Annotated in this window: 48 protein-coding genes, 1 pseudogene and 1 riboswitch; of the genes and pseudogenes, 29 read left to right on the forward strand and 20 right to left on the reverse strand. The window is 69.4% G+C overall.

Going from position 1 to position 57,671, the window contains the following annotated elements; translation table 11 throughout:
- The 4 genes and pseudogenes from ACSMFO_RS21725 to ACSMFO_RS21740 all read right to left on the reverse strand — a co-directional run.
- A pseudogene (locus tag ACSMFO_RS21725) lies at positions 1–159 on the reverse strand (IS256 family transposase); the annotation flags it as partial.
- 580 nt (positions 160–739) lie between these two features.
- Entirely contained in the window at positions 740–2,086 is a 1,347-nt protein-coding gene (locus tag ACSMFO_RS21730) for an MFS transporter (RefSeq protein WP_436460275.1), read from the reverse strand.
- Between the two features lie 64 nt (positions 2,087–2,150).
- Positions 2,151–2,933: an alpha/beta fold hydrolase gene (locus tag ACSMFO_RS21735; protein WP_436460276.1), complete on the reverse strand. Its 783-nt coding sequence runs from the start codon at positions 2,931–2,933 to the stop codon at positions 2,151–2,153.
- The gene (locus tag ACSMFO_RS21740; RefSeq protein WP_436460277.1) at positions 2,930–3,877 is read right to left on the reverse strand and encodes a LysR family transcriptional regulator; all 948 of its coding nucleotides are present in this window, start codon (positions 3,875–3,877) and stop codon (positions 2,930–2,932) included. Before ACSMFO_RS21740 ends, ACSMFO_RS21735 begins: the two co-directional genes overlap by 4 nt.
- A gap of 86 nt (positions 3,878–3,963) precedes the next feature.
- On the opposite strand from ACSMFO_RS21740, the gene ACSMFO_RS21745 reads away from it, so the two are divergent.
- From ACSMFO_RS21745 to ACSMFO_RS21765, 5 genes are all read left to right on the forward strand, one after another.
- The gene (locus ACSMFO_RS21745; protein WP_436460278.1) at positions 3,964–5,112 is read left to right on the forward strand and encodes an acyl-CoA dehydrogenase family protein; all 1,149 of its coding nucleotides are present in this window, start codon (positions 3,964–3,966) and stop codon (positions 5,110–5,112) included.
- 17 nt (positions 5,113–5,129) lie between these two features.
- Positions 5,130–6,284, forward strand: coding sequence for a CaiB/BaiF CoA transferase family protein (locus ACSMFO_RS21750; RefSeq protein ID WP_436460279.1), 1,155 nt, complete (start codon positions 5,130–5,132; stop codon positions 6,282–6,284).
- On the forward strand, positions 6,281–7,069 hold the full coding sequence (locus ACSMFO_RS21755; RefSeq protein ID WP_436460280.1) for a mesaconyl-C4 CoA hydratase: 789 nt from the start codon (positions 6,281–6,283) through the stop codon (positions 7,067–7,069). The genes ACSMFO_RS21750 and ACSMFO_RS21755 overlap by 4 nt, the downstream gene beginning before the upstream one ends.
- Positions 7,066–7,881 carry an HpcH/HpaI aldolase/citrate lyase family protein gene (locus ACSMFO_RS21760; RefSeq protein WP_436460281.1) on the forward strand — a complete coding sequence of 272 codons (816 nt, stop codon included), beginning with the start codon at positions 7,066–7,068 and terminating at the stop codon, positions 7,879–7,881. The genes ACSMFO_RS21755 and ACSMFO_RS21760 overlap by 4 nt, the downstream gene beginning before the upstream one ends.
- A gap of 93 nt (positions 7,882–7,974) precedes the next feature.
- Complete coding sequence (locus tag ACSMFO_RS21765) at positions 7,975–8,919, forward strand: helix-turn-helix domain-containing protein (protein ID WP_436460282.1); 945 nt, start codon at positions 7,975–7,977, stop codon at positions 8,917–8,919.
- A 99-nt stretch (positions 8,920–9,018) separates the two neighbouring features.
- On the opposite strand, the gene ACSMFO_RS21770 is transcribed toward ACSMFO_RS21765, so the two are convergent.
- A complete protein-coding gene (locus ACSMFO_RS21770) occupies positions 9,019–9,651 on the reverse strand; it encodes a TetR/AcrR family transcriptional regulator (RefSeq protein WP_436460283.1) in 633 nt (210 codons plus the stop codon).
- Positions 9,652–9,699: 48 nt separating this feature from the next.
- Here ACSMFO_RS21770 and ACSMFO_RS21775 point away from each other — a divergent pair, with 48 nt between their 5' ends.
- Genes ACSMFO_RS21775 through ACSMFO_RS21785 form a run of 3 tightly spaced genes read left to right on the forward strand, consistent with a single transcriptional unit; the run spans position 9,700 to position 12,970 of the window.
- Positions 9,700–10,647, forward strand: coding sequence for a patatin-like phospholipase family protein (locus ACSMFO_RS21775; protein ID WP_436460284.1), 948 nt, complete (start codon positions 9,700–9,702; stop codon positions 10,645–10,647).
- Entirely contained in the window at positions 10,644–11,492 is an 849-nt protein-coding gene (locus ACSMFO_RS21780; RefSeq protein ID WP_436460285.1) for an SDR family oxidoreductase, read from the forward strand. The genes ACSMFO_RS21775 and ACSMFO_RS21780 overlap by 4 nt, the downstream gene beginning before the upstream one ends.
- Complete coding sequence (locus ACSMFO_RS21785) at positions 11,489–12,970, forward strand: flavin-containing monooxygenase (RefSeq protein WP_436460286.1); 1,482 nt, start codon at positions 11,489–11,491, stop codon at positions 12,968–12,970. The genes ACSMFO_RS21780 and ACSMFO_RS21785 overlap by 4 nt, the downstream gene beginning before the upstream one ends.
- A gap of 104 nt (positions 12,971–13,074) precedes the next feature.
- Here ACSMFO_RS21785 and ACSMFO_RS21790 read toward each other — a convergent pair whose 3' ends face one another.
- The gene (locus ACSMFO_RS21790) at positions 13,075–13,827 is read right to left on the reverse strand and encodes a hypothetical protein (RefSeq protein WP_436460287.1); all 753 of its coding nucleotides are present in this window, start codon (positions 13,825–13,827) and stop codon (positions 13,075–13,077) included.
- A gap of 4 nt (positions 13,828–13,831) precedes the next feature.
- Entirely contained in the window at positions 13,832–14,422 is a 591-nt protein-coding gene (locus tag ACSMFO_RS21795; RefSeq protein WP_007033267.1) for a papain-like cysteine protease family protein, read from the reverse strand.
- Between the two features lie 385 nt (positions 14,423–14,807).
- Between ACSMFO_RS21795 and ACSMFO_RS21800 the strand changes: the two genes are divergently transcribed.
- From ACSMFO_RS21800 to ACSMFO_RS21810, 3 genes are all read left to right on the forward strand, one after another.
- Positions 14,808–17,621 carry an AAA family ATPase gene (locus tag ACSMFO_RS21800; RefSeq protein ID WP_436460288.1) on the forward strand — a complete coding sequence of 938 codons (2,814 nt, stop codon included), beginning with the start codon at positions 14,808–14,810 and terminating at the stop codon, positions 17,619–17,621.
- A gap of 160 nt (positions 17,622–17,781) precedes the next feature.
- Positions 17,782–19,239: a trypsin-like serine protease gene (locus tag ACSMFO_RS21805; protein ID WP_436460289.1), complete on the forward strand. Its 1,458-nt coding sequence runs from the start codon at positions 17,782–17,784 to the stop codon at positions 19,237–19,239.
- Positions 19,240–19,266: 27 nt separating this feature from the next.
- Complete coding sequence (locus ACSMFO_RS21810; RefSeq protein ID WP_436460290.1) at positions 19,267–20,805, forward strand: S8 family serine peptidase; 1,539 nt, start codon at positions 19,267–19,269, stop codon at positions 20,803–20,805.
- Between the two features lie 2 nt (positions 20,806–20,807).
- On the opposite strand, the gene ACSMFO_RS21815 is transcribed toward ACSMFO_RS21810, so the two are convergent.
- Positions 20,808–21,293: an HPP family protein gene (locus tag ACSMFO_RS21815; RefSeq protein ID WP_436460291.1), complete on the reverse strand. Its 486-nt coding sequence runs from the start codon at positions 21,291–21,293 to the stop codon at positions 20,808–20,810.
- Entirely contained in the window at positions 21,290–21,802 is a 513-nt protein-coding gene (locus ACSMFO_RS21820) for a carboxymuconolactone decarboxylase family protein (protein ID WP_436460292.1), read from the reverse strand. Before ACSMFO_RS21820 ends, ACSMFO_RS21815 begins: the two co-directional genes overlap by 4 nt.
- Positions 21,803–21,900: 98 nt before the next feature.
- Between ACSMFO_RS21820 and ACSMFO_RS21825 the strand changes: the two genes are divergently transcribed.
- The 4 genes from ACSMFO_RS21825 (at position 21,901) to ACSMFO_RS21840 (ending at position 28,050) form a co-directional block, all read left to right on the forward strand.
- Positions 21,901–22,452: a TetR/AcrR family transcriptional regulator gene (locus ACSMFO_RS21825; protein WP_436460293.1), complete on the forward strand. Its 552-nt coding sequence runs from the start codon at positions 21,901–21,903 to the stop codon at positions 22,450–22,452.
- A gap of 680 nt (positions 22,453–23,132) precedes the next feature.
- Positions 23,133–23,831, forward strand: a complete 699-nt coding sequence (locus ACSMFO_RS21830) for a TetR/AcrR family transcriptional regulator (RefSeq protein ID WP_436460294.1) — start codon at positions 23,133–23,135, stop codon at positions 23,829–23,831.
- The gene (locus ACSMFO_RS21835; protein WP_436460295.1) at positions 23,831–26,350 is read left to right on the forward strand and encodes an ABC transporter ATP-binding protein/permease; all 2,520 of its coding nucleotides are present in this window, start codon (positions 23,831–23,833) and stop codon (positions 26,348–26,350) included. The genes ACSMFO_RS21830 and ACSMFO_RS21835 overlap by 1 nt, the downstream gene beginning before the upstream one ends.
- Positions 26,347–28,050 carry an ABC transporter ATP-binding protein gene (locus ACSMFO_RS21840; protein WP_436460296.1) on the forward strand — a complete coding sequence of 568 codons (1,704 nt, stop codon included), beginning with the start codon at positions 26,347–26,349 and terminating at the stop codon, positions 28,048–28,050. The genes ACSMFO_RS21835 and ACSMFO_RS21840 overlap by 4 nt, the downstream gene beginning before the upstream one ends.
- A 112-nt stretch (positions 28,051–28,162) precedes the next feature.
- Here the strand turns inward: ACSMFO_RS21840 and ACSMFO_RS21845 are convergent, their stop codons facing one another.
- Positions 28,163–29,089 carry a hypothetical protein gene (locus tag ACSMFO_RS21845; RefSeq protein ID WP_436460297.1) on the reverse strand — a complete coding sequence of 309 codons (927 nt, stop codon included), beginning with the start codon at positions 29,087–29,089 and terminating at the stop codon, positions 28,163–28,165.
- A gap of 237 nt (positions 29,090–29,326) precedes the next feature.
- Between ACSMFO_RS21845 and ACSMFO_RS21850 the strand changes: the two genes are divergently transcribed.
- Entirely contained in the window at positions 29,327–35,707 is a 6,381-nt protein-coding gene (locus ACSMFO_RS21850) for a DUF7507 domain-containing protein (protein WP_436460298.1), read from the forward strand.
- 66 nt (positions 35,708–35,773) lie between these two features.
- Here the strand turns inward: ACSMFO_RS21850 and ACSMFO_RS21855 are convergent, their stop codons facing one another.
- Entirely contained in the window at positions 35,774–36,193 is a 420-nt protein-coding gene (locus ACSMFO_RS21855; RefSeq protein ID WP_436460299.1) for a RidA family protein, read from the reverse strand.
- Positions 36,194–36,301: 108 nt separating this feature from the next.
- On the opposite strand from ACSMFO_RS21855, the gene ACSMFO_RS21860 reads away from it, so the two are divergent.
- Positions 36,302–36,952 (forward strand): maleylpyruvate isomerase family mycothiol-dependent enzyme, encoded by a 651-nt coding sequence (locus ACSMFO_RS21860; RefSeq protein WP_436460300.1) that lies wholly within the window; start codon positions 36,302–36,304, stop codon positions 36,950–36,952.
- Here the strand turns inward: ACSMFO_RS21860 and ACSMFO_RS21865 are convergent.
- Positions 36,943–37,272, reverse strand: coding sequence for a rhodanese-like domain-containing protein (locus tag ACSMFO_RS21865; protein WP_016335231.1), 330 nt, complete (start codon positions 37,270–37,272; stop codon positions 36,943–36,945). The genes ACSMFO_RS21860 and ACSMFO_RS21865 overlap by 10 nt on opposite strands.
- Before the next feature lie 81 nt (positions 37,273–37,353).
- Here ACSMFO_RS21865 and ACSMFO_RS21870 point away from each other — a divergent pair, with 81 nt between their 5' ends.
- The 4 genes from ACSMFO_RS21870 (at position 37,354) to ACSMFO_RS21885 (ending at position 41,958) form a co-directional block, all read left to right on the forward strand.
- A complete protein-coding gene (locus ACSMFO_RS21870; RefSeq protein ID WP_350585225.1) occupies positions 37,354–37,929 on the forward strand; it encodes a TetR/AcrR family transcriptional regulator in 576 nt (191 codons plus the stop codon).
- Positions 37,930–37,959: 30 nt separating this feature from the next.
- Positions 37,960–38,346 (forward strand): hypothetical protein, encoded by a 387-nt coding sequence (locus ACSMFO_RS21875; RefSeq protein ID WP_360091872.1) that lies wholly within the window; start codon positions 37,960–37,962, stop codon positions 38,344–38,346.
- A 55-nt stretch (positions 38,347–38,401) separates the two neighbouring features.
- Positions 38,402–40,672, forward strand: coding sequence for a protein translocase subunit SecD (gene secD, locus ACSMFO_RS21880; protein ID WP_436460301.1), 2,271 nt, complete (start codon positions 38,402–38,404; stop codon positions 40,670–40,672).
- A 92-nt stretch (positions 40,673–40,764) separates the two neighbouring features.
- A complete protein-coding gene (locus ACSMFO_RS21885; protein ID WP_436460302.1) occupies positions 40,765–41,958 on the forward strand; it encodes a cation:proton antiporter in 1,194 nt (397 codons plus the stop codon).
- A gap of 17 nt (positions 41,959–41,975) precedes the next feature.
- Here the strand turns inward: ACSMFO_RS21885 and ACSMFO_RS21890 are convergent, their stop codons facing one another.
- A complete protein-coding gene (locus ACSMFO_RS21890) occupies positions 41,976–42,107 on the reverse strand; it encodes a hypothetical protein (protein WP_436460303.1) in 132 nt (43 codons plus the stop codon).
- Between the two features lie 9 nt (positions 42,108–42,116).
- Positions 42,117–42,770 carry a hypothetical protein gene (locus ACSMFO_RS21895; RefSeq protein WP_436460304.1) on the reverse strand — a complete coding sequence of 218 codons (654 nt, stop codon included), beginning with the start codon at positions 42,768–42,770 and terminating at the stop codon, positions 42,117–42,119.
- Positions 42,771–42,932: 162 nt separating this feature from the next.
- Between ACSMFO_RS21895 and ACSMFO_RS21900 the strand changes: the two genes are divergently transcribed.
- A complete protein-coding gene (locus tag ACSMFO_RS21900) occupies positions 42,933–43,916 on the forward strand; it encodes a LysR family transcriptional regulator (protein WP_360123070.1) in 984 nt (327 codons plus the stop codon).
- A gap of 133 nt (positions 43,917–44,049) precedes the next feature.
- The gene (locus ACSMFO_RS21905) at positions 44,050–45,375 is read left to right on the forward strand and encodes an alpha-lytic protease prodomain-containing protein (protein ID WP_436460305.1); all 1,326 of its coding nucleotides are present in this window, start codon (positions 44,050–44,052) and stop codon (positions 45,373–45,375) included.
- 216 nt (positions 45,376–45,591) lie between these two features.
- On the opposite strand, the gene ACSMFO_RS21910 is transcribed toward ACSMFO_RS21905, so the two are convergent.
- Positions 45,592–45,906: a DMT family transporter gene (locus ACSMFO_RS21910; RefSeq protein WP_037340344.1), complete on the reverse strand. Its 315-nt coding sequence runs from the start codon at positions 45,904–45,906 to the stop codon at positions 45,592–45,594.
- An 11-nt stretch (positions 45,907–45,917) separates the two neighbouring features.
- Positions 45,918–45,986: riboswitch (guanidine-III (ykkC-III) riboswitch) on the reverse strand.
- A gap of 79 nt (positions 45,987–46,065) precedes the next feature.
- Entirely contained in the window at positions 46,066–47,277 is a 1,212-nt protein-coding gene (locus ACSMFO_RS21915; RefSeq protein WP_436460306.1) for an MFS transporter, read from the reverse strand.
- Positions 47,278–47,359: 82 nt separating this feature from the next.
- Here ACSMFO_RS21915 and ACSMFO_RS21920 point away from each other — a divergent pair, with 82 nt between their 5' ends.
- On the forward strand, positions 47,360–48,262 hold the full coding sequence (locus ACSMFO_RS21920) for a LysR family transcriptional regulator (RefSeq protein WP_436460307.1): 903 nt from the start codon (positions 47,360–47,362) through the stop codon (positions 48,260–48,262).
- 2 nt (positions 48,263–48,264) lie between these two features.
- On the opposite strand, the gene ACSMFO_RS21925 is transcribed toward ACSMFO_RS21920, so the two are convergent.
- Positions 48,265–48,846 (reverse strand): TetR/AcrR family transcriptional regulator, encoded by a 582-nt coding sequence (locus ACSMFO_RS21925; protein ID WP_436460308.1) that lies wholly within the window; start codon positions 48,844–48,846, stop codon positions 48,265–48,267.
- Positions 48,847–48,905: 59 nt separating this feature from the next.
- Between ACSMFO_RS21925 and ACSMFO_RS21930 the strand changes: the two genes are divergently transcribed.
- Positions 48,906–49,451, forward strand: a complete 546-nt coding sequence (locus tag ACSMFO_RS21930) for an SRPBCC family protein (protein WP_436460309.1) — start codon at positions 48,906–48,908, stop codon at positions 49,449–49,451.
- Here the strand turns inward: ACSMFO_RS21930 and mptB are convergent.
- Positions 49,355–50,794, reverse strand: a complete 1,440-nt coding sequence (gene mptB / locus ACSMFO_RS21935) for a polyprenol phosphomannose-dependent alpha 1,6 mannosyltransferase MptB (protein WP_436460310.1) — start codon at positions 50,792–50,794, stop codon at positions 49,355–49,357. The two genes, ACSMFO_RS21930 and mptB, sit on opposite strands and share 97 nt — an antisense overlap.
- 111 nt (positions 50,795–50,905) lie before the next feature.
- Here mptB and ACSMFO_RS21940 point away from each other — a divergent pair, with 111 nt between their 5' ends.
- The 3 genes from ACSMFO_RS21940 (at position 50,906) to ACSMFO_RS21950 (ending at position 52,600) form a co-directional block, all read left to right on the forward strand.
- On the forward strand, positions 50,906–51,541 hold the full coding sequence (locus tag ACSMFO_RS21940; RefSeq protein ID WP_436460311.1) for a DUF4230 domain-containing protein: 636 nt from the start codon (positions 50,906–50,908) through the stop codon (positions 51,539–51,541).
- Positions 51,542–51,858: 317 nt separating this feature from the next.
- Entirely contained in the window at positions 51,859–52,005 is a 147-nt protein-coding gene (locus ACSMFO_RS21945) for a hypothetical protein (RefSeq protein ID WP_436460312.1), read from the forward strand.
- Between the two features lie 85 nt (positions 52,006–52,090).
- Positions 52,091–52,600 carry an SRPBCC family protein gene (locus ACSMFO_RS21950; protein ID WP_436460313.1) on the forward strand — a complete coding sequence of 170 codons (510 nt, stop codon included), beginning with the start codon at positions 52,091–52,093 and terminating at the stop codon, positions 52,598–52,600.
- A gap of 481 nt (positions 52,601–53,081) precedes the next feature.
- Here the strand turns inward: ACSMFO_RS21950 and ACSMFO_RS21955 are convergent, their stop codons facing one another.
- Together ACSMFO_RS21955 and ACSMFO_RS21960 are read right to left on the reverse strand one after the other, a co-directional pair.
- Positions 53,082–54,368: a cation:proton antiporter gene (locus tag ACSMFO_RS21955; RefSeq protein WP_436460314.1), complete on the reverse strand. Its 1,287-nt coding sequence runs from the start codon at positions 54,366–54,368 to the stop codon at positions 53,082–53,084.
- 11 nt (positions 54,369–54,379) lie between these two features.
- A complete protein-coding gene (locus ACSMFO_RS21960) occupies positions 54,380–55,582 on the reverse strand; it encodes a transcriptional regulator (protein ID WP_360091834.1) in 1,203 nt (400 codons plus the stop codon).
- Between the two features lie 157 nt (positions 55,583–55,739).
- On the opposite strand from ACSMFO_RS21960, the gene ACSMFO_RS21965 reads away from it, so the two are divergent.
- Complete coding sequence (locus tag ACSMFO_RS21965; RefSeq protein ID WP_436460315.1) at positions 55,740–57,557, forward strand: NAD(P)-binding domain-containing protein; 1,818 nt, start codon at positions 55,740–55,742, stop codon at positions 57,555–57,557.
- Positions 57,558–57,671: the final 114 nt, after the last annotated feature.

Here is a 57,671-nt window from a genome sequence, read left to right on the forward strand (position 1 = left end):
GCTGCCGTTTCCGGCGGGATCTCCTTTCTCATATCCGAGATGATGGGTCATTTCGGTATCCAGCGCGCGTTCGAGCACTGCTTTTGTCATCTGATTCAGCAATTCCTGCACGCCCAAAGAACCGCCGCTCGCGTGCGCTTCTTTGACCAGCGCGTCCAATACCTCCGGCGGAAGCGCTCCGGCAAGCACTTCAGCCGACGACGAGCCAGCCGGGCGTGATGTGTTCTCCGTCACAGAAAAGGCCTTCCTGGATCGCCAACGACGATCCGATCTTGGTCCATCCGCGGCTTACACGGTTGTCATGACACGGCCGCACGTGCCGGATTCCCCGGTTGCGCAGCTAGCCCTCCCTCGCCGGTCAACGCCACGCCATCATCCACTTGGACATAAGGTGATCAAGAAGGCTGGCGTCAACCATGTACTCCCGCAATCGACACAACGTCGATCTCATACACAGAACATCAGACACGCCCTCCGGGGCGGCCGACCTCATGATGCGTCGTTGCTGCGCTGGACCGTCGCCGGAAAACGACCACGGCTCAGCTTCGAAGAGTTCTCACGCAGTCTCCTTCGGCTGGGACAGCTGTCGCCGGAATTCGGCAACAGTCTGACGCGGCGGACAGGACTCAAAACGTGGCCGCCCGCCTGCCCGTTACCGAAATCCGGCAACGCCCCCCAAGGCCCCGCATAGCAGCGCATCGCCGGTATGTCCTTGTCAGAATTCGGCTACCGCAACGCCCTACCGCACAACAGAATCCCGAGCAGGCACCCCACTCACCTCCAAGGAAGAACCCCGCGAAGGCTCCCGCACCACCAAAGTCGCCACGAACGTCAGCCCGATGCACCCCGTGACCCACCAGAAGAACACGCTCTCGTGCCCAGCCTGCTTCAAGGCCAGCGCGATCGGTTCCGAAAGGCCGCCGAACACCGCGGTCGCCAGGGCGTGTGGCAGGCCGACGCCGAGCGCGCGGACGTTGGTGGGGAACATTTCCGCCTTGATGATGGCCGACAGCGCGGTGTAGCCGCTGAGGAAGACCATGGCGGTGAGCATGAGCAGGAAGGCGATCCACGGATTCCCCGTCCGTCCCACGAGCGTCATGATCGGCACGGTCAGGAGCATGCCGCCGACGGAGAAGCCGAACATGACCGGGCGGCGGCCCCAGCGGTCGGAAAGGGCGCCGGCGACGGGTTGCATGAAGATGAACAGGAACAGGGCGGCGAAACCGATGAGCGAAGCGGTCGGCTTCGGGATTCCGGCGGTGTTCACCATGTACTTCTGCAGGTAGCTGGTGAAGGTGTAGAACGCCACCGTCCCGCCGATGGCGAGGCCGAGGACGGCGAGGACCTGGCGGCGGTGCTCGCGCAGCAAGACCCGCAAGCCGCCAGGAGGTGAACCGGCCGCCGAAGCGCGTTGGAAGTGTTCCGATTCCACCATGCTGCGGCGGAGGTACATCACCACGAGCCCGGCGATCGCGCCGAGGACGAACGGGATCCGCCAGCCCCACGCGTACATCTGCGCTTCGGTGAGCAGCGACTGCATCACGATCATCACCAGCAGCGCCGAGAGTTGCCCGACGGTGATCGAGACGTACTGGAAGCTCGAGTAGAACCCGCGTCGCCGCGGAGTGGCGATCTCGGACAGGTAGGTCGCGCTCGAACCGAACTCGCCGCCCACCGAGAGACCTTGCGCGAGCCTGGCGACCACCAGGATCACGGGCGCGACGATGCCGATCGACGAATAGCCCGGCGTGAGCGCGATGGCCAGCGAGCCGAAGCTCATCAGCGTCACGGAAAGGGTCAGTGCGGCCCGGCGGCCGAACCGGTCCGCGTAGAGACCCAGGAGCCAGCCGCCGAGCGGGCGCATCAGGAACCCCACCGCGAAGACGACAGCCGTCGAAAGCAACTGCGCCGTCAGGTTTCCCTCGGGGAAGAAACTGGCCGCGAAGTAGATGCTGAACGAGGCGTAGACGAACCAGTCGTACCACTCGACCAGGTTTCCGAGGCAGCCCCGGACCACGTTCGCGACGACGCCGGGTGTCTTGTGCGGCAAGGGAAGCTCCTTCGCTCCGGGAATGCCGACCATCATGAGCTGTGATCCCTGCGGTTGAGAAATAGAAATCCGCGATGGGCACATACCCGGCAGGCATGGTCTACCCGAGGAAGTCGCTCACCAGGTCGCTCGATACGGGGCGGCACTCGTCGAAGTAGGCGTGCCGTGCCCCGGCGAAGAGGTGCATCCGCGCGTCGGGAATCCGCTCCGTCAGCAACGGCGCGTTCGCCACGGGCGCGAGCAGATCGTCGTCGCCGTGCAGGACCAGGGTGGGCGCGCTGATCTCCGGAAGTACGTCCCAGGCGTCGTGGCCGTTGCTCGCGACGAGATGCCCGCGCACCGCGTGCGGCGGCATGCCGTGCGCGCCCAGCACCCGGTACGGACCGGGATTCGCCGCGCGCCAGGCGGGCGTGTACATCAAGTCCGTCAACGTCTCGCGAGCCTCCACAGAGGATCGTCGCGCCAGGGCCAGCCGTACGTCGTTCGATCGCTCGACGCCGTGCTTGCCGCCCGGCGTGGTGCAGCCGAGCACCAGCCGCCGCACCCGATCGGGATACCGCGCGGCGACCCACTGCGCGACGCGCCCGCCCATCGAAGTGCCGTAGACATCGGCCTCGCCGACCCCGAGCCCGTCGAGCACCGCGATCACGTCGTCCGCGAAACCCGTTGTGGAGTAAGCGGAATCGGGTGCGTCACTGGCGCCGGTGCCGCGATAGTCCATGGTGATCGTGCTCGGGAAATCCCCGCGCGTGCGGTCCCACCACGTGTGGTCGTTCGCCTGGCCGGCCAGCAGCACGAGCGGCCGGCCCGTGCCGTGCCACTGGTAGGCCAGCCGGGTGCCGTCGGCGGCGACGGCGTGGCCGGTGCGGGGGAGCGTGCTCATTCTTCTCCTGCTCGGTCTTCCCAGAGCCGCGCCGAGGGCCACTCGCCCTCGCGCACGGTCCGGTGGATCTGCCGGACCAGCGCCCGGGCGACGGCGTCGACGGCGGGCGTGACGCGCCCTGTCCTCGGCGTGCCGAGGACGACGGTCCGCCAGACCTCCGGTTCGCAGACCGGAGCCGCGCTCAGGGTGCCGTCGGCGACGTCCGCAGCGATGCCGATACCGGGCAGGATCGTCCAGCCGTGCCCGCCGAGCACGAGGCGTTTCTGCAGGGTCATGGCGTTGGTCTGCACGGTGACCTCCGCCTCGGCGCCCGCCTCACGGGCCGCGCCGTCGATGAGGGTGCGCAGCGCGTGCCCCTCGGACGGCATGACCAGCGGATGCGCGGCGACCTCGGCGAACGGCACGGGCCGCGCGGGATCGAGCCCGGCCGACGGGGGAGCGACCGCCCAGAGCCGTTCGCGGACCAGCGGGCGGACATTGAGCGACGGCGTGCTGGTCAGGTTGTAGAGCAGGCTCAGATCGACGTCACCGTCGTCGATCCACCGCTGGAGATGCCCCGAGTACGCGGTGAGCAGCCGCAGTTCGATGCCCGGATGCTCACGCAGCACGGCCGTCGTCAGCGGCGCGGCGAGCCGTTCGGCGGCGCTCTCCAGCAGGCCGACCGTGACGATGCCGGTGACCACCCCGGGTTTCGGGGCGAGTTCGGCCCGGGCCCGGTCGAGTTCGGTGAGCGCCCGGCGTGCCCGTTCGACGAGCGTCGCGCCCGCCTCGGTGGGGCGCATCCCGTGGCGGGTCCGTTCGAACAACGGCACCCCGAGTTCCTGTTCCAGAGTGCGGATCTGCCGGGTGACCGCGGGCTGGACCAGGTGCAGCAGTTCGGCCGCGCGGGTCACGCTGCCGACCTCGGCGACCGTCACCAACGCCTTGAGCTGCTTGAAGTCCACCGTCGTCCCTTCACATCGCGGACCGGTATGCGGCTATCATGATTCGGTATTTCACATACCGTCTCATCATCGCTCATGATAACAACATGACCGAGGAAGAGACCGAGATCGTCGCGCTCGTGGCCGAGTTCGTGGATCGCGAGGTCCGGCCCGTCGCGCGGGAGCTCGACCACACGAACACCTATCCCGGCGAACTCATCGACCAGATGAAGGCGATGGGAGTCTTCGGGCTGGCCGTGCCCGAGCCGTGGGGCGAGACCCACGTCTCCGCCGAGTGCTACGCGTCGGTGACGGAGGAGCTCGCCCGCGGCTGGATGAGCCTCGCCGGCGCGATGGGCGGCCACACCGTCGTCGCGAAACTCCTTGCCACGTATGGCACTCAGGAGCAGAAGGACACCTACCTGCCGAAGCTGGCGACGGGCGGGATCCGCGCGACGATGGCGCTCACCGAACCCGGCGGCGGCTCGGACCTGCAGGCACTCCGCACCACCGCACGCCGTGAGGGCGACGAGTACGTGATCAACGGCAGCAAGACGTGGATCACCAACGCGCGCCGGTCCCAGCTGGTCGCGCTGCTGTGCAAGACCGACCCCGCCGCCGAACCGGCGCACAAGGGCATCTCCGTCCTGCTGGTGGAAAAAGGGCCGGGTTTCGAGGTCTCGCGGGACCTGCCCAAGCTCGGTTACAAGGGCGTCGAGAGCTGCGAACTCTCCTTCGACGACTTCCACGCGCCGGTCACCGCCGTGCTCGGTGGTGTGGAGGGGCGCGGCTTCGCCCAGATGATGCGAGGCCTGGAGATCGGCCGGATCCAGGTCGCCGCCCGGGCGCTCGGCGTCGGCCGGGCCGCGCTGGAGGATTCCCTGCGCTACGCCCAAGAACGCGAGAGCTTCGGCAAACCGATCTGGCAGCACCAGTCGGTCGGTAACCATCTCGCGGACATGGCGACCAAACTCGAGGCCGCGCGCCAGCTGGTGCTCCATGCGGCCCGCCGCTACGACTCGGGCGAACGCGCGGATCTGGAGGCGGGGATGGCGAAACTGTTCGCCTCCGAGGCCGCGATGGAGATCGCGCTCGACGCGGTGCGCATCCACGGCGGCTACGGCTACTCGACGGAGTACGACGTCGAACGGTACTTCCGCGACGCCCCATTGATGATCGTCGGCGAGGGCACCAACGAGATCCAGCGCGGCGTGATCGCGCGCCAGCTGATCGAACGGCACCGCATCCCGTCCTGACCACCGAGGAAGGCTTCATGCGCCAACCACTCGAGGGAATCACTGTCGTCGCCTTGGAACAGGCCGTCGCCGCGCCCTTCGCCTCGCGCCAGCTCGCCGACCTCGGCGCGCGCGTGATCAAGATCGAACGCCGCGGTGTCGGCGACTTCGCCCGTGACTACGACCGGACCGTGCACGGGCAGTCGAGCTACTTCGTCTGGCTCAACCGGGGCAAGGAAAGCGTCGAACTCGACATCAAGGATCCGGCGGACCGGGCTCTGCTCGGCGCGATGATCGGCCGGGCGGACGTCTTTCTGCAGAATCTCGCCCCCGGAGCGGCGGAACGGCTCGACCTCGACGCCGCGACGTTGCGCGCGGAACGCCCGGAACTCGTCCACTGTTCGATCTCGGGCTACGGTCAGGAAGGTCCATATCGGACGAAGAAGGCCTACGATCTCTTGGTGCAGTGCGAAACCGGGCTCGTGATGTCCACCGGAACGCCGGAGACTCCGGCCAAGGCGGGGATCTCGATCGCCGACATCGCCACCGGGATGTACGCCTACAGCGGCATCCTCACCGCGCTGTACGAGCGCGAGCGCACCGGCGAGGGGGCGAGCCTGCACGTCGCGATGCTCGATTCGCTCGGCGAATGGATGAGCCAGCCCGCCTATTTCTCCCGCTACGGCCAGGAACCGCCGAGGCGCACGGCGGCGGCACATCCGTCGATCTCGCCGTACGGGCCGTTCCGCACCGGCGACGACCAGGTCTTCCTGAGTGTCCAAAGTGAACGGGAGTGGGTCGTTCTCTGCCGGGATGTCTTGGCGCATCCCGAACTCGCCGGAGATCCGCGGTTCCGGACCAACGACGATCGCGTCCGCAACGACGGCGAGCTCACCGCGATCCTGGAAGCGACCTTCACCGGCCTGACCGCCGACGAGGTCGGAGATCTGCTGGAGCGGGCCGGGATCGCCAACGCCCGGTTGCGGACGCCCGAGCAGTTCACCCGGCATCCGCAACTGGTCGCGCGGAACCGCTGGCGCGCGGTGGAAACCCCGGCCGGTCCGCTGGAGGCGCTGCTCCCGCCGGTCGAGGCCGACGGCCGCGAACCGGTCATGGGGCCGGTGCCCGCGCTGGGTGCGCACAACGAGTCGATCCGGGCCGAGTTCGGTGCCCGGCAGGAGGTACGAACGTGAAGGAAATCCTGCAGCCCGGCCCCGCGGAGGCGCTGGCCTCGCTGCTCGACGTCGACCTGCCGGATCTGGACCGCGACGGCCTGCCCCCGCTGTGGCACTGGTTCTACCTGCTGGATCGGCCCGCGCAGTCCGATCTGGGGCCGGACGGCCATCCGGTCCGTGGCACGATCCCCGCGCCGCCGGAGCCGGGACGCCGCCGGATGTGGGCAGGCGGGAGAGTGCGGGCGCTCGGGCCGTTGCGGTGCGGGCTGCCCGCCGAACGGCATACGGAAGTGCTTTCCACGACGGAAAAGCAGGGCCGCACCGGGCGGCTGACCTTCGTCGTGACCGGCCACAGGATCGTCCAGAGTGGCGCGGTCGTGGTCGAGGAGGAGCAGGACATCGTCTACCGCGACGCCGCCTCCGGACAGGTCGAAGCGGCCATCGAGGAGCCGGAAGTGCCGGCGGCCGAGGACGAATGGGCGATCGATGTCTCGCCGACTCTGCTGTTCCGCTTCTCGGCGCTGACCTACAACGCTCACCGCATCCATTACGACCGCGACTACGCCCGCGATGTCGAGGGCTATCCGGGGCTTCTCACTCACGGCCCGTTGCAGGCGCTCGCGATGGCCGAAGCCGCCAGGAAACAGGGGAGCACAGGCCGGCTGGCCTTCGACTACCGTCTCGTCTCGCCGCTGTTCGACCATCAGGGCATGATCGTCCGGGCCGACGAGGGCGGCACCGCCGTGCGCGATCGCCACGGACGGCGGACGGCGACCGGGACGATGCGGAGCCTCGACCGATGAACGAAACCAGTGCGAAGACCTTCCTGTTCGTCCCCGGTCACCGGCCGGACCGCTTCGCCAAGGCCGTGGCCAGCGGCGCCGACGTCGTGATCCTCGATCTGGAGGACGCGGTCGCGCCCGAGCGGAAGGAGTCCGCCCGCGAACATGTCCGGGCGTGGCTGGACGAAGGTCATCAGGCGATCGTCCGCATCAACGGAGCCGGAACCGCTTGGTACCACGAGGATGTCGCGAGTATCGGGCGCGCGCTCGCGGTGATGCTGCCCAAGGCCGAGGACCCCGCCGAGATCGATTCCCTCGCCGGGCGGCTGCCCGGGATCCCGATCGTGCCGCTGGTGGAGACGGCGGCCGGCATCGCGAACGCGGTGGCGGTCTGCGGCGCCGACGCGGTGGTGAGGCCCGCTTTCGGCAGTGTCGATCTGGCCGCGCAGCTCGGCGTCGATCACCGGTCGCACGAGGCGTTGCGGTACGCGCGGTCCGCGCTCGTCGTCGCCGCGGCGGCCACCGGCCGGGCGGCCCCGATCGACGGCGTCACCACGGCGCTCGACGACGAAGCCGCGCTCATCGCCGACCTCGACCACGCCAGAACCCTCGGCTTCACCGGGAAACTCTGCGTGCACCCGCGTCAGGTCGCGGTCGCCGATCGTGGGCTGGCCCCGTCGGCGAGTGAGATCGAGTGGGCGAGGGGAGTGGCGGCGCTCGTGGGCGACGGTTCGGTGGCCGTGGCGGGCGGCCAGATGATCGACAAGCCGGTCGAGGCCCTGGCCAGGGCGATCCTCGAGCGCGCGGGTGAGCCATTCCGACCAGCCGGATGACGCCGACGGCCCTGGTAGCGCCCGCCGAGCGGCGGTAGCGTTCCGGCGGGCGGACTTTTCGTTACGGGCGAACGGAAAGGAGGCGTGGTCGGCGTGCACGAACCGAAAGTGACGGAATTCGCGACCACCGATCCGGAACAGGCGTGTGCCCTGCTCGCCGAGGCGTACCGGGACAATCGCCTGCGGGTCCGCGGCAGCGTCGAAAGCTACCGTTTCGAGCACAACCGCTGTGACCTCGGCGATGTGCACTTCGACTTCCTGCACAACACGCTGACCACGGAGGTCGTCGTCCAGCCGTTGGGCAGGGTGGTGCTTTTGCGGGTCCTGGACGGTGAACAGGAGCTCGACGACGGGGTCAGCGACCGCAGGCTCGGTCCGGGGGACGTGTTCGTCGGTCCGCACCCCGGCCGCGAGTACCGGACGGGGCTGCACGGCACGCGGCTGCAGATCACCGGGATCGACCTCTCGCTGTTCAGCGGAATCGATCCGGAACCTGTGGTGGAGCGGTTGTGCTACGAGCCGGTGAGTCCGGAGAAGGCACGGCGATGGAGCCGGACGGTCGACTACATGACCGCCTTGTTCACCGATCCGGGCGTGGAGAACGGCCCGCTGGTACTCGGCGCGGCGGGCAGGCTGATGGCAGCCATGGCACTGGACACCTTCACCACGGGCAGGGGCGAAGAGCGCCCGAGTGACCGGCGGGACGCCGTTCCGGACACAGTGCGCCGCGCGGTCGCCTTCCTGGAGGCGAATCCGGACCTCGACCTCGGCGTCGCCGACGTCGCCCGCGCCTGCCGTATCTCGGTGCGGGCCCTGCAACTGGCGTTCCGGCGGCATCTGGACACCACGCCCATGGCCTACCTGCGCCGGATCCGGCTCGACCTGGCGAGAGCGGACCTCCTTGCCGCAGCGCCCGGCGACGGCACGACGGTGACGGGTGTCGCGGCGAAGTGGGGTTTCCTGGACGGAAGCCGGTTCAGCGCGCAGTACCGCGCGGCGTTCGGCGAACCGCCCAGCCACACCCTGCGGAATCCGTGAAGGTTCGTTTTCGTCGGTGCCGGTGTGCGTTTCAGGCGCTAGACCCGGCTGTCCGGACCCTGTTCCATAAGCGTGGCACCAGTATCGCCCAGACCCCGCTTACTGGTGTGTCGCTATCCCGTCGTACATCACCCGACGGACCGCCCGGCTCATCGCGGCCTGCCGCTCCGGTGAAGGATCGCGCAGTTCGGACAGCACCGACGCGAGGATCATCCCGTTGATCGCGCGGGCGGTGGAGTCCACGTCCAGGTCCTCGTGCAGATACCCGAGGCGGACACCGTGGTGCAGATAGCCCGCGGTCAGCTCGGCGGCGGTCTCGTGGAAGTCCAGCACCCGTTCCCGCATCTCGGCGTCGATACCCGCCGCCTCGAGCAGGAGGAACCGGGCCATCCGCGGGTCGCTGCCGAAGATCCGGGCGAGCGCGTCGCCGATCCGCGCGCTCTGCTTGCGGTACTCGGCCAGGCTGTTGACCGCGTCCGGCGCGTTGTCCGCGGCCAGCGCGCCGACCACCTTCTCGACCAGGTCCGTGATGACGTGGTCGACGATGTCCCGCTTGTTCTGGAAGTACCGGTAGAAGGTGCCGTGCCCGATGCCCAGCCGGGCGGCGATGTCGGCGATGCCGGTCGCGTGGTAGCCCCGCTCGGCGAAGCAGTCGAACGCGGTCTCCACGATCTCGCGCCGTAGTTCCTGCTTCTTCCGTGCGGCCCTGCTGACCGGGATCTCCGTCGTCATTCCGCCAGCTTATTGCCTGACGTGTTCAAATGACATACCGTTCCGGAAATGACACGTCATTCCGCGAGAGCGCTGGTGCTCGGTTGCGGCGGGACCTTGGGGTTCGCCTGGACGGCCTCGGTCCTCGACGCGCTGCACGCCGAGGCCGGCTGGGATCCGCGAAAGGCGGACGTCCTGGTCGGGACGTCGGCGGGGGCCGAAGCGGTGGCCATGCTCGGGGCGGGCATCCCGGCGAAGGCGATTCTCGACGCGGTGGCGGGCGCGCCAGGTGGTGACGCCGTCGTCGCCGCGCACGTCCGCCGGGCGCCGGGCAGGCTCCCGCCGGTGCCGTCTCCGCGCTGGCCGTCGGCCGGATTGGTCCGGGCCGCGCTGCGACGGGACGTCGACACGCTCGCCGGCCTCGCGGGTCTTCTGCCCCGGGGCAGGGGTGACGCCGGCTGGCTGCGCGAACTCGGGGACGCGCTGGCGCCCGACGGCTGGGTCCCGCACCCCGCGACCTGGCTGATGGCCGCGGACCTGACGGGGAAGCGGATCGCGCTCGGTTCCCCGGACGCGCCGCCCGCCCGGCTCGGTGAGGCGATCGCCGCGTCGTGGGCGATCCCCGGCTGGTTCCCACCGTCCGTTGTGGACGGACGGCCGTTGCTCGACGGCGGCACGGTCTCGCCGACCTCGGCCGATCTCCTGCTCGGTCACGACGTCGGCGAGGTCGTGCTGATCGCGCCGATGAGCAGCGAGGGCGGCGCACCGGCGCGCGGCGCGGCCCGGCTGGAACGGCTGCTGCGGACGGCGATGACCAGGCGGGTCGACGACGAGGCGCGACGGTTGCGCGCGGCCGGTGTCAGGGTGGTGCGGATCGAGCCGGGGCCCGCCGATCTCGCCGCCATGGGCGCGAACTTCATGGACGGACGGCGCCGGGAGTACGTGCTCGCCACGGCGTCGAGGACGGCGCCCGCCCTGGTCGCCGAAGCCTTCGAACGAGAAGGAGTACGCGCATGACCAAGTACCCGCATCTCGACCTCGCTCGCGCGCACGTGGCGATCACCGGCGCGGGGCAGGGCATCGGCCGCGCGACCGCGGAACGCATGGCCGCCCTCGGCGCCCGCGTGTCCATCGGCGACCTCGACCTCGAAGCCGCGAAACGGACCGCCGCCGACATCGGCGGTACCGCGCATCATCTGGACGTCGCCGATCCGGCGTCGTTCGCCGCGTTCCTCGGCGAGGCCGAACAGGCGAACGGGCCGCTCGCGGTGCTCGTCAACAACGCCGGGATCATGCCGAACGGCGGTTTCCTCGATCTCTCCGACGCGCTGAACCGGGCGACCATGGAGGTCAACGTCTTCGGCGTCGTCCACGGCATGCGCCTGGCCCTGCCCGGCATGCTGGAACGCGGGCGCGGACATATCGTCAACGTCGCTTCGCTGGCCGGGAAGTTCCCGGTGAAAGGGCTGGCGATCTACAACGCCAGCAAGTTCGCCGTCGTCGGGCTGACCGCGGCGACCCGGCTGGAGTACGCGCCGCACGGCGTGAGCGTCTCGGCCGTGCTGCCGTCGGCGGTCGACACCGCGCTCGCCTCCGGGCTCGACATGCGGCCGATCCCCAAGGTGAAACCGGAGCGGATCGCCGACGCCGTGGTGGATTCCGTCCGCACCCGCGCCGCGGAGACCGCCGTGCCCGGTTACGTCGGCGCGCTCGCGACCCTCGCGGCCGTGACCCCCGAACCGGCGCTCAACGCGTTCCGGCGGCTGATGCGGGACGACCGGGCGCTGCGCCCCGATTCACCCGAGCGGGTCGGCTACCGCGCCCGCCTCGACCAGGACACCCATCGGGAGGAAAACGCATGACCACGCAGTACGACGCCGTCGTCGTGGGGGCCGGTTTCGGCGGGATGGGCGCGGCGATCCAGCTCAACCGGCTCGGCTACGGCAACCTGGTCATCCTCGAACGCGAATCCGACCTCGGCGGCACCTGGCATGTGAACCGCTATCCCGGGCTGGCCGTCGACATCCCGTCGGCCACCTACTCGTACTCGTTCGAGCCGAATCCGCACTGGTCGCGGCTTTTCGCGCCGGGCGCGGAGCTCAAGCGGTACGCCGAGCACGTCGCGGACAAGTACCGGCTGCGGCGCTACATGCGGTTCGGCTCGGTGGTCACCGGCGCGGTCTGGGACGAGGCGGACGCGCACTGGAAGGTCTCGCTCGCCGACGGCGACCCGGTCACCGCCAAATACCTCCTCACCGCCACGGGATTCCTTTCCCAGCCTAAGAAACCCGACATCGCCGGGATCGACACCTTCGGCGGCAAGGTCATCCACACCACCGCCTGGGACGACGAGTACGACCTCGCGGGCAAACGCGTCGCGGTGATCGGCACCGGCGCGACCGCGGTCCAGCTGATCCCCGAGATCGCGAAGGTCGCGCGGGACCTCACCGTGTACCAGCGGACCCCGATCTGGGTGAGCCCCAAACTGGACTTCCCGGTGCCGAAGGCGGTCCGGCGCGCGTTCGCCGCGCTCCCGTTCACCCAGCGGGCCGCCCGGCTGACCGGGACCGCGCTGCTGGAGCTGATGATGGTCTCCGGTGTCCTGCACTACAAGCAGCTGCCGATGGCGAACCGGCTCGGCAAGCTGTGGTGCCAGGCGCATCTGCGCCGTCAGGTGCGGGACCCGGGGCTGCGCGCCGAACTGACGCCGCGCTATTCGTTCGGCTGCAAGCGACCGACGTTCTCCAACGAGTACTACCCGGCCTTCACGAAGGACCACGTGCACCTGGAGACGACGTCGATCGCGAAGATCGACGAGAGCGGGATCGAGACCGCGGACGGACGGCGGCGGGACATCGACGTCCTGGTGCTGGCGACCGGATTCGACCTCTGGGAGGCGAACTTCCCGGCGATCGAGATCATCGGGCGCGGCGGCCGGGATCTCGGGAAGTGGTGGCGGGAGAACCGTTTCCAGGCCTACGAAGGCGTCGCGATCCCGAAGTTCCCCAACTTCATCTCGCTCAACAGCCCGTATTCCTACTCGGGACTGTCCTATTTCACCACCATCGAGACGCAGATGCGGCATATGGACCGGCTCTTCGGCGCGATGCGGCGGCGCGGCGCGACGGAGTTCGAGGTGACGCAGGAGGCGAACGACGCGTTCCTCGACCGGATGACCGAACGCCTCGGCGACTCGATCTTCACGCTCGGGAACTGCGCCCCGGCGAACAGCTACTACTTCAACCCGCACGGGGAGGCGACCCTGCTGCGGCCGTCGTCCACACTGAACGCGATCAAGGAGGCGCAGAGCTTCCCCATCGAGGACTACACGTTCGCCTAACGGTGGGCTGAAAGCGTCCTTCACCGCATGCCACGCGGTGAAGGACGCTTTCCTTGCATCGCATGCGGTGAAAGCGTCCTTCAGCCCGCCCGCATACTTGGCGCTTACTGCTTGCGGAGCCGCAGCGTGACGGCAGTGCCCGCGGCGGCGAGGAAGACCGCGCCGAGCGCGTACGGCCACCACGGCACCTCGGTGTCGCCCACCGGGGCGGCGCCGTAACCACCGGCGGCACCGCTGCGGTCGTACGTCGAGCCGGGCAGCTTGTCGCCGTAGCGGCTCTGCAGGGCTTCCCGGTAGGCGGCGAGCGACATCTTCTCGCCGGTCTTCGCCACCGACGAGCCGTCGAGGACGGTCACGGTGTCCCCGTCGACGGCGTACCAGGCGCCCGCCTGAGGTTCGCTCAGGAGGTAGCCCTTGCCGACCTGCGCCGCGAGGCGCTTTTCGACGTCACCCGAGGCGACGTTGTAGACCGACCAGCCCGAGCCCTCACGCTGCGACCACACGGTCGCGGCGTCACCGTTGCCCAGGGTCGCCGGAGTGGCGACGTAGGCGAGTTCGGCCGGGACGGTGGAGGTGCCGGCGATGAAGGCCGCGGTCGGCTGGTAGACCGCCACCGGTGTCCGCGGATCGGCCTTGGCGGTCTTGGCCGCGAGGGCCGTGTCCGCCTTGGCGGCACCGGGGAACTGCGCCTTGGCGAGCCGCTGGGTGGTCGCGTCGCTGGTGACCACTGTGGACACCGCGGCGAGGTCGGCCGCGGTGGGCGCGCCGCTGGGGGCGTCGGCCGCGGAGGACTGGCCGCCGAGCGCCAGCGACAGTCCGAGGGCGAGGATCGTGGCGCCGAGGAAGGTTCGCTTCATGGTTTCAGTCCTTGATCCCGTAGACGGTGTGGGTCCAGGTGAACGAGTTGTTGGACCGGTAGGCGCTGTAGCTCATCTGGTTGTAGCGGGGGCTGGAGCCCCACGGGTCGCCGTAGTACACCGTCGTCGCGCCGTTGGTGTTGTCGTAGCCGTAGAGCACGTGCATATGGCCGCCGCCGTTGCGCCAGCCGATCCGGGTGCCGATCGGCTGCCGCGCGTCGACCTGGCTCTTGATGGAGGCGAAGCTCAGCGTCTGCCCCGAGGAGCTGTAGGTGCCGACGTTGCTGAACCCGAGCCAGCGGAACACGCGCTGCTGATCGCTCAGGTAGCCCTGGTTGTTCGCGCAGTCCGAACCGGACTCGTTGTGCGCGACCTGGCAGAATTTCGTCTGGGTGAGGGAGTGGCCCCACCAGGCGGCGATCGTGTTGCCACTGGCGTCCCAGCACCAGTTGCTCTTCTCCTGGGCCTGCATCCTGATCGGGATCGTGGTGGCCGCCGTGATGGCGGGTGCCGCGGTGGCGGGCGCCTGCAGGGCGACCAGCGCGGCGACACCGGCGCAGGCCGTGGCCAGCCCACGCCTGAACGAGGTCTTCACCGTCGGAACACTCCTAACTGGATGGTCGAACGCGAAGCAAGCGCGGTGGGCCGCCCGTAAGGGACAGGTGAGGACTTCGGCTACCCGATTGGGCGGCAGACCGGCGCGTGCAGGGGAGTTGCGCTGTGGCGAGGTAACAGAGGGGCACTGCGAACAGTCTGAGATTCACCCTCTGGTGGTCTCATGGCAAGGTTCGCGGCAATACCTAAGGGTCCGTATTGCCGATGCGGGCGTCGGTGTCACCGCAGGTCGTCGTCGCCCGATCGAGTTAACAGTGCGGTGAAGTCGTGACTCCGGTGGTGTGGACCAGCGGAAAGCGCGCGGCCCGTGGTCACTGTTCGTGTTCCCGCCTTTCGGCGGGTGTCCGCTCGGTATGGTCCCGAGCATGCCGACGATCGGTACGGCACCGGTGTTCGTGGCCCGCGACGCCGAATTGGCCGAACTGGTGCGCGTCGCCTCGCGCCCGCCGTCGGTCGCCGTCGTCGAGGGCGAACCGGGGGTGGGCCGGAGCCGGCTGCTCGAAGAACTGGCCGCCCATCCTGTACTCGCCTCGCGTGTGGTGTGGTCCGCCCGCTGCGGTTCGTTCTCCAGGCCTTGCCGTCTGGCGCCGTTGGTCGAAGCACTGCTCGAGAAGAGTGCCGTGGCCGCCGCCCACGCGGCCGGCTTCTCCCCGGTGACCGGTGTCCTGCGGCGGCTCGTTCCCGAATGGTCGCCGTGGCTGCCACCGTTTCCGGAGAACGCGGACGCGGAGACCGTCCGGCAGCAGGAGTTCCGGGCCGTACGGGAGGTGTTGACGGGCTGCGGTCCGGCGGTGCTGGTACTCGACGACGTCCATTGCGCGGACGACGACACCTGGGAGTTCCTGCGCGGGCTCGCGGCTTCCCCGGCGGCGGCGCTGAGCGTGGTGGTCAGCGCGGCGACGTGCGGGCCGCGGCGATTCCCGCCGCTGCGTGAGACCGCCGCGCATCTCTCGCTCGCGGCGTTCACCGCCGTCCAGGTGCGGACGTTGCTGGACGCCTCCTTCGGCCGCTGCGCACCGGATTTCGCCGAAGCGGCGCACCGGCGGACGTCCGGGATCGCCGTCGACCTGACGGCATTGGTCCAGAGCGTCGGAGACACGGCCGAAGCGCTTTCGGCGGACCGGCTCGCGTCGGCGACCGTGCCGCCGATCGTGCGGAGCCGGGTTTCCGGGTTGATGGCGGCCATCGGGCCCGCCGCCCGGGATGTCGTCCGCGCGGCCGCGGTGCTGGGATCGCCCGCCGGCGAGCCGGAGCTGGGCGCGGTCGCGGCGTGCGCGGAGATCGAGGACGCGGTCACCGAAGCCGTGGAAACAGGACTGCTGCGGGATCTCGGCCGAGGCCGCTATGTCTCGGGGAGTCCGCTGATCGCCGAAGCCGTCTACGCGCTGCTTGCCGGGCCTCAGCGCTGCGCGATGCACGGACGCGCCGCGGCCCGGCTCTCCGCGGACGCCGAACCCTTCGCGTCGCTCATCGCCCGTCACGCGCGGCTGGCGGGCGACATCGCCGCGTGGACACAGTGGACCGGCGTCGCGGTCGACAACGCCATCGAGGACGGCCGGACCGAAGAGGCGAGCCGTCTGCTCGAAGCGGCCCTGCGGGACACGGATCTGCCGCGCACCGCGCGTGAATCGTTCGCCGTCCGGCTCGGCAGGGAACTGCCGCGCAGTATCGCGCACGCCGGCACGGTGCGGCTGCTGCGCGAGATCCTGCGCGAATGGCCGCTGAGCAAGGCCGCGCGGGGTGAGATCCGGGTCCACCTCGGACAGGTGCTGATCAACCAGGTGGGCAAGGTCGAAGCGGGCAGGCTGGAGATCGAACTGGGCGCGGCCGACCTCGGCAGGCGCCAGGCACTGCTCGCCAGGGGCCTGGTCACCTTGGCGCTGCCGCATATCGGGACGGTCCCGGTCGAGGAGAACTTCCGCTGGCTCGACGAGGCCGAGCAGGTGAGCAAGGGGGAGCACGACGCCGGGCTGCTCGCCGCGATCACCGCCAACCGGCTTTCGGCGCGGATGCAGATCGCCGATCCGGAGGCCTGGCACGAGATCGCCGATCTGCCGCGGGCACCGGAGTCGGCGGAGGTCTGCCGTCAGGTCGCCCGCACCTACATCAATCTGGCCGACGCGGTGGCGTGGAACGGGCACTATCCGGTCGCGCGGGCCTACCTCGCGACCGCGCGGCGGCTGATCCGCGACGACCACCAGCCCTATCTCGACGCGCTCGCCGACGGCACGGAGCTGCGGTTGGACCTCGCGATGGGGGAGTGGGCGAGCGTCGCGGAGAAGGCGCGCGCAATGCTGACGCGGGTCGACAAGGACGGTTCGCTGGCGGCCGAGCCGCTGCTGGTGCTCGGTTGGTACGAGTACGGGCAGCACCGGCCGACGGCGGCCCTGCGCAGTTTCGACGCGGCGTTCGCGCTGTCCGCGGGCAGTGTCCCGGTGCAGGCTTCGGCGTACGCGGGGCGGGTGGCCGTCCATCAGGCGGGCAAGGATCTGCGGGCCGCCCGGCGCCTGGCCGAATTCGGCCTGGAAACCGTGCGCCGCAAGAACAACTGGGTCTGGGCGGCCGAACTGATGCCGTTCGCCGTGCGCACCATGCTCGGGCTGGGACAGCACGTCGAGGCGCGAGAACTGCTCGCGGAGTACCGGCAGGGCATCGACGGCAAGGACGCGCCGGTCGCCAACGCGTCGGCGTTGTTGTGCCGGGGCATGCTCACGCAGGCGCGCGGCGAGACACTGGCCGCCGGTGAACTGCTGCTGGGCGCCGCACAGGCCTACAGTGCCTTGCCACTCCCGTATTTCGCCGCCTACGCCGGCGAACTCGCGGCCGGTTGCTTCTCCGAAGCCGGGGTGCGGGAGCGTGCCGTCGCCGCCTTCACCACCGCGGAGACGACGTACGCGAGCCTGGGCGCCGCCGTGGACGCGCTGCGCTGCCGACGTTCGTTGCGCCGCTGCGATCCGGAGATGCCCCGGCGTGGCCGCAAGGGTTACGGCGAAGCGTTGTCCCCGAGGGAGCTCGAAGTCGCCCGGCTCGCCGCCCAGAACCTGACGAACCGGGAGATCGGGGAGCGGCTGTTCCTCTCGCCGAGGACGGTCGAGATCCACGTGGGACGGGCACTGCGCAAATTGGGGTTGCCTTCGCGCACAGTCCTGACCGCTGATCTGCTCAGCGACATTCACTAAGGGCACGTATTCGTCGGTTCACTGGGTACGACGCGAGAAACCGCAGGTCAGAGGCGGTTTCTTTAAATAGTGGAGCGTGGTCCGTATGCCACTATTGTTCCGCTTCCGCCGTCGATCGATGGTTGTCGGGCAGTTCGCGATTTCCCGGAAAGGAAGCACCGTGAGCAGAAAACGGATCTTCGGCGTGGTCGCCCTGACCATGGCCGCGCTGGCACCGGCGGCGGGTCTCGCCGGTGCGGAACCGGCCGACACCCTTCGCGCCATCTCCCCGACCGACGCCGCGCCCTTGCCGTCGGGAGGCGTCCACGGCCAGAGCATCGGAGGCTCGCCCGCGTCGGTCAAGGACTACCCGTATGTCATCGCCGCCCTGCGGGAAGGCGGTTCGAGGCCGAAGGGGCAGAGCTGCTCCGGCTCCGTCATCGCCCCGCGGAAGGTCCTGGTCGCGGCCCACTGCAAGGAGCTGGCCGGCGAGAAGAGTGTCCTTTATGGACTCGACGATCTGAAGAGCGCGGGCGGCACCCAGTTGAAGGCCGTCGACTACAAGACGCATCCCAAGTTCACCCAGCCCTGGTACGGCTACGACGTCGCGGTGATCACCGTCGACGGTGACATCCCGGTGCCGCCCGGCGGCTACGCGAAGGTCGCCACGTCCGCCGACACCGGTCTCGAGACACCCGGCAAGGACGGGTTCAGCCTCGGCTACGGCAAGAAGGACATCAACGACTCCACCCAGGACGTCACGCTGCACAAGCTGACCCTGCCGATCGTGAACGCGAGCCAGTGCACCGGTGTGGAGAACGGCGTCGACCCGAAGACGATGATCTGCGCGGGCTACTCCGACGGCCGCAAGACCGTCCTGCCGGGCGACAGCGGCGGACCGTTCGTCGTCAACGGCAAGGTCGTCGGCGTCACCTCGTGGAGCCGTAGCGATTTCCGCTGGTACAGCGTCTACAGCAGGCTCAACAACGATATGGGGGACTGGGTCGCCGAACAGATCGGCGGCGAGCAGCCGGGTGACGCCTTCACGCTCGCGGCTTCGCCGTCGTCGGTGAAGGCCCTGCCGGGCAAGTACGTGTCGGCCAGTGTCACGAGCAAACCGGGCAAGAACGGCGCCGAGGACATCACGCTTTCCGCGTCCGGGTTGCCCGAGGGCGCCAAGGCCACCTTCCAGCCCGCGACGATCAAGGCGGGCGAGGTCGCCAAGCTGACCATCGAGACCGCCGCCGGAACCCCGGAAAAGGCCTACCGGATCACGATTTCCGGGAAAGGGGGCACTGACACGGCCACCGCGGGGCTCTCGCTCACCGTCGGCGCGGGCGAACCTCCGGTCGGCGACCTGAAGGTGACGGTGAACCCGTCGTCCGGATCCGGCCGAGCGGGTTCGCTCGTGAGCGCCACCGTCACCGTGACCGGCGGCACGGGTTCGATCACGTTGTCCGCCAGTGGTTCCGGGCTGCCGATCAACCCGTTCTTCTCACCGCAGACCGTTTCGAGCGGCGGCAGTTCGACCATGCAGGTCTTCGCGCCGTTCCAGCCGGGGACGTATCCGGTCACGGTGACCGCCAAGGACGGCGGTGGCAAGACCGCGACCACCACGTACACCCTCACCGTCCAGTGACCTTCGCCGAAACAGAGGTGATTTCCCATGCGTGACAAGACGAAAACGCTGCTGGCGCTCGGGCTGCTGAGCCCGCTGCTCGCACTCGGCGCCGGATCGGCCGTCGCCGCCGAAGCCGAAGGCACGGTGATCCCGGCCAAGGAGCACTACGGTGACCAGTACATCGTCGTCCTCCACGACATCGCGGCGGCCGGGCAGAGGGCTGCCGCCGACCTGGCCGGCCGATACGGCGGGGAGGTCCGTTCCGTCTGGACGGCGGCCCTCCGCGGGTTCTCGGCCAAGAGCATGACCCCGGCCGAGGCGCGCAAGCTGGCCGCGGACCCGTCGGTCAAGGCGGTGTACGAAGACGGCACCGCCCGCGGCACCGGCACCCAGCAGAACCCGACCTGGGGACTGGACCGCGTCGACCAGAAGAGCCTTCCGCTCGACAAGGCCTACAACTATCCCAACGACGGCGCGGGGGTCACCGCGTACGACCTCGACAGCGGTATCAACCCGTCGAACCCGGAATACGAAGGCCGCGCCAGCCTCGGCAAGGACTTCATGGGCGGGGACGGCTCCGACTGCCATGGGCACGGCAGCCATACCGCGGGCACGATCGGCAGCAAGACCTACGGTGTCGCGAAGAAGGTCAAGATCGTCGGGCTGAAAGTGCTGGGGTGCAACAACTCCGGGCCTGACTCGGGCATCATCGACGCCGTCGACTGGGTGACGGCCAACGCTAAGAAGCCCGCCGTGGCGAACATGAGCCTGACCATGGACGCCCCCGGTGTCGGGGACGACGCGGTGAAGCGGTCGATCGCGTCGGGCGTCGTGTACGGGGTGGCGGCGGGCAACGCCTCCACCGACGCGTGTAACACGAGCCCGGCCCGGGTGCCCGAGGCGATCACGGTCAACGCCTCGGACTCCGCCGACAACCGGTCTTCGTTCTCCAACTACGGAAGCTGCACGGACATCTTCGCGCCCGGCACGAACATCACGTCGCTGAGCCCGAGCAGCGGCGGTTCCGCGGGGATGAGCGGGACCTCGATGGCGACGCCGCACGTCGTCGGCGCGGCCGCGCTCTACCTGTCGGCCAACCCGGGAGCCACGCCGCAACAGGTGCGGGACGCGCTGGTGAACGGCGCGACCGCGGGTGTTATCAAGAACGCGGGCAGCGGATCGCCGAACAAGCTGCTGAACGTGTCGTTCATCGGCAGCGGCGGCCCCGGCCCGAACTGCGGAGCGAAATCGAACACCACGCCGGTGTCCATTCCGGACGCCGGGGCGGCCGTGACCAGTTCCGTGACCCAGGAAGGCTGTGACGGCAAGGCTTCCGCGTCGTTGTCGGTCAAGGTGGACGTTTCGCACACCTACAGCGCCGACCTCGTGCTCGACCTGATCGGGCCGAGCGGCAAGGCCTACCGCCTCAAGAACCCGGGCGGTGTCGGCTCGGCCGAGGGCGTGCACCAGAGCTTCACCGTCGACGCCTCCGGTGAAACGGCCAACGGCACCTGGAAGCTGAGCGCTCAGGACGTCTACCGGTTCGACACCGGCAGCATCGACGGGTTCACCGTCACGTTCTGAAGTCACCGAGACTCGCCGGCAGGGGCGGGGAGGGAACCATCGGCGGGGTCGCTTTCCGCGGCCCCGCCGATGTCGCGGCTGAACCTGGTGTGCAGGAGCAGCGCGACTGCCAGTGTGGCCGCCGCACCGATCAGGAACACGCCGGTGGGCCACGGCTGCAGGACCATCAGGCAGCCGGAGGCGACGGCGGGCGGATGCACCACCCGGAAGAGCAGCATGGCGCCGAATCCGGCGACCGCCGCGACCGCGACGGCCACCGGACCGGGCGGCAGCGCGAACGCGGCGAGGACCCCGGCCACCACGGCGAGCGCGTGGCCGCCGAAGACCGCGACCGGCCGGGCGGACGGGAGCGCCGGATTGGCCAGCACCAGCGCGAGACTGGCGGCGAGCGGTGCCGACGCCGCCGGCCCGACACCGGAGCCCATCCCCGCGGCGGCCACCCCGCCCGCACCCGCCGCGGTCAGCAGGATCGGCGACGCGTGTCTCATCGGGACACCTCGGGGAAGTCGAGGTCGGGCTCGGCCACGTGGTTGAAGTAGTTGGAAAGCACGTTGAGCGCGATATGCGCGACCACCTCGGCGACCTGCGCGTCGGTGACGCCGTCGGCGCGTGCCTCGGCCAGCCGCTCGTCGGGAACGCGGCCGCGGTGGGCCATGACGGCGTCGGCCAGCCGGAGCACCGCGCGGGTGTGCGGGTCGGGGCTCTCCGCCTCGCGGGCCTTGTCCAGTTCGTCGGCGGGGATGCGCATCTTCTCGCCGCGGAAGGTGTGCGCGGCGAGGCAGTAGCCGCATTCGTTGCGCTGCGCGGTGAACAGCGCGAGCAACTCGCGCTCGCGCGCGGTCAGTTCGCCGCGCGTGAGAGCGTCGCGCAAGGCGAGGTAGCCGCTCAGCGCCGCCGGGCCGTTGGCCATCGCGGCATAGAGGTTGGGCACCCGGCCGAGCTGGGCACGGACGTCGGTCAGCAACGGATGCTCGGTGAGCTGCGGGATGCGAGGCACGATCTCTCCAAACGGTACAGGTCTGTTCCGAATAGGACGGTACAGATCTGTTCCGTCTGTGGTCAACCAATTCGGTACAGCGTGGTACTGTTTTGCCCGTGGGAACCCGAGCGCGCGAGCGGCTGCTGAGCACGGCCGAGGAGCTGTTCTACGCCGAAGGCATCCGCGCGGTCGGCATCGATCGCATCCTGGAGGAGTCCGGCGTCGGCAAGGCGTCGCTCTATCGGCATTTCCCGAGCAAGGACGCGCTGGTCGAAGCGGTGCTGCGGGAACGGGACCGCACCTGGCGGCGGTGGCTCTCCAGTACTGTCGCTGGCTACGGTCTCGCTCCCGAGGACCGGATCCTGGCGGTCTTCGACGCGCTCTTCGAACGCTTCTCCCGCAAGGACTTCCGCGGCTGCGCCTTCATCAACACCATGGTGGAGACGGCGGATCCGGCGAGCCCGGTGCACGCCGTCGCGGCCGAGCACAAGGCGGCACTGACCGAGTACCTGGCCGGTCTGCTCGCCGACGCGGGCCGGACTGATGTGGGGGAACTCGCCGCGCAGCTCGTTTTGATCGTGGATGGTGCGATCGTGACCGCGGTGCGCGAGAACGCGCCGGATGCGGCTGTTCGGGGTAAGGGGATCGCTGCCGCTTTGTTGCGCTGAGCGCTTGGTGGCTTTGCGGCCTCGGCTCGCGGGTTTCCAATGTCGCGTTTGGGTCGCTGAGTGTCTCTGATGCGACTTTGGGGACCCGGGTTGTGGGTAGGTCGCTGGCCGCGGGCCTGTTGTTGCCGGATTTCGGCGAGGTCGCGCTGGATGCGGCAGGTGATCGCCGCTTTGTTGCGCTGAGCGCTTGGTGTGGTTTGGGTTCCTGCTTGAGCTCTTGCCGGTATTCGGCGAGACCTTGCCGTATGCGGGAAGGCGGTCGCCGCCTTGCTGTGCTGAGCGACCTCGGCTTGAGGGTTCCCAATGTCGCATTTGGGTCGCTGAGTGCCTCTGATGCGACATTGGGAACCCTGGCCGTGAGTAGATCGCTGGCCCGCAGGCCTGATCTTGCCGAAATTCGGCGACACCGCACCGGACGCGCATAACGGATCCCCATCGGGCTGGGCATGCCGCGGCTCAGTGCGCCCAATGTGGCATTGGGGCCGTCGAGTGTCCCCAATGCCACATTCGGGGCCTTGATCAACGCAGACCCGGTCTCGCCGAAATTCGGCGACACCGCGTCGCCGAGCCCGGGCATCCGCCGAACCACCCACTGCCCACTGTCCCCCATGTGAAGCCATCCTTGACATCAGGTAAGCCCACCCTTAGTTTCCCCCTATAACTTTCCCGGAGGGGGCGACATGCCGAACATCGGTGGCCGCCCGGCCATGGTCGCGGTGGACGACATCGTGCGGGCCGGTCGCGAGCTCGGGATGCGCGGGCTCAGCGTCAAGGCGGTCGCGGTCCGGCTGGGGGTGACCGCGACCGCCCTCTATCGCCACGTCGAGAGCCGGTGGGGGCTGGAGCGGCTGGTCGGCGAGAGCATCCTGGCCGAGCTGCGGCTCCGGGACGATCCGCGGCACGACCTCGAACGACACCTGTTGTCCTTCGCGCTGCAGATGCGGGCCTTCATGCTGGAGCACCCGGGCCTCGCCGGTTATCTGCAACTGCTGTTCCCGCGCGGAGACGGCGGTCAGCGCTTGCTGAACACCGAGGTCGACGCCCTCGTCCGCCGGGGTTACGAGCCCGGCGCGGCGATCGTGCTCAGCGGCGCGGTCGCGTCGATGACCATCGCGATGACCGCGTCCGAGGAGAACAGCGCGGCCGCCGAGGAGGCCGACGGCGACGGGCTGGACCGCGAGCGGGAGGCGGTCCGCGACCGGTTGTCCCGTGACGACCGGCTCGCCGAACCATCCGCCGCGTTGCCGCAGGTGCCGCGGCCCGAATACGTGCGGCTGCTGTTGACCGCGTCGATCCGCGGGCTGGCCGGGTCCTGCCCGCCGGGCAGACCGGTCGCCGAGATGGTGGCCGATCTGGCCGCCACGGGGGAGGGGTTGTGATGGCGCGCGGATTCCAGGGCGCGGTGATGCGCGGTTTCGGGGCCAGGGACCACGAAGCGACCGTCGTCGAGACGGAAGAGATCACGCCGAAATTCGTGCGGGTGCGGTTCGTTTCGCCGACGCTGTTCGAGGACGTCGTCGTGGAGCCGGCGGCCTGGCTCCGGTTCTGGTTCCCGGATACGGAAGGCGGCACGACGGAGTTCCAGCGCGCGTACACGCTCACCGAGGCCGACCCGGAAGCCGGCACGTTCGCGATCGACGTCGTCCTGCACGAGCCCGCCGGTCCGGCGTCGCGTTGGCTGCGTGACGCGCGCCCGGGCGCGAAGGTTCCGGTGATGTCTCTGGGTTCCTCGTCCTTCTCGGTCCCCGCCGACCCTCCCGCCGGGTACCTGCTGATCGGTGACTCCGCCTCGATCCCGGCGATCAACGCGATCCTCGAGGTGATCCCGGCCGACCTCCCGATCGAGCTGTACCTCGAAGAGCACGACGAGACCGACAGGCTGATCCCGCTGGGCGGACACCCGCGGCTGACCGTGCACTGGGTGCAGCGCCTGGACGCGACTTCGCTGGCCGCGGCGATCGAGACGCGCGACTGGTCGGACTGGCAGGCGTGGATCGCGACGGAAGCCGGTTCGTTCAAACACCTGAAGACGCGTTTGCGTGAGGCGTTCGGCTTCCCCAAGTCCGAGGTGCACGGCCGCGCGTACTGGTACTACGGCCGGGCCATGGGTGCTTTCCGCGGGGAGAAGGAAGAGCCGGCCGCCGAAGTCCCGAAGCCCGTCGCAGCGGCGCCGAAGGGGGCATGGCGGGCACAGGCGGCCGGACGGCTGCTCGCGCCGGTGCGGCGGACGCTGATCTTCGCCGGGATCCTGCAGGCCGTCGTGACGCTGATCGGCCTCGCTCCCTTCGTCCTGCTGGTGGAACTGGTCCGGCGGCTGCTGACGGGCGGCGAATCGTTGTGGGCGCTCGGTGTCTCGGCGCTGGTCCTGCTCGGCGTCGGCACCCTCCTGGAATCCGCGGTCGTGCTCTGGCTGCACGCGGCCGACGCGCGGTTCGCCCGCGACCTGCGTCTACGCCTGCTGGGCAAACTCGCGCGCTTGCCGCTGGGCTGGTTCACCGCGCGGGGTTCGGGCACGGTCGCGAAACTCGTGCAGGGCGACACGCTCTCGCTCCACTACCTGGTCACGCACGCCGTCCCCGACGCGGTGGCGGCCGTCGTCGCGCCGGTCGCCGTGCTGGCGTACCTGTTCGTGGTGGACTGGCGGCTCGCCCTCGTCCTGCTCGTCCCGATTCTCGTCTACCTCGTCACCACGTCGATCATGGTCGTCCAATCGGGACCCAAGACCGGCCAGGCGATGCGCTGGGCCGAGCGGATGGCCGGCGAGGCGGGCGCATATCTGGAAGGGCAGCCGGTGATCCGCGTGTTCGGCGGCGCCGCGGCTTCGTCGTTCCGGCGGCGGCTCGACGAGTACCTCGGTTTCCTCGGCGACTGGCAGCGCCCGTTCACCGGCAAGAAGACCATGCTGGACTTCGCCACCCGGCCCGCCACCTTCCTGCTCGTGATCACCGGCATCGGCACGCCGATGGTGGGCGGCGGGATGGAGCCGGTGACGCTGATCCCGTTCCTGGTGCTGGGCACCACTTTCGGCGCGCGGCTGCTGGGCATCGGTTACGGTCTCGGCGGCGTTCGCGAGGGAATGCTGGCCGCGCGCCGGATCCAGGTCGTGCTCGACGAACCGGAACTGTCCACAGTGGAGCTGGCAGTCCGCGACGGCGTCGAGCCGGGCACCGTGGAACTGGACCGGGTGGGCTTCGCCTACCGTTCCGGCGTTCCCGTGCTGGAGAACGTTTCCCTGACCTTGCGTCCCGGCACGGTGACCGCGCTGGTCGGCCCGTCGGGAGCGGGGAAGTCGACGCTTGCCGCCCTCGTCGCGCGGTTCCACGACGTCACCGAGGGAGCGATCCGGGTCGGCGGCCGGGACGTCCGCGCGTTCGCCGCCGACGAACTCTACGGCCGCGTGGGATTCGTGCTCCAGGATCCGCAACTCGTCCAGGGGACCGTACGGGAGAACATCGCCCTCGCCGTTCCGGACGCCACCGAAGAGCACGTCGTCGCCGCGGCCCGGGAGGCGCAGATCCACGAGCGGATCCTCCGGCTGCCCCAGGGATACGACACCGTCCTCGACGCTGGTTCCCAGCTGTCCGGCGGAGAACGCCAACGGGTGGCCATCGCCCGCGCGATCCTCGCCGACGCCCCCGTCCTCGTCCTCGACGAGGCGACCGCTTTCGCCGATCCCGAGTCGGAGTATCTCGTGCAGCAAGCACTCGACCGGCTCACCGCGGGCCGCACCGTCCTGGTCATCGCCCATCGCCTGCACACGATCACCGGCGCCGACCGCATCGTCGTCCTCGACCGCGGGCGGATCGCGGAAAGCGGGACCCACGAAGAACTTCTGGCCTCGGATGGGCGCTACGCCCGCTTGTGGCGGGCCGGTGCCGGTGCGGGGGTGACCGCGTGATCCGCACGTTGCTGGGCCTGATCCCCGAGGCGAAACGCTCGGCCTTCCGGCGTTATGTCGTGCTCGCCGAGCTTTCGGTGCTCCTGCGTGCCGCCGGTGTCGTCCTGCTGGTGCCGTTGGTGGGTGCCTTGTTCGGCGCTGAGCCTTCGGACGCGCTGCCCTGGCTCACCGCGCTCGCGGCCGTCACCGCGGCGGGCTGGGCGATCGACGCCGTCGTGGGGCGGCTCGGCTTCGAGCTCGGCTTCGGTGTGCTGGACCACGCCCAGCACGACGTCGCCGAGCGGCTGACGGACGTCCGGCTGTCCTGGTTGGACGGTGAACACACCCAGACCGCCCGGCAGGCCATCGCCGCCACCGGCCCCGACCTCGTCGGCCTGGTCGGCTACCTGCTCACCCCGCTCATCGGCGCGGTCCTCCTGCCGATCGCGATCGCGCTGGCCCTCCTGCCGATCTCCTGGCCGCTCGGTGTCGCCGCGCTGGCCGGGGTCCCGGTCCTGCTGGGCGCGCTGTGGGCGACCGGCCGGATCACCCGCCGCGCAGACCGGGCGACGGCGGAGGCGAACACCACGCTGACCGAACGGATCGTCGAGTTCGCCCGCACCCAGCAGACGTTGCGGGCCGCCCGCCGCGTCGAACCCGCGCGCAGTCACGCCGGCGCCGCGCTCACCGCGCACCACGGCGCGACCGTCCGGTTGCTCCGCCTGCAGATCCCGGGGCAGGTGCTGTTCGGCGTCGCCGGTCAACTGGCGCTGGTCCTGCTCGCGGGGACGACCGTCCTGCTCGCCACACGAGGCGAGCTGAGCGTGCCCGAGGCCGTCGCGCTGATCGTCGTGATCGCCCGGTACCTCGAACCGTTCACCGCGCTCGGGGATCTCGCGCCCGGTATCGAAACCGCCACCACCACGCTCGGCCGCATCCGCACCGTCCTCACCGCGCCCGTGGCTCCTGCGGGCGAGTCCGCCGCACCGGCCAAAGCACCGCAGATCCGGTTCGAGAAGGTCGGTTTCCGCTACTCGCCGGACACCGAGCACGTGCTGGAGGACTTCGACGTCACCCTGGAACCGGGGACGACGACCGCGATCGTCGGGCCGTCCGGCTCGGGCAAGAGCACCGTGCTCGCGCTGCTCGCCGGTCTGCACCGGCCCACGAGCGGTCGCGTGCTCGCCGACGGCACGGATGTCGCGGAATTCCGCCGGGATCTCGTCACCTTCGTCTTCCAGCAGCCGTATCTCTTCGAGGGATCGGTGCGGGACAACGTGCTCGCCGGGGATCCCGCGGCGAGCGACGAGCGGGTCGCCGAGGTCGTGAGGCTCGCCAGGGTCGACGAGCTGCTGGAACACACGGCCGTCGGCGAGGCGGGCACCGCTCTCTCCGGCGGCGAGCGGCAGCGGGTGTCCATCGCCCGCGCGTTGCTCAAACCCGCGCCCGTGCTGCTCGTCGACGAGGCGACCAGCGCGCTGGACACCGAGAACGAGGACGCCGTGGTCCGCTCGCTCAGCGCCGACCCCGTGCCGAGGACACGGGTGATCGTCACCCATCGGATCGCCGGGATCCGGCACGCCGACCGGGTGCTCTTCCTCGAGGACGGCCGGATCGCGGAATCCGGCACGGTCGAAGAACTCCTTGCGGCGCAAGGACGTTTCGCCGAGTTCTGGCGACGGCAGCTCGACGCCACCGGCTGGAGGATCACCGCGGGATGACCCACACCAAGGCGAGGGTTTCACCGGGCCGACGGTCGTGTTCGAAGCGGATCGCCGGGCGCCGCGCTCGCGCGGCTGGGCCTGCTCAAGGTCGTCTTCGTCCGCGAGATCCTCAGGCTGACGTGAGCGCCCGACGCAGGTCTTCGTAGGTCGGGGCGAGCGTCCGGAGGGTCGCGGCGGCCCGTGCGTCGTCCTCGACGACGAGGTCGTACTGCAGGGAGCCGATCAGCCGCGCCTGCGTGGTGAGGACGGCGGCCGCGGCTTCGTGGCCGACCCGGCGCAGGCAGGTCGCGGCGTCGTTCGTCCGCCGGGCGCCGAGGCGCACCACGAAATGGACGAGCAGCCCACGCAGTTCCCGATCGCAGCCTCCTTCGATCCGGGCGGCGAGCGCGAGGGCGGCGTCGCCGTTGCCCACCGTGCCGGGCGGGAGTCCGGTGTCCGTTTCACCGCCGAGCCGCCTGATCGCGCGGGGGAGGGCCGCGACGATCGCGGCTTCTTCCGAGACGACGGTGTGCCGCACGAAACGTGTCCGCATCGTGTGCGGTTTGCCGTAGGCGACGGTTTCGGCGAGCCAGGCGGCGGCGAAATCCGCCCGCGGGATCCGTGCGTACGGATATCCCTGCGGGTCGTGGGCGGTCACGGACTCGTCGTCCACGGCGAGCGCGACCAGGAAATGGTCGGCGCCGATCGGGCCGGTCATTCCCGGCTGGTGGCGCAGGTGCCCCATTTCGACCGGGCCGATCAGGACCGGCCCGTCGGAAAGGCTTTCGACGAGCCGGGCGAACGCGGTGTCCGGATCCGGTTCGCTCGTCGTTTCCGCGCTCCAGCCGAGGGCGTCGAGCGCCTCGCCGATGCCGAGATCGGGATCCCAGCCGAAGGCGTCGAAAAACGGCAGTGTTCCGCCGACCAGCTGCATGCCGAAGGGGCTGCCGGTCACGGTTTCGAGCACATCGGGTCCCGGAGCCTCCGCGCCGAGCAGCATCGCGAGGGAATGGGTATAGCAATAGGGGCCGGAGCCGCGATAAGGGATTTCGATCACGCGTTCGACGATGCCGGATTTCCCGCCGAAACGCCACCCTCGCCTTTGTCCGTTGTGGACGGTGTTTCATCACCCGTCCGGGGGTTTCGGGGCCACTCAATGGGTTCTATCCAGGAGACACCGCTGATCCCGCTTGCCGACGACGATCTTGCCGACCCAGGATGACCATCACTTGGGCTCGCTGTCCCCGCCGTCCTGACCTGGGCCGACGGGAGCGAGGGGTGAGGCGGAGGCGGCATGGCGGAACGTCGTGGGCGGAATCGGTGGCGCCGGGGCGTGGCACTGCTCTCGGTGGTCGTCGTGGCCCTGCTGATGGGCGCCCCGCTGCCCGCGAACGCCCAGATCCAGCCGCGCGGAGCGGGCACCGAGCGGCCGATCGGGCCGGAGCCGGTGTACTCCGGGCTGGCGCACGGCGGTATCACGATGGCCGCCAATTCCGTCGTGCAGTGCGGCGTCGGTGTCGTCTGCAACGAGTCCGCGAGCAACGCGAGCCCGGTGTCGTGGATCAAGACCGACCCGGCCGCGCCCGGCAACACCGCGTCCGCGGCGAATCTGAACGTCCCGGCCGGCGCGAAGGTGCTCAACGCCCGGCTGTACTGGCAGTTCAACCCCGTCGCCAGCAGCGGGACCTCCGGTGACGGCAACCGCGGCAACCAGGTCTCCATCAAGACCCCGGGCTCCGGCGCGTATCAGCGGATCACCGCCGAAACCTACGACTGGTTCCCCGCGACCACCACGGGCGGGTTCCCGACGCTGTACGCCTACGGCGGCGCGGCCGACGTCACGTCCCTCGTCACGAACGCCGGCACCGGGGAGTACACGGTCGCCGACATCCAGGCCTGCCAGGGCCAGTCGATCAGCCGGACGAACCTCGGCTGCTGGGGTGGCTGGTCGCTGGTGGTCGCCTACGAACTGCCCAGCGAGCCGCTGCGGTACCTGCAGGTCTGGGACGGGATGCAGGTGGTCGCGGGCGGCAGCACGCCGAGTTCGGCGACCATCGCGCTGAGCGGTATCAAGGCCCCGACCTCGCGTCAGCCCAACGTCGAACTCGGTATCGTCGCGGGTGACGGCGACGCGCCCATCACCGGCGACTACCTCCAGGTCGGCCCGGACGCCTCCAGTCTGCAGACGATCGCGATGCCCGCGCCCGGCGGCGTGGCGACCAACAACGCCTTCAGCAGCCGCATCGACCGGGTCACGGCCACCGGTTCGGGCACGAACGTCACGTCGCGGAACCCCAATCCGGTGAACAACGTCGGGTACGACGCCCGCAGCATCGACATCACCGGCAAGGTCCCCGCGGGGACCACCGCGCTCCAGGTCAAGATCGGCACCGTCGGCGACGCGCTGTACCCGCAGACCATCTGGCTCGTCACCGACGCCCTCGAACCGGATCTGCAGATCACCAAGGCCAACGACCCGGTCGGCAACACCGACGACAATCCGCCGGGCTACGTCACCAAGGGCGGCGAGGTCACCTACACCTTCGACGTCGCCAACCGGCACGCCGACGGCTCCACCACCGACCTCGACACCGCGACGAACATCGTGCTCACCGACACCCTGCCCGACGGCGTCACGTTCGTGGCCGGGTCCAATCCGGACTGTTCGGCCGCCGGGCAGGTGGTCACGTGCAATCTCCGGAATCTGAGGCCGGGGCAGTCGCAGAAGGTCGCCTTCAAGGTCAAGGTCGGGCTCGACGTGCCGGACGGCACCAAACTCGACAACACCGGCAAGCTCACCTTCCGCGGCGAGGACACGGGACGGCCGCAGGAACGCACGTCGAACACGGTGCGGAACACGGTCGCGTCGCCCGGGTACCAGCTGACGAAGACCGTCGACCTCGCCGAGGCGATCCCCGGCGACACCCTGACCTACCAGGTGACGCTGCGGAACACCGGCGTGATCCCCGTGCCCGCGCTCACGGTGCGCGACACGCTGCCGCCGGGGACGACCTACGTGTCGGTCACTCCCTCGAAGGGCACCGCGTCCGGGACCGGGCCGATCGACTGGGCCGTGAACGGTCTCGCGGTCGGGGAAACCGCCACGCTGACCGTGCGCGTGAAGGTCGAGGAAGCCGCCATCGGCAAGGAACTGGTGAACCGCGCGAACGTCCCGACCGGACCGCCGCCGGTCGTCCCACCGGACAACCGCTGCCCGGACGATCCCGCGGCCGCGTGCGCGAAGACCAAGGTGCCGTCGCCGTCGTACACGGTGACCAAGACCGCGGACAAGGAGTCCGCCGACCCCGGCGACACCGTGCGCTACAAGGTCGTCGTCGCCAACACCGGCAAGGTGACCGCGGCGGATCTCAAGGTCGTGGACGATCTGACCGGGGTGCTGGACGACGCGGTCTATCAGAACGACGCCACCGCGTCGCCCGGCTCGGTGTCCTATGTGGAACCGAAGCTGACCTGGACCGGCACGCTCGCCGCGGGGCAGAGCGCGGAGTTCACCTACTCAGTGAAGGTGAAGAACCCGAACACCGGTGACAACCGGCTGAAGAACGTGGTGTCGTCGGAGACGCCGGGTGGGAACTGTCCGCCGGGTTCGACGGATTTGAAGTGTGGGACGACGACGCCGGTTTCGGGGTTGTTGATCGAGAAGTCGGTCGACAAGCAGTCCGCGAATCCGGGCGATGTCGTGAAGTACACGGTGACGGTGCGGAACACCGGGCAGACCAAGATCTCTGGTGCGACGTTCACCGATGATCTGACGCAGGTTCTCGACGATGCCGACTACCAGAACGACGGCGCCGCGACCATTGGCGGTGTCACGTATGCGGCGCCGAAGCTGACCTGGACCGGCGATCTCGAAGTCGGTGCCACCTCCACGGTGACGTACACGGTCAAGGTGAAGAATCCCAACCCGGGCGATGACGTGCTGAAGAACGCGGTGTCGTCGGAGACGCCGGGTGGGAACTGTCCGCCGGGTTCGACGGATCCGAAGTGTGGGACGACGACGCCGGTTTCGGGGTTGTTGATCGAGAAGTCGGTCGACAAGCAGTTCGCGAATCCGGGTGACGTGGTGAAGTACACGGTGACGGTGCGGAACACAGGCCAGACGAAGATTTCCGGTGCGACGTTCACCGACGATCTCACGCAGGTGCTGGACGACGCGGACTATCAAAACGATGGTGCGGCGACGATCGGTGGTGTTACGTATGCGGCACCGAAGCTGACCTGGACCGGCGATCTGGAGATCGGCGCCACGTCGACGGTCACGTACACGGTGAAGGTCAAGAACCCGAACCCCGGTGACAAGAAACTGTCCAATGTGGTCACTTCGGAGACCCCGGGTGGTAACTGCCCGCCGGGCTCCACCGATCCGAAGTGTGGGACCACCACGCCGGTGTCAGGGCTGAAGATCGAGAAGTCTGTCGACAAGCAGTCGGCGAATCCGGGCGATGTCGTGAAGTACACGGTGACGGTGCGGAACACCGGGCAGACGAAGATCTCTGGTGCGACGTTCACCGATGATCTGACGCAGGTTCTCGACGATGCCGACTACCAGAACGACGGCGCGGCGACGATCGGCGGCGTCACGTACGCGGCGCCGAAGCTGACGTGGACCGGCGATCTGGAGATCGGCGCCACTGCCACGGTGACCTACTCGGTCAAGGTGAAGAATCCCAACCCGGGCGACAACCTGCTGAAGAACGCGGTGTCGTCGGAGACTCCGGGTGGGAACTGTCCGCCGGGTTCGACGGATCCGAAGTGTGGCACCCTGACCCCGGTTTCCGGTCTGAAGATCGAGAAGTCCGTGGACAAGCAGTCGGCGAACCCGGGTGACGTGGTGAAGTACACGGTCACCGTGCGGAACACCGGGCAGACGAAGATCTCTGGTGCGACGTTCACCGATGACCTGACGCAGGTTCTCGACGATGCCGACTACCAGAACGACGGCGCCGCGACCATCGGCGGCGTCACGTACGCGGCGCCGAAGCTGACGTGGACCGGGGATCTGGAGATCGGGGCCACGTCGACGGTCACGTACTCGGTGAAGGTCAAGAATCCCGCTCCAGGCGACAAGAAGCTCATCAACACGGTCACTTCGGTGACGCCGGGCGGCAACTGTCCGCCGGGGTCCACGGATCCGAAGTGTGGCACCACGACACCGGTTTCCGGCCTGACGATCGAGAAGTCGGTCGACAAGAAGTCCGCGAACCCCGGCGACGTCGTGAAGTACACGGTGATCGTCACCAACACCGGCCAGACGAAGATCTCCGGTGCGACGTTCGCCGACGATCTCACGCAGGTACTCGACGATGCCGACTACCAGAACGATGGTGCGGCGACCATCGGCGGTGTCACGTACGCGGCGCCGAAGCTGACCTGGACCGGTGATCTCGGCGTCGGCGAGACCTCCACGGTGACCTACACCGTCAAGGTGAAGAACCCGAACACCGGCGACAACCGGCTCAAGAACGTCGTGGCGTCGGAGACGCCGGGCGGGAACTGCCCGCCGGGTTCGACCGATCCGGACTGTGGCACGGAGACTCCGGTTTCGGGCCTGGAGATCAAGAAGAAGGTCGACAAGCAGTCCGCGAACCCCGGTGACGTCGTGAAGTACACGGTCACGGTGCGGAACACCGGCCAGACGAAGATCTCCGGTGCGACGTTCACCGACGATCTGACCCAGGTTCTCGACGACGCCGTCTACCGAAACGATGGTGCGGCGACGATCGGTGGTGTCACGTATGCGGCGCCGAAGCTGACATGGACCGGCGACCTCGAAATCGGTGCGACCGCCACGGTGACGTACTCGGTCCAGGTGAAGAACCCGGGCGACGGTGACAAGAAGCTGTCCAATGTGGTCACTTCGGAGACCCCGGGCGGGAACTGCCCGCCGGGTTCGACCGATCCGGATTGCGGCACGACGACGCCGGTCTCCGGGCTGCTCCTCAAGAAGACCGCCGACAAGAAGTCGGTCGACCCCGGCGACACGGTGAAGTACACGATCACCGTCACCAACACCGGGCAGACCGAACAGGTCGGCGCCACCTTCACCGACGACATGACCGAGGTCCTGGACGACGCCGACTACCAGAACGACGGTGCGGCGACGATCGGCGGTGTCACCTACGCGGCACCGAAGCTGACGTGGACCGGCTCGCTGGGCATCGGGCAGGCGTCGGTCATCACCTACACGGTCAAGATCAAGAACCCGAACCCCGGTGACAAGAAACTGTCCAATGTGGTCACCTCGGACACGCCGGGCAACAACTGCCCGCCGGATTCGACCGACCCGAACTGTGTCGCGGACGTGCCGTCGCGCGAGCTGACGGTCAAGAAGACCTCGGACAAGCAGACCGCGAACCCGGGCGACGTCGTCACCTACACCGTGACCGTCACCAACACCGGCAAGGTCCCCCTGGTCGGCGAGGACGCCGCACGGGTCACGGACGACCTGTCCGAGGTGCTCGACGACGCCGACTACTCCGACGACGCCACGGCTGCGCCGGTCGCCGGCACGTTCTCCTTCGCTGCGCCGAACCTGGTGTGGGTGGGGGATCTGCCGGTCGGAGCGACGACAACGCTGAAGTACTCGGTGAAGGTGAAGAACCCGGTGGCGGGCGATCACGAACTGCGGAACACCGTCAGCACCAACACGCCGGGCACGTGCCCGCCGCAGTCCGACGATCCGGCGTGTTCGACCGTCACCCCGGTGCCCGGGATCTCGCTGGAGAAGAAGGCGGACAAGGCCACGGCGAATCCGGGCGACGTCGTGAAGTACACGGTGACCGTGCGCAACACGGGCAAGACGAAACTGACCGGTGCGACGTTCACCGACGACCTCACCGAGGTCCTCGACGACGCCGTGTTCCAGAAGGACGGCGCGGCGACGATCGGTTCGGTGACCTACGAGGAGCCGAAGCTGACCTGGACCGGCGACCTGGAGATCGGGCAGACGGCGACGGTCACGTACAGCGTCAAGATCACCAAGACAGACGGCGACGGCAAACTCACCAACGTGATCACGTCCGACACCCCGGGCGGCAACTGCCCGCCGGGCAGCAAGGATCCGAAGTGCGGCACGACGACGCCGCTGTCCAGCTTGAAGATCAAGAAGACGGTCGACAAGACGGAAGCGAAGCCGGGCGAGGTCGTCACGTACACCGTGACGGTGGAGAACACCGGGCAGGCCGTGGTGGACGACGCGACGTTCACCGACGACCTGAGCCAGGTGCTGGACGACGCGACCTTCGACGGCACCGCGAAGGCGAGCATGGGAACGGTCACCTACTCCGCGCCGAAGCTCACCTGGAAGGGCGAGCTGAAGCCGGGGGAGAAGGCCACCGTCACCTACGCGGTCACCGTGCGGAAGCCGGCGACCGGTGACCACCGCCTCCGCAACGTCGTCACGTCGGACACGCCCGGCGGCAACTGCCCGCCGGGTTCGGCGAACCCCGACTGCGGCACGGACACCCCGGTGCCGCCGACACCGCCGAACCCGCAGCCGCCGGAGAAGCCGAACCCGCAGCCGCCGACCACCCCGCGCCCACCCGGCCTGGCCGTGACCGGCTCACCGGTGAAGACGATGACGGTGCTGGCGTTCGGGATGCTGGCCATCGGCGCGCTGCTTCTCCTCGCCGGACGGAGGCGCCGCGAGTCCTGAACCGGACGACACGTGTGATCAGACGGACGGCAGGGTGTCGTCCGTCTGATCACGTGTGTCGTCCGTTCAATCACGCGAAAGTACCGGCACCGCGATCAGGGCTTCCACCTCGACGACGAGCTCGGGCCGGGCCAGTGCCGCCACGACGATCAGCGACTGGGCGGGCCAGTCCGCTTCGGGGTACCAGCGGGTGAAGGTCTCACGCATCGCCGTGCGGAACCCGGCGAGGTGTTCGGTGCCGGACATCATGCTGAACACCTTGACCAGGTGCTCAGGCCCGGCACCCGAGGCTTCGAGCAGCCGTTCGAGGTTGCCGAGCAACGCGCGGGTCTGGGACTCGGCGTCGGGCCCGGCGAGTTCGCCGTCGGGCAGCACGCCGATCTGACCGGACACGACCACGAGTTCGTGATCGGCGGGCACGCGGACCAGATGGCTGTACGGGCCGATCGGCGCCGCGACGGTCTCCGGGTTCCACCGCTGGATCATCAGTCCTCAATCTTTCGTCCACTCGGGAAAATCGTCTCCAACGTACCGATGATTCAGGCACGCGTCGGGAGTCTCACCTTCGACGAACGACGACTGGGAGGGTTCCGGATGACGGATGCAGGAACGAAGACCGAGCTCTGGCCGCTGGTCCACACCGAGCGGGCGGCGCTGGCGGACGACCTCGCGGAGCTCACCGAGGAGCAATGGGAGACACCGTCGCTGTGTGCCGGGCTGACGGTGCGCCAGGTGCTCGCGCATGTCACCTCGGGGGCGAGCCTCACGCCGTTGAAGTGGATGATCGGGGTGATCCGCTGCCGATGGGACTTCGACAAGCAGGTCGCCATGCGGCTCGCCGAGCAGATGGGCGCCGACGGCGCCGAGACGCTGGAGCGCTTCCGCGGCGTGGTCACCAGCACGACGAAACCGCCGTTGCCGAAGATCGCGATGCTGGGTGAGGCGATCGTGCACGCCGAGGACATCCGCCGCCCGCTCGGCCTTCGCCGCGACTACCCGATCCCCGTCCTCACCGAACTGGCGGGGTACTACGGGGGCTCGGACCTGGTGGTGACGGCGAAGGGGCGCATCGGCGGGCTGCGGTTGCAAGCCACCGATGGCCCCTTCGCCGTCGGGTCCGGGCCGCTCGTCTCGGGCACGACACTGGCACTGATCATGGCCATGACCGGACGGACGGCCTACCTCGCCGAACTCGACGGCGAGGGGGTCCCGATCCTGCGGGAGCGCGTCCCTGCTCAGACCTGAGACTCGAGGGGCAGGCCCGCGCCGGCCCAGTCCTCGATGCCTTCCCGGTACTTGCGGACGTCGGTGTAGCCCAGCGCGGTGAGCCGGTCGGCGACCTGGCCGCTGTTGGGGCAGGCGGGGTTCGAGCAGTAGGTGACGATGGCGGCGCCGCGATCGGGCAGCACGGTGGCGGCGTGCGCGTCGACGTCGGCGAGGACGAGGGGAACGGCGCCGGGCAGATGCTGCTTGGCGTAGTACTCGCCACCCAGTGCGTCGACCACCGTCACGGTCTTCGCGTCGATCGCGGCCTTCAGCTCGTCACGGGTGATGAGTGCGGTCATGTCGCTACCTCCAGTTAATCGGACTATAGTCCGCATGTGCCTCACGACCATAACGGACCGCAGTCCGCTTTTGCAACCTCGTTGGATCTTCTGCGCACGCCGCCGCCCAAGGAGCGCGCCGACGCCGCCCGCAACCGGGCCGCGATCCTGGACGCGGCGGCGTCGCTGTTCGCCGAGCACGGGGTCGAAGCGGTGTCGATGGACCAGGTGGCGGCGGCCGCGGGGGTCGGCAAGGGAACGCTCTTCCGCCGCTTCGGTGACAAGGCCGGGCTGGCCGTCGCGCTGCTGGACGCGCGGGAACGCCTGCTCCAGGAAGGAATCCTGCACGGGCCGCCGCCGCTGGGCCCGGGTGCGCCGCCGGCCGACCGGCTGGTGGCGTTCGCCGACGCGTACGTCGACTATGTGCTCGAACATCTGCCGCTGGTGCGGATGTCGGAGACCGCCGCGCCGGGCGCGCGCTACCGCATCGGGGCCTACCGGTTCTGGCACCGGCACGTCGCGATCCTGCTCGACGGCACTCCCGACCCGGAGCACGCCGCGCATGCCCTCCTGGCCCCACTGGCGGCCGAACATCTGACCGCGTTGCTGCCGGAACTGGGGGAGGACCGCGTCCGCGCCGGGATCACGCGCCTGTGGCGGGCGGCCGGATCCCAGTAGGGTGTCGTCGAGAACCCCGGGAGTGTGTCGATGATGGTGGCGAGCCGAAGGACGGCCAGGCAGGCCGTGCCGGTGCTGCTCGCCGCCGTGCTGACCGCGCTCGGCCTGTTCTTCGCGCTGCACTCGGGCGGTTCCGCTTCGGCGGACGAGTCGCGCGGGGCGAACGCGACGGTCGATTCCTCGGTCTCCAAGGCCGTCGCGCCGGTGCGCGCCGCGGGCAGGCTCGCCGCCGAACCCGCGCTCCTCGGTGTGCACGGTCACGGTGATCTGCCTCTCTTCGGCACCGTCCCGCACGGACCGGCGTCCACGACGCTGCTCCGCCTCAGCGAACTCCACGACGAAGCCACCCCCGCCTCGCGCACGGCGAACCGCCTCGCGCCGGGTGATCGCGCTCCTCCTTTCCCGGTAGCCGTCTGACGCTCACCGGCGCGTGTTCGCGCGCCCGAACCGGGAAATCACCAAGGAGAACTTCGTGCCGCGCGAAACCGCGCGGCGAGGCATGACCGGGCGAGCCGTCGTCTCGCTGGTCGTCCTCGCCGCGACCGTGTACCTGTTGCTGACCACCGCCCCGAGACTGGGGCTCGATCTGCGTGGTGGCACGCAGATCGTGCTGGAGACCAAGAATTCGCCCACCGTCACCGCCGACGCGGAGACCACCGACCGGACGCTCGAAGTGTTGCGCCGCCGGGTCGATGCCCTGGGTGTCGCCGAGCCGATGCTGGCCCGTTCGGGAGACAACCGGATCATCGTCGAACTGCCCGGCGTCCGGGATCCGCGCGAGGCCGTCGAAGTGATCGGCCGCACCGCGCAGCTGTCCTTCCATCCCGTGCTCGCCCCCGGCGCCGCGCACTCCCGTGTCCTCGACGACGAAAGCGGGCAGCCGATCACCCTGGGACCCGCCGCGCTGACCGGCGAAGGCGTCGACGAGGCGCTCTCGTCGGTCGATTCGCAGGGCGGTGGCTGGCTCGTTTCGGTCGACTTCAAAGGGGATTCCGGTCGTGCCTGGGAGCGGCTGACCGGGCAGGCCGCCTGCTCGCCGCCAGGTGATCCCACCCGCCGGGTGGCGATCGCGCTCGACGACAAGGTGATCTCGTCGCCGCAGGTGAGCCCGCAGGTCGGCTGCGGCGTCGGGATCGTCGGCGGGAGCACGCAGATCACCGGCCGGTTCTCACCCGCCGAAGCCAAGGATCTGGCGTTGCTGATCAACGCCGGCGCGCTGCCGACGCCGGTCGAGATCATCGAGCAGCGCACCGTCGGCCCCACCCTCGGCGCCGCCGCCATCGACGCCAGTGCCCGCGCCGCCGTGATCGGGCTGGCGCTGACCGCGCTGTTCCTGCTCGCGGTGTACCGGCTGGCCGGGCTGATCGCCGTGGGCGCGCTGGTGGCGTACGCGGCCGTGTCCTATGCCGCGCTGCTCGCCGTCGGCGCGACGCTGACCTTGCCGGGGCTCGCCGGATTCGTGCTGGCCATCGGCATGGCCGTCGACGCCACCGTGCTCGTCTTCGAACGGGCGAGAGAGGAACACTCGGTCAAACGCGGTGGTTCGCTGCCGCGCTCGGTCAGCCGCGGGTTCAGCGGCGCGTTGTCGGCGATCGTCGATTCGAACGTGACCACCCTGCTCGCCGCGGGCCTGTTGTTCTGGCTGGCGTCCGGCCCGGTGCGCGGCTTCGGGGTGACGCTGTCGATCGGTGTCGTCGTCGCGTTGTTCATCTCGCTCGTGCTCACGCGTTTGCTGCTGCATCTCACGATGCGGGGCGTGGTCGCGCGCAAACCGCGGCTGTCCGGGCTGACCCACGAGGGCCGGGTCCGGCAGTGGGTGAACCGCCGCGATCCCGAATTCCTCGGGAAACCGAAACGCTGGCTGATGGTGGCGGGCGCGGTCGTGATCGCCGCGATCGCGGGCCTGTTCGTGGCCGGGCCGAACCTCGGTGTCGAATTCACCGGCGGCCGGGTCGTCGAATACAGCACTTCGGCGCCCGCCGACGTCGAGCGGGTCCGGGACGCGGTCTCCGACGCCGGATTCCCCCGCGCCGTCGTGCAGATGTCCGGTGAGAAGGACATCTCGGTCCGCACCGAGCCGATCGACGAGGACGCCACCGAACGGATCCGGACCGCCGTCGCCGGGGTCGCGGGCGACGCCACCGAGATCCGCGACGAGAAGATCGGCCCGAGTCTCGGCGCCGAACTGCGCACCAAGGCGGTGATCGCGCTCGGCCTCGCGGTGCTGGCGCAGCTGATCTACCTGGCGGTGCGGTTCGATTGGCGGCTCGGCCTGGCCACGGTGGCCGCGCTCGCCCAGGACGTCCTGATCATCCTCGGGATCTTCGCCTGGCTGGGCAAGTCCATGGACGGCGTCTTCCTCGCCGCGCTCCTGACGGTGATCGGTTATTCGGTCAACGACTCGGTGGTGGTCTTCGACCGGGTGCGGGAGGTGCGGGGACAACGCCGCAAGGAACCGTTCCCGCGCGTCGTCGGCACGGCGGTACTGCAGACGTTGCCACGGACGATCAACACCGGCATCGGGGTGCTGTTCGTCCTCGGGGCGCTGCTGGTCCTCGGGGACGGTTCGCTGGCCGACTTCGCCCTCGCGCTCCTGCTCGGTCTCGTCGCCGGCACGGTGTCCACAGTGGCCACCGCGGGGCCCGTCGCGATCCTGCTCGACAAGCGGTGGCCCGGGGCCGGACGTCCCGCCCGGAAGGCGAATCCGACACGGCAGCGGGACGACAACGGCGCGGTGGTGTGATCGACGTTCCTTTGTGGACCGCCGCGCTCCGCCCGGCCTCTATGCTCGTTCCCGGTGGCAGGGGAGTCCACCGGGAACGAGGGGCGGGGTAGATGATCCAGAGCGTGCTCGTCGGCGCGGTCGTCGTGCTGGCTTGGACGATGACCGTGGCACGGCTGGAGCGCTGGCAGATCACCGCGCCGATGGCGATGGTCGCGGCCGGGCTGGCGATCGGGTTCACCACCCGCAACGATCTCGGCAACGGGCTCAACACCGAGATCGCGCTCAACGCGGCGGAACTGATCCTGGCGCTGCTGCTGTTCGTGGACGCCACCGCGGTGAAGGGCGGTTATCTCGGCCACGACGCGAAAACGGCGGTGCGGCTGCTGCTGATCGCGTTGCCGCTGACGATCCTGATCGTCATGGGCGTCGGCCTGCTGACGCTGCCGGGCCTCGGCTGGGCGGCGGTCCTGCTGATCGCCTGCATCATCGCCCCGACGGATTTCGCGCCGGCGACGTCGGTGGTGCACGACGTGCGCGTGCCCGAACGCGTGCGGCATCTGCTGAACGTCGAGAGCGGCTACAACGACGGCGTCGTCGCGCCGGTCTTCATCTTCGCGCTGACCCTCGCGGGGAGCCACCACCAGGCGAACACGCCGGGCGAGGCACTGCAGGCCGCGATCCCGGCGGCGTTGCTCGCCGTGCTCGCGGGCTCCGTCATCGGGGCGGTGGCCGCGGTGGCGATGAACGTGACGGCCAAACACGGCTGGTCGACCCGGCATTCCGCGCGGGTCGCGGCCGTCGCCCTGCCGCTGCTGACCTACACCGCCGCCGTCGCGATCGGCGGCAACGGGTTCGTCGCCGCGTTCATCTGCGGGATCGCCTACAAGACCGCCCGGCACCCCGATGAGGAGGAGCTCGGGCTCGCCGAGGACGTCAGTTCGCTGTGCGGACTGCTGATGTGGTTCGTCTTCGGCAGCACCGCGGTGCTGGTGCTGTCGTTCGGCCTGACGTGGGGCATCGTGCTCGTCAGCGTCGTCGCGCTGACCGTCGCCCGGCTGATCCCGGTGCTGCTCACCTTGCTGCGGACGGACTTCCGGTGGCGGGACCGGATGACCATCGGCCTGCTGGCCCCGCGTGGCGCGGCGTCGATCGTGTTCGGGCTGCTGGCCTTCAACTCGCTCGACGGGGAGGCGGCCGACGTCGCGCTGAGCGTCATGTCGGTGACCGTGCTGGCGAGCGTCGCCGCGCACGGTGTCGGGGCCTCGGCGTTCCTGAACCGGAAGTCGAAGAGGACCGTGGGCTGAAGGCTCCCTTCACCGCATCAGATGCGGTGAAGGGAGCCTTCAGCCCACTCGGGATCGTCCGGCCAGGGAGTGCCGTCCTCCCACAGCCGTTCCGCCTCGTCGGCGAAGTGCCGGTACCAGGGCGCGTCCTTCGGTTCCACGGTGAACACCGGCGAGGCTTAACCGGTCGGCCGGTATTCGTAGTGCTGAACGCAGATCAGCCCCCGTTTGGTGGAGACGTCGAGACAATTGAAGCCCGCGGAGGAGATCCGCGACGACACCCTGATCTCCAGCCTCCCGCTCGTCCTGCTCTTCAAGGACGTCAGTTCGTCCAGGGTCGTGAGGATCCGCTGCCGCAGCCGTCCTTGTCCGAGGCTTTGGGAAATCCGGCGATCGGCGACTTCCACGATCGCTTCATCGGTCGGATCCAGGACGAGTACCCGGATCCGTCCGCCCGAGTCGAGGATCGACCGGATATCGCTGCGCATGCCCTGCACGGTCCTGGTCATCGAATGGCCGATGAGAAGGATGTCGAAGGCCGCCGCTCGCCGGGAGATGAGATCCGCCGGGAACTCCGGTTCGAAGAGTGCCGCGGGGCCGCCGCGATTCGAATCCCGGACCTGTTCGGTCAGCCGCCGCGAGCGGATCTGGGAGAAGGCGAGCAGGGCCAGCAGCGCCGTCACCACGGAGGAAAGCGTTTTGACGTCCGAGATCCCGGTCGCGCCCAGGACGGTGAACGCCAAGGCGACGGCGCCCAGTACGTAGAGATCCAGGTTGTCGTCGGTGATCACCCGCGCCAGCGATCGCCGGAGCCGTCCACGCTCGTCCGCCACTGAACCCCCTCGTCGTCGGTTGCGTGGAGACAGTATCGGCCGGACGCCCCGGCATGTCCGGGATTGCTGACATCGATGGCATACCGCGAACCAAGCGATACGAAGCCATTTGGCTCAACCGTTTGTCTGGTCCAGTCCAGTTATGTCTACTAACGTAGAGGGATGGAGCTGGAACTGCGCCACCTGCGCATCATGTGCGCGATCGCCGAACTCGGGAGTATCACCAAGGCGGCGAATACGCTCGGAATGGCCCAGCCTGCACTGACAGCACAACTGAAGCGCATCGAACGGACCCTCGGCGGGAAGCTGTTCCTCCGCGATCACACCGGCACGAGGCCGACCGCGCTCGGTCTCCTCGTCCTCGACCGGGCCAAGATGGTGCTCCCCGCCGTGTCGTCGCTGCACGACGAAGCGGCACGCCTCGCCCAGCACGCGGGCACCGGCGAGCCGGTGACCCTGCGGCTCGGCTCGGCGACGGGGCCGATGCTGGGGGCGCTCTTGCAACGCCTCGGCACAACCCATCCCGACATCCACGTCGCCACGCATACGTCGTGGTCGGCCAACAAACTCGCGGACATGACCGCCGAGGGCGCGCTGGACTTCGCCTTCGTCGGCGTCTGCGGTGACGCGGCCCCGCCGCCGGAGCCCGGTCTTCGCTGGCGGACGCTCGCGCATCATCCGGTGTTCGTGCTGATGTCCGCGCGAGACGAGCGCGCGCAGCAGAACGAGGTCGAACTCGGCGCCCTCGCGGACGAACGCTGGTGCGCGACGCCGGGCGACGGATGCTTCGGCGACTGTTTCGCGTCCGCGTGCGCGAGATCGGGATTCACACCGCGTTCGTTGTACGAGACCGATGTGCTGACCTGTATCGAGATGGTCGAGTCGGGACACGCGGTGGTGTTGTGCCAGCCGCTGTTCCACGAGATCCCGGGGATCGTCGCGGTCCCGATCGCGGGGAATCCGCTGAGCTGGCGGAATCTCGTCGGCTGGTCGGAACGCGGGGAGATGGGTCCCTTCGCCGCGGAGATGATCGCGCTGTCGCGCGCGGTGTACGGCGAGCTGATCGACCGGCGGCCGACCTACTCGAAGTACCTGGAGTTGAATCCGGGTTATGGCGTCGACTACACGGACGCGGGAGTGGGCTGACCAGCGCGGAAGCGGTCGATAGGTCCAGTCCACTTGGTGGATATGACCTAAATGGTATGTACCATTTGTAGCAGGTGCCTCGTACGGTCTGGGACGAGATCTTCTTCCGGAACGCGGTGAGGAAACGCCTGAAATGAACCGAAAGATCGTAGCGGCCGCCGCGGCGGCCCTTACCGGCGCGGGCCTGGTCACGGCCGTCGCGCTGACGCCGAGCGCCAGCGCCGGCCAGACCGCTTCGGCGGCCGACCAGGTCCAGTCGGAGATCGTCGCCGCACTGGCGCGCGACCTGAAGATCAGCCCGGATCAGGCGAAGACCCGTCTCGTCGGCGAGCAGAAGGCGGCCCGCGCCGACGGCGACCTCAAGACCCGGCTCGGCCCGTCCTACGCCGGTTCGTGGCTGGACGCGTCCGGGACCACGCTGACCGTCGCGGTCACCGACACGGCCCTGGAAGGCGTCGTCCGTGCGGCCGGCGCGACCCCGAAGACGGTCGCCCGGAGCGCCGCGCAGCTCGACGCGGCGAAGTTGTCGTTGGACGCCAAGGGAACCAGCGCGCCGAAGACCGTACCCGGCTGGTACGTCGACGCCACCACCAACTCGATCGTCGTCCTGGCCACCGCCGGTGGCGAAGCCGCCGCGAAGTCGTGGGCGACCGCTTCCGGCGTGCGCGCCGACGCGGTGCGGGTCGAGACCAGCACCGAAAGCCCGGTGCCGCTGATCGACGTCATCGGCGGCAACGCCTACACCTTCGGCTCGGGCCGGTGCTCGATCGGTTTCTCGGTCGAGGGCGGCTTCGTCACCGCGGGCCACTGCGGCACCACCGGCACGCGCACGTCGAACCCGAGCGGGACCGTCGCGGGCTCCAGCTTCCCCGGCAACGACTACGCGTGGGTCCGGGTCGACGCGGGCAACACCCCGCGCGGACTGGTGAACCGTTATCCGGGCACCGTTCCGGTGGCGGGTTCGCAGGAGGCCGCGATCGGCGCGTCCGTCTGCCGCTCCGGTTCCACGACGGGCTGGCACTGCGGCACGATCCAGCAGAAGAACGCTTCGGTGAACTACCCGCAGGGCACCGTTTCCGGCCTCACGCGGACCAACGCCTGCGCCGAGCCGGGTGACTCCGGCGGCTCGTGGCTCGCGGGCGACCAGGCGCAGGGCGTCACCTCCGGTGGCTCCGGCAACTGCAGCTCGGGCGGCACGTTCTACTTCCAGCCGATCTCGGAGATCCTGAGCGTCTACAGCCTCCGCCTGGTGACCTCGGGCTCGAACCCGCCGTCGAGCACGACGCCGACCACCACGACGTCGAACAACCCGCCCGGCGGAACCTGGGCGGCCGGTACCACCTACGCCGCGGGCGCGACGGTGACCTACGACGGCGTTTCGTACCGGGCCCTGCAGGGCCACACCGCTCAGGTCGGTTGGGAGCCGCCGAACGTCCCAGCGCTCTGGGCGCGCGCCTGACCACCTAGCCGTCCGGGCCACACGCAGGGGTGCGCCCGGACCCGACCGCCCCCGACGTCGTCCGTGCGTCGGGGGCGGTCCCTTTTTACCGGGTCGTGACGCCGCACTCGCGTGATCGGAGACGGAACTCGCGTGATTGGACGCCGAACTCGATGATCGGTGTCCAATCACGCGAGTTCCGTCCCTGATCACGCGAGTCACGCCTTCGGCGCCGGGTCAGTGCAGGACCTTCAGACCCACCACGCAGGCGACGATCCCCACGATCAGCAGGATCCGGGCCACCGAAACGGTTTCCGCGCCGGACCACATGCCGTAGGCGACGGTGAGCGAAGCCCCGATGCCGACCCAGACCGCGTAGGCGGTGCCGACGGGGAGGTCCTTCATCGCGTAAGCGAGACCCACCATGCTGGCCACCAGCGTGACGCCGAAGATCACCGACGGCACCGGCCGGGACAAACCTTCGGATTTGCCGAGGGCGGTGGCCCACACGGCTTCCAGAACACCTGAGACGACAAGGACAAGCCACGACATGACGCGCTCCCAGAGCGCCGTCTTGTCGCTGGCCGGGTACGGCACCCACTCGTCCGGGGACCTCGTTCAGGAGGTTCCTCGACCAGGATGGCACACCGCCCGCGTGGGCCGCCCGCCGGTTTGACGAGGGTCACCACGCGGACGCGCCATTGTGGACGATCAGGTCAGCGCCTTGGGGGCCGACCAGGCGAGCAAACCCAGTTCCAGCACCGAGAATCCGATCAGCGCCCACGCGCTCTGCAGCCAGATCAGCGCGAGGCCGACGAGCAGGATGGGCAGGACCAGCCCGGCGTAGGCGGCCAGGAACAGGGCGGCGAGGACCTCGCCGCGCACCGGCGGTTCGGCGAGGGCGGCGACGGTGGCCACCGACGCGCGGAAACCCAGCCCGACACCGGCGCCCGCCACGATCCCGCCCGCGATGAAGAGCCACAGCTGGGACGTCGTCACCGCGACCGGCAGCGCCACCAGCCCGCTCACCATCAGCCCGAGGCCGAGCCTCAGCTGGGTTTTCCTGGCCAGGCCAGCGAAGAGCACCTGTGCCGTGGCCGCCGCGAGGAACACGGAGAACGACGCGAGACCGGCCAGCAGCCGCGAACTCTCGTGCATGCCCTGCGCCAGCAACGTCGGCGTCAGCGCCATGAACAGGCCCGTGATCGCGAACGCCGCGAAGGCGCCGATCGCCGCGCCGAAGAAGGCGGGCCGCGCGCTCGACGGCAGCGAGACGCGCTGCGGCCGATACGCGGGCCGTTCTTCGGCGCGTTCCACGGTTTCCGGCACGAGCGCGACGGCGATGGCCGCGGCGAGCAGCAGGACCAGGAAGAACACGAACGGGGTGGTGAGCGGCTCGGCCGAATAGCTCGCGAAAACGCCACCGAACAGCGGCCCGAGCGCCAGCCCGCCCATGTTGACGACGGTCGCGATCAGACCCGCGCGGCCGTGCTCCTCCCGGGGCCGGGCGACGGCGCGGAGTTCGGACAGGTGCGCGGTGGCGGTCGCGGTCAGCGCGCCGATGCCCGCGCCGCCGACGAGCCTGGCCAGGATCAGACCCGGAACATCCGGCCACGCCAGGAAAAGTGTCGCGGACAGCGCCTGGGCCAAGGTCGCGGCGAGGATCACCCGTCGTCGTCCCAGCCAGTCGCTGACGTGGCCGGCCAGATACAGGCTGCCCATCACGCCGACGGCGTACGCCGCGAAGACGATGGTCACGACGTAGGTCGGGAAGCCGTCGCGCTGCTGGTAAAGCACGTAGAGCGGGGTAGGGACGGTGGAGAAGGCCAGCGAGGCGGCGTAGGCCGCCGCGATGATCCAGAAACCGCGACCATGGCTGATCCGCAGGAACGCGGGACGGGGGAGGGCGACGCTGTTCAGCATGTCTCCACTGTGAATCTTCGGATCATCCAAGTCCAACGAACAATCCTGGTCACAGTTATCGCTGGATGCGATAATCGAAGCCGTGGAGACCCGCCAACTCGAGTGTTTCGTCGCCGTAGCCGAGGAACTCAGCTTCACTCGCGCCGCCCAGCGGTTGTACGCGGTGCAGTCCACCGTCTCTGCGACGATCCAGGCCCTCGAAGGCGAACTGGGGGTCAAGCTGTTCGATCGGTCCACGCGAAGGGTTGAGCTCTCCCCGGCGGGGAAGGTGTTCCTGCCCGAGGCGAAGGCCGCGCTGGAAGCCTTCGACAGGGCCCGCGACGTGGTCACCGACGCCTCCGCCGGCCTGCGGGGCAGCCTCCGCATCGGCACGCTGACCAGCGTCGGCGATCTCGACCTGCCCGATCTGCTCGGCGCGTTCCACCGCTGTTATCCGCTGGTCGACCTGCACGTTTCGGTGTCGATCACCGGCTCGACCGGACTGGCCGAGGACCTGCGTCAGGGCAGGCTCGACGTCGCCCTCCTCGGTCTGCCCGAATCCGATCTCGCCGGGCTCGAAGCCAAACTGCTCGGTTCGGCGCCGTTCGTCGCCGTGCTGCCCGACGGCCATCGGCTGAGCGGACGGCGGTCGCTGACCTTGGCGGACCTCGCGGGCGAGTCGTTCGTGGACAATCCCCGCGGCTTCGGCAACCGGGTGGCCCTGGACCGTGCTTTCGAGGCACTCGGGGCGCCGCGCCGGGTCATCGTCGAGGTCGCCGACCTGCGTGCCGTGCCCTCCTATGTGGCGGCAGGGCTCGGTGTCGCCGTCGTGCCCGATCTCAAGTTGCTCGCGGGGGTCCGGACCATCCCGCTCGACGAGCCTGGCCTCACCTGGCCGCTGACCATCGCCACCCGGGGTGAACGACCGCCGAGCCGGACCGCCCGGCTGCTGCTCGACCTGGTCGACGGCGGGGAGTTCTCTCTCGTGATCCCCGCCCGAATCTGAGCTCAGCCCGTCAGCAACGTGCGCGTCGTCCGCGTCACCAGGTCGACGGTGCGTGGCGGCGGTGCCTCGCCGCGGTCGAGATGTCTTCTCACCGCGGCGTAGGGGAGGTCCACGAGGGCCAGCATCAGCTCGTCGGTGCTCCGGCCGGTCAGCGGACGCAGCTTTCGCAGCACCTTGGTGATCGCCGTGTCGAGCCGGTGGTTGGCGGCCTCGGCACGGGCGCGGTCCTCGGCGCTCCAGTCGTCGACGCCGAGTGCGCTGTCGCCCCCGTAGAGCAGTTTCGCCTCGGCGGGATGGGCACGGCACCACCGGACGACCTGCGCGGCGGCCTCGACGGCGGCTTCGACGGCCGGCTCCTGTTCGAGCGCTTCGAGGTAGCCCTGCTGGAAGCCGTCCAGGGTGCGGAGCCAGACGGCGGCGAGCAACGCCGGACGTCCGGGGAAGCGGTGGTAGATCGACCCGCTCGGTGCGCCGACCTCGCGGGCGACGGCCGACATGGTCACCCCGGCCGCCCCTTCGGTCGCGAAGATCCGCACGGCGGCGTCGAGGAAGTCGTCGGCGGTGTGCCGCGGTGGCCGTCCCATTTTCAGAGACTATCCTCTACTATCGTTTTAGGGGAAGGTCTCTAGAACTGGGAGGCGCGATGCGCGTATGGAACAGGCATCACCGGATCGTCGACGTGGCACAGGAACGCGTCGGCGCGCTGATCGACACGCTGGCCACGGACGGCGACAGGCTCTGGCCCGTCGACGCGTGGCCGCCGATGCGGTTCGACCGGCCGCTCGGGGTGGGAGCGACCGGTGGGCACGGGCCGGTGCGATATCGGGTCGAGTCCTGCGAACCCGGGAAGTCGGTGCGGTTCCGGTTCACCGCGCCGCGCGGCTTCGACGGATTCCACGAATTCACCTTGCGGACGACCGAAAACGGGAAGACCGAACTCGGGCACCTCATGGTGCTGCGGCTCCGGCATCCCGCGTGGCTGACGTATCCGCTGCTGTGGCGGCCGATGCACGACGCCCTGTTGGAGGACTGCCTCGACCGCGCCGAGCGTGAGCTCACCGGCACGGTCGAGACACCCGCTCGATGGAGCCTTTACGTCCGGCTCTTGCGGAACCTGATCTCCGGCAAGAGGCCCTTCCGCTTGAGCACGAACAAGGTGCCGCCGATGAGCACGACGGCGATCAAGTAGCCCAGCGCCAAGGACACGGCGCCGCCGTTCGCGGGCGGGAGCAGCACGCCGAACACGGCGCTGACCACGGCGAGGATCCACCGCCCGCGGTCGGTCGTGAGGCTCACGGCGAGCAGCGCGACCGTCCACAGGAGATACCAGGGCTGCACGACCGGCCCGAGGACCAGCATCGCGGCGAAGGTCAGCCCCGCGGCGTAGAGCGGGTGCAGCTTCTCCCGGTACGTGAGCCACAGCAGCCTGGCGCCGACGGCGAGACCGAGGATCGCGCCGATGAGCGAGAACACCTCGATCGCGCCGTCGGTCAGATCGGCACCGAAGATCTTGCCGACCCCGCCGACGAGGAAGCCGAGTTCGTTGGTGGGCGCCATCCAGCTGTGGACCTGGCCCGAGACCCCGGAGAGCACGCGGACCCAGCCGAAGCCGAGCCCGCTGCCGAGTGAGATCGCCGCGGTGACGGCGGCGAATCCGGCGGGCAGCCCGAGCGCGACCGCCACGCGGCCGGCGGGCGTCGCCCGGCGGAATAGGTCGACGCCGACGAACAGCAGGCCCGCGACGGCCACGATCTTGATGTTCGCGGCCGCGCTCACCGCGACCACGCCCGCCGCGATCAGGGCGGGCCGGGCCGTGCCGGTCTTCGCCGCGCCCATGAGGACGAGCTCCAGCCCGGCGACCATCAGCCCGACCATGAGCCCGTCGTTGTGCATGCCGGCCACGATGTGCCAGAGCACCAGTGGATTCAGCACGGCCAGCCACAACGCGATCGACGGCGAGACCCCGACGCGGCGGGCCAGCCGGGGGAGTGCCCACGCCATGAGCACGATCCCGATCAGGCCCAGCAGCCGGTGGAGCAGCACCGTCGGCACGAAGGCGTCCCCGGCGATCTGGGCGATCGTGCGGGCCAGCGCGACGAACGCGGGACCGTACGGCGCGGGCGTGTCCCGCCAGTAATGGCTGACGGCCATCGTCACCGGGGAATCGGCGCCGAGCGCCTCGGCGGGCCCGACGAGATAGGTGTCCAGTCCCTTGGCCGCGATCAGGCCTTGCGCCAGGTAGCTGTTGATGTCGCCGCTGAACAGGGGGCGCGCGGCGAGCAGCGGCGCGCACCACGAGAGCGCGATCCAGTACAGCCGCCGCTCGGGCAGCCCGGCGGCGAGCCGTCCGATACCGAGCCAGGACAGCACGAGGGTGGCCATCCCGGCGACGCCCAGCGCCACCACCAGCACCGAGGGCAGGCCGATCCCGGACGTGACCAGCACGAGTACGGCGATTCCGAGGAAACCCGCCCAGTGCAACGCCGAGATGTTCAGCCCGGTCTTCTCCGGCGCGGGCAAGACGTTCTGCATGCGGCCAAACTACTCCAAGTGCGGAACCGGGTTCCGCCGATCGTACGGGAATCCGCCGTCAACGCTTCGGGACCGCGTCCGCCGGGTACTCCTTGCGGACGAGGGGCGGTGGTGGGCGTGAAGAAACGCTGGGTGCGTCTCGGGGCGTTCGTGCTGGTCGGGCTGCTGGTCGTCGCCGCGGCCCTGCAGATCACCGGGCTCCTGCCGAAGCTCGACCCGTTCGGAACGTCCACTGTGGACCGTTCGCAGCCCGCGGTGCTCCAGGCGGTGCGGGATCTGAGCCAGTACCACGCGGCCGTCGGTGACTACCAGGTCGTCGTCGACATCGAGAAGGACGTCGCGTGGGTGCCCGCGAGCATCGCCGGGGAACGCACGCTGTTCGTCGCGGCCGGTTCCGTCGACGCGTACGTCGATTTCGGGCCGCTGGTGGAGAATTCGCTGACCGTGTCCGAAGACCGGAGGACGGTCGAGGTGCGGCTGCCCGAACCGAAGCTGGCGAAACCCAATTTGGACAACGGACGCAGCTACGTCTTCGGTCAGGAGCGTGGCCTGATCGACCGGCTCGGCGCCTTGGTGTCCGTGCAGGATCAGCGGCCGTTCTATCTCGCCGCGGAGAAACGGATCGGCGAAGCCGCGCAGCACTCCGGTCTGCTCGAACGCGCCAAGGCCAACACCAGGGCGATGCTCACGCAGATGCTGCGGGCGCTGGGCTTCCAGGTCGTGTTCCCGGCCGAACCGGCCACCTGACCCGTCCGCCCGCTTTGTCCGGTGTTTCGGCTGGTGAGCGGCGTGGTACGGCTTCCGCATGAACGCAGACGCGGTACCGGAGCGAATCGCGGAGGTCTGGGGCGCGCGGACCCCGTACCGGCGAGGGAGCCCGACGTCGAGCACACGTGCCTGCTGCTCGCCGGACGGATCGACCGGCAGACCGACGCGCTCGCCCCCATCGTCGAGCGGTACGGCGAAGACCGTGAAAAGGATCCCGGGCGGCTCCACGCCGCGGGCCTGGAAGGCACCCGCAGCGGTTGGTGTCGGCTTGTTGAGGGACCGACATCACCTGGACCGTGGTCGGCCAGGCCGCCCAGGGCCTGCGCGACCGGGAACTGCTCGACCTCGTCGAGGACCACGAACAGGAGACCTCGCGGCAACTGACCTGGCTTCGTACGCGGATGAAGCAAGCCGCACCCCAAGCACTCATCGCGGCCCGATGATTCCGCGTCCGTGCGGTGCTTCCCGCGCCGGGCTTGACCGGTGGGGCTCCTGCTGGTGGGCTGGCGAAGTCGACTGGGAGGCGCGATGGCGACGAAGCCGAGGGACAGCCTGACGTACAGCGAACCGATCGCGACCGGGGAGGTCACGATCGGCGCCGGCCCCGAGCAGGTGTACCGGCTCGTCAGCGATCCGGTCGCGATGTCGGAGTGCACCGAGGAACTGCGCAAGGCGCGCTGGATCCGCGGCGCGACCGAAGCGCGCGTCGGGAACTGGTTCGCCGGCAGCAACCGCAACGGACTACGGCGGTGGGTGACCCACGCCGAGATCGTCGAGGCCGAGCCCGGGCGGCGGTTCGCCTACCGGGTGCGCACGCCGTTCTTCGTGCCGATTTCGCGGTGGGAGTACGACATCGTCCCGGAAGGCGACGGCAGCCGTCTCACCGTGACGAACTGGCTGCGGGTGCCGCCGTGGTTCGTGCCTCTCGCCATCCTCATCACCGGTGAGCCGGATCGCGCCGGGACGAATCGGGCGAACATCGCGACGACGTTGCAGCGGGTGAAGGCGCGGCTCGAGGGCCGGGAGTGGCATCGCTAGCGGCTAGTCGCGAACGGTTGAAGTACGTGAAGGCCCCTTCAATGCGTCTAGCCAGGATCCCGGCAAAGTCGCATAAGCGCTGGTCAAGCGGCGACCAAGGGGTTCGTCACGCTGATCCCCCACATCGCTCGACCGTCCACAGGGGACACTGCCAAGGCGGTCTTGCCCGGTTTGGGCGTTTTCCGGGGCGGTCGTGAGTGTTTTTGGTCGTTCTGACGACAATCGCCACTCACGACCCCACTCGGAAACCGTACAAATAAGAATCAAACGGACACTTACTCGACTGCTGGCGTCCTTTGTGGACGGAAACAGGGTGTGGTGCTGGCCAGCACTTATGCGACTTTGCCGGGACCCTGGCGTCTAGCGCAGTGAAGGGACCTTCGCGTACTGGGGGGGTGTGAAGGTCGAGTTTCCTCGGCTGAGCCGCGTGAAGGGGTCCTTAACACGCGCAACCCGCAGTGACTGCTGATACCGATGGGGCTCACCCGTTCTCCAGGTTCTGCATCCCCCGGTCCTCCAGCCTGCGCATCACCGGACCGGACAGCAGCCCGTGCACGAGCACCGAAACCGCGATCGTCAGCGCCGTGACCCGCCACAACGAGTCGGCCATCGGGAAATCGCCGTGCCCCAGCGCGTACGAGAGGTAGTAGAGACTGCCGATCCCGCGGATGCCGAAGAACGCGATCGCCGTCGCCGCCGGGCGGGTGGTGGAGCCGCCGAGCAGCGCCAGGCCGCCGAACAGCGGGCGCACGATGACCACCGCCGCGACCGCCACCAGGATTTCGGCGAGCGTCAGACCCGCCAGCAGGCCGTCGCCCAGCGCGACACCGAGACCGAGCAGGGCCAGCGCGACGAAGAGCCGTTCCAGCTGATCGCCGAATTCGTGCAGCACCCCGTGGTACTCGTGCGACCGTTCGCTGGCGCGGATGGTCGCCGCGGCCGTGAACACCGCGACGAAGCCGATACCGCCCAGCCACTCGCAGAGTGCGAACGGGAGGAACGCGATGGCCAGCACCACCAGGCCGTCGGAGTATTCGCCCAGGCGCAGTCTTTCGTGCCGCACACGGAACATCAGCCACGACAGCAACCGCCCGCAGACGAAGCCGACCAGGACGGCGATCGCGAGCGGGACCAGGACCTCGGTCAGCAGCCAGGGCACCGGCGACGTGCTCGCCGTCCCCGCCAAGACGAGCGCCAGCAACACGAACGGCATCGCCAGGCCGTCGTTGAGCCCGGCCTCCGAGGTCAGCGTGAACCTGATCTCGTTGTCCGAGCCCCGCCCGTCGCCGGTATGCGGCGCGGGCACCTGGACGTCGCTCGCCAGCACCGGGTCGGTGGGGGAAAGCACGGCGCCCAGCAGCAGCGCGGCGGCGGGGGGCAGGGCGAGCGCCCACCAGCCGAGGAAGGCGACCGCGCAGACCGAAAGCGGCAACGTGATCGCCAGCAGCCGCCACGTCGAGTTCCACGATCGCCAGCCGATCAGCCGGTCGGACTTCAGCCCCGCGCCGACCAGGGACACCAGGACGCCGAGTTCGGTGATCACCTCGACGGCGCCTACTTGCGACCGTGGGTCGAGGACACCCTGGCCGTAGGGGTGCGCGAAGGGAAGCAGCCCGAAGACCAGCCCGCCCATCAACAGGACCAGCGGCATCGACAACGCCCGTTCGTGCAGCAGGTTCGGCAGCACGGCGGCGCACAATGCCAGAACGCCCGCTCCGGCGAGCACGATCTCCATCCGCGCGGAGTACCCGGACCGACCGTCCGGCAACCGGGCGAGGTTCAGCCGCCGACTTCGAGTCCTTTATGGACTGTCAGGGTGACACCCGCGGCGAGCCGGTACGGCCGGGTGTCCACAATGGCCCCCAGCAGCCGTCGCAGCCGGGAGACTTCGGCACGGACGGTGACGAGGTGTTCGGCGTCGCCGTAGAGCGCCCTGCTGAGCGCTTCGGCCGAAAGCCCGGACAGGCCGGCCGTGTTGAGGTGTACCAGGATCTCCGCGTGCCGCGGTGTCACGGTGCGGACCCAGCCGACGTCACCCGACGCCATCCGCAGCATCGGCGCGTGGCCGAGTTCGAGTTCCAGCCGCACCTGGCGCGCGGTGTCGGCGGGACGGACGAGCCAGCCTTCGGCCAGCCGCTCGGGCAGACAGGCGCCGAGCCCGGGCACGGCGAGGATCTGTCCTTCCGACGGCGCGGCGATCCGCGCGCCGGAGGCGACCCCGGCGGAGTGGGCCACCCAGCCGTCGTCGTCCACCAGCAGGACCGGGCCGCCCACGCCGGTCACCACCGGTTCGGCGGTCCGGCGCAACCGGTCGAGACCCTGCTGGTGGTGCCGCCAGAGTTCGGATTCGACCAGCCGCCGTCCGGTCTCCACCAGCGCGCCGATCGCCGGATGCAAGGTGAGCGCGGGACCGCTGACGTCGATCACGCCGAGCAGTTCGCCGGTGCGCGGATCGTGCACCGGCGACGCGGTGCAGTACCAGGGATGCTGGCCCTGTTCGAAATGTTCCCCGGCGAGCAGTTCCACCGGCGCGGCCTCGGCGAGCGCGGTGCCGATCGCGTTGGTGCCGACCCTGGTTTCGGTCCAGACGGCGCCTTCGGTGAAGCCCAGGGTGTCGGCCCGGCGCCGCACGGCGGGCGAACCCACCCGCCAGAGGATGATGCCGTCGGCGTCGGTCACCACGAGCAGCATGTTCGCGGTGTCGGCCGTCGCGCCGACCACCTGCCCGAGATCTTCCACCACCAGCCGCAAAGGGGAAGCGCGTCGACGGCGGGCGACCTCGTCGAGCGGCACCGAATCCCGGGTGTTCACGCCGTCGGCGGCGAGCCCCAGGCTCAGCATCCGCGACCACGAGCGCGACACCAGCGGCCGCGGCCGGACCCGAGGGCGGCCGCCGCCGATCACGGCTTCGTGCATGCGGATCAGGTCGCGGGCGTGCATCGGCAGGTCGGCGCCTGGCGGGACCGAGCTGTGCACGCCCACACGCCACCTCCGCACCATCGCGTCGACTGACCAGCATAGGACCGGCGGACGAGGTGCGCCATGGAGCCGCGCTGCAACTCGCTGCAACCCTTGCCGCTCCACCCGCCCGCGGCGTGTGATCGGGGTAACAGCCGAACGCCGAAGTTCAGGAGTGGCCATGACACAGACGGTGGACCGGATCGAGGCGACGGGCTCGCCGCAGGCTCGGGTGGACGCCTGGCTGAGCCGATTCGAATCGGCCCTCGCCGCCCGCGACGTCGAAGCCGCCACCGCGCTTTTCGCCGTCGACAGTTATTGGCGTGACCTGGTCGCCTTCACCTGGACGATCAAGACCGTCGAAGGACGCGACGAGGTGGCCGGCATGCTCGGCGACTGCCTCGACCGGATCGATCCCTCCGGGTTCCGCACGACCGAGACGCCGACCGAAGCCGACGGCGTCACCGAAGCGTGGCTGGAATTCGAAACCGCGACAGGTCGCGCGAAGGGCCACTTGAGGCTGAAGGACGAAGGCGCGTGGACCCTGCTGACCAGTCTGCGTGAGCTCAAGGGTTTCGAAGAACGTCGCAACGAACAGCGGCCGAAGGGCGTCGAGCACGGCGTCGTCCGCGGCCGGAAGTCGTGGGCGGAGAAACGCGAGGAGGAACAGACCCGGCTCGGCTACGAGCAGCAGCCGTACGTCGTCGTCATCGGCGGCGGCCAGGGCGGGATCGCGCTCGGCGCCAGGCTGCGGCAGCTCGACGTGCCCACGCTCGTCCTGGAACGCAACCAGCGGCCGGGCGACTCGTGGCGCAAGCGGTACAAGAACCTCTGCCTGCACGACCCGGTCTGGTACGACCACCTGCCCTATCTGCCGTTCCCGGACAACTGGCCGGTGTTCGCGCCCAAGGACAAGATCGCCGACTGGCTCGAGATGTACACGCGGCTCATGGAGGTCCCGTACTGGACGAGCACCGAGGTCACTTCGGCCTCCTGGGACGAGGAAAAGCAGCAGTGGCTGGTGACCGTCGTCCGCGAGGGCGAGGAACTGGTGCTCACCCCGCGGCACGTCGTGTTCGCGACCGGGATGTCCGGCAAGCCGAATCTCCCGTCGTTCCCGGGAATGGACGACTTCGAGGGCGATCAGCACCATTCGTCCCAGCACCCCGGCCCGGATTCCTACGCCGGCAAGAAAGCGGTCGTGGTCGGCTCCAACAACTCCGCGCACGACATCTGCGCGGCGCTGTGGGAACACGGCGCCGACGTCACCATGGTGCAACGCTCGTCGACGCATGTGGTGAAGTCGGATTCACTGATGGACCTGGGGCTCGGCGACCTGTATTCGGAGCGCGCGGTGCGTTCCGGGGTCACCACCGACAAGGCGGACATGATCTTCGCGTCGATCCCGTACCGGATCATGCCGCAGTTCCAGATCCCGGTGTACGACGCGATCCGTGAGCGGGACAAGGACTTCTACGCGCGGCTGGAGGCGGCCGGGTTCCAGCACGACTGGGGCGACGACGGCTCCGGTCTGTTCCTGAAGTACCTGCGGCGCGGCTCCGGCTACTACATCGACGTCGGCGCGTCGGAACTCGTCGCCGACGGGAAGATCAAGCTGGCCCACGGCCAGGTCGACCACCTGACCCGCGACGCGGTGGTGCTGTCCGACGGCACGGAGCTGGAGGCGGACGTCGTCGTCTACGCCACCGGCTACGGCTCGATGAACGGCTGGGTCGCGGACCTGGTCGGGCAGGAGACCGCGGACCTCGTCGGCAAATGCTGGGGCCTGGGCTCCGGCACGACGAAGGACCCCGGGCCGTGGGAGGGGGAGCAGCGCAACATGTGGAAGCCCACGCGGAAGGAAGGCCTGTGGTTCCACGGCGGGAACCTGCACCAGTCGCGGCACTACTCCCTTTACCTGGCGCTGCAACTGAAAGCGCGCTACGAGGGCATCCCGACGCCGGTGTACGGGCTCCAGGAGGTGCACCACAAGTCGTGACGGCCCAGAGGCTTCGGTGCCGGACCCCGGGCGGGCCGGCACCGGAGGGCGCCGCCCCCGGACCACGGGCGGTCTACGGCGTCGGGCACCGCCTCCAGACCCTGGGCGGTCCCC

It is taken from the genome of Amycolatopsis sp. w19 (assembly GCF_051373225.1).
GTDB classification, from domain to species: Bacteria; Actinomycetota; Actinomycetes; order Mycobacteriales; family Pseudonocardiaceae; genus Amycolatopsis; species Amycolatopsis japonica.

Bases quoted from the DNA above. Each gene is read 5' to 3' on its own strand.
- ACSMFO_RS21730 (WP_436460275.1), bottom strand. From the start codon at position 2,086: ATGATGGTCGGCATTCCCGGAGCGAAGGAGCTTCCCTTGCCGCACAAG.
- ACSMFO_RS21735 (WP_436460276.1), bottom strand. From the start codon at position 2,933: ATGAGCACGCTCCCCCGCACCGGCCACGCCGTCGCCGCCGACGGCACC.
- ACSMFO_RS21745 (WP_436460278.1), top strand. From the start codon at position 3,964: ATGACCGAGGAAGAGACCGAGATCGTCGCGCTCGTGGCCGAGTTCGTG.
- ACSMFO_RS21750 (WP_436460279.1), top strand. From the start codon at position 5,130: ATGCGCCAACCACTCGAGGGAATCACTGTCGTCGCCTTGGAACAGGCC.
- ACSMFO_RS21760 (WP_436460281.1), top strand. From the start codon at position 7,066: ATGAACGAAACCAGTGCGAAGACCTTCCTGTTCGTCCCCGGTCACCGG.
- ACSMFO_RS21770 (WP_436460283.1), bottom strand. From the start codon at position 9,651: ATGACGACGGAGATCCCGGTCAGCAGGGCCGCACGGAAGAAGCAGGAA.
- ACSMFO_RS21775 (WP_436460284.1), top strand. From the start codon at position 9,700: ATGACACGTCATTCCGCGAGAGCGCTGGTGCTCGGTTGCGGCGGGACC.
- ACSMFO_RS21780 (WP_436460285.1), top strand. From the start codon at position 10,644: ATGACCAAGTACCCGCATCTCGACCTCGCTCGCGCGCACGTGGCGATC.
- ACSMFO_RS21785 (WP_436460286.1), top strand. From the start codon at position 11,489: ATGACCACGCAGTACGACGCCGTCGTCGTGGGGGCCGGTTTCGGCGGG.
- ACSMFO_RS21790 (WP_436460287.1), bottom strand. From the start codon at position 13,827: ATGAAGCGAACCTTCCTCGGCGCCACGATCCTCGCCCTCGGACTGTCG.
- ACSMFO_RS21800 (WP_436460288.1), top strand. From the start codon at position 14,808: ATGCCGACGATCGGTACGGCACCGGTGTTCGTGGCCCGCGACGCCGAA.
- ACSMFO_RS21810 (WP_436460290.1), top strand. From the start codon at position 19,267: ATGCGTGACAAGACGAAAACGCTGCTGGCGCTCGGGCTGCTGAGCCCG.
- ACSMFO_RS21815 (WP_436460291.1), bottom strand. From the start codon at position 21,293: ATGAGACACGCGTCGCCGATCCTGCTGACCGCGGCGGGTGCGGGCGGG.
- ACSMFO_RS21830 (WP_436460294.1), top strand. From the start codon at position 23,133: ATGCCGAACATCGGTGGCCGCCCGGCCATGGTCGCGGTGGACGACATC.
- ACSMFO_RS21835 (WP_436460295.1), top strand. From the start codon at position 23,831: ATGGCGCGCGGATTCCAGGGCGCGGTGATGCGCGGTTTCGGGGCCAGG.
- ACSMFO_RS21850 (WP_436460298.1), top strand. From the start codon at position 29,327: ATGGCGGAACGTCGTGGGCGGAATCGGTGGCGCCGGGGCGTGGCACTG.
- ACSMFO_RS21855 (WP_436460299.1), bottom strand. From the start codon at position 36,193: ATGATCCAGCGGTGGAACCCGGAGACCGTCGCGGCGCCGATCGGCCCG.
- ACSMFO_RS21860 (WP_436460300.1), top strand. From the start codon at position 36,302: ATGACGGATGCAGGAACGAAGACCGAGCTCTGGCCGCTGGTCCACACC.
- ACSMFO_RS21865 (WP_016335231.1), bottom strand. From the start codon at position 37,272: ATGACCGCACTCATCACCCGTGACGAGCTGAAGGCCGCGATCGACGCG.
- ACSMFO_RS21875 (WP_360091872.1), top strand. From the start codon at position 37,960: ATGATGGTGGCGAGCCGAAGGACGGCCAGGCAGGCCGTGCCGGTGCTG.
- ACSMFO_RS21885 (WP_436460302.1), top strand. From the start codon at position 40,765: ATGATCCAGAGCGTGCTCGTCGGCGCGGTCGTCGTGCTGGCTTGGACG.
- ACSMFO_RS21900 (WP_360123070.1), top strand. From the start codon at position 42,933: ATGGAGCTGGAACTGCGCCACCTGCGCATCATGTGCGCGATCGCCGAA.
- ACSMFO_RS21905 (WP_436460305.1), top strand. From the start codon at position 44,050: ATGAACCGAAAGATCGTAGCGGCCGCCGCGGCGGCCCTTACCGGCGCG.
- ACSMFO_RS21910 (WP_037340344.1), bottom strand. From the start codon at position 45,906: ATGTCGTGGCTTGTCCTTGTCGTCTCAGGTGTTCTGGAAGCCGTGTGG.
- ACSMFO_RS21915 (WP_436460306.1), bottom strand. From the start codon at position 47,277: ATGCTGAACAGCGTCGCCCTCCCCCGTCCCGCGTTCCTGCGGATCAGC.
- ACSMFO_RS21925 (WP_436460308.1), bottom strand. From the start codon at position 48,846: ATGGGACGGCCACCGCGGCACACCGCCGACGACTTCCTCGACGCCGCC.
- ACSMFO_RS21930 (WP_436460309.1), top strand. From the start codon at position 48,906: ATGCGCGTATGGAACAGGCATCACCGGATCGTCGACGTGGCACAGGAA.
- mptB (WP_436460310.1), bottom strand. From the start codon at position 50,794: ATGCAGAACGTCTTGCCCGCGCCGGAGAAGACCGGGCTGAACATCTCG.
- ACSMFO_RS21950 (WP_436460313.1), top strand. From the start codon at position 52,091: ATGGCGACGAAGCCGAGGGACAGCCTGACGTACAGCGAACCGATCGCG.
- ACSMFO_RS21965 (WP_436460315.1), top strand. From the start codon at position 55,740: ATGACACAGACGGTGGACCGGATCGAGGCGACGGGCTCGCCGCAGGCT.